At 71.0% G+C, this 57535-nt stretch carries 47 protein-coding genes (1 of these 47 cut by a window edge); 19 read left to right on the top strand and 28 right to left on the bottom strand.

What is annotated here, in order from left to right; all coding sequences use genetic code 11:
• The 14 genes from A3CQ_RS0135235 to A3CQ_RS0135170 all read right to left on the bottom strand — a co-directional run.
• Positions 1–1405: the 5' portion of an LpqB family beta-propeller domain-containing protein gene (locus A3CQ_RS0135235; protein ID WP_020515659.1), read on the bottom strand. Its footprint begins 428 nt before the window's first position; only the first 1405 of its 1833 coding nucleotides appear in the window; the start codon lies at positions 1403–1405; the stop codon falls past the left edge of the window.
• On the bottom strand, positions 1405–3120 hold the full coding sequence (gene mtrB / locus A3CQ_RS0135230; RefSeq protein ID WP_245577477.1) for an MtrAB system histidine kinase MtrB: 1716 nt from the start codon (positions 3118–3120) through the stop codon (positions 1405–1407). Before mtrB ends, A3CQ_RS0135235 begins: the two co-directional genes overlap by 1 nt.
• Before the next feature lie 56 nt (positions 3121–3176).
• Positions 3177–3866, bottom strand: coding sequence for an MtrAB system response regulator MtrA (mtrA, locus tag A3CQ_RS0135225; protein ID WP_026206558.1), 690 nt, complete (start codon positions 3864–3866; stop codon positions 3177–3179).
• Positions 3867–3933: 67 nt separating this feature from the next.
• Complete coding sequence (gene efeB / locus A3CQ_RS0135220) at positions 3934–5211, bottom strand: iron uptake transporter deferrochelatase/peroxidase subunit (RefSeq protein ID WP_020515656.1); 1278 nt, start codon at positions 5209–5211, stop codon at positions 3934–3936.
• 5 nt (positions 5212–5216) lie between these two features.
• A complete protein-coding gene (gene efeO, locus A3CQ_RS0135215) occupies positions 5217–6341 on the bottom strand; it encodes an iron uptake system protein EfeO (RefSeq protein WP_040433612.1) in 1125 nt (374 codons plus the stop codon).
• Between the two features lie 10 nt (positions 6342–6351).
• Complete coding sequence (efeU, locus tag A3CQ_RS0135210) at positions 6352–7191, bottom strand: iron uptake transporter permease EfeU (RefSeq protein ID WP_020515654.1); 840 nt, start codon at positions 7189–7191, stop codon at positions 6352–6354.
• A gap of 152 nt (positions 7192–7343) precedes the next feature.
• Entirely contained in the window at positions 7344–7547 is a 204-nt protein-coding gene (locus A3CQ_RS0135205; protein WP_020515653.1) for a DUF397 domain-containing protein, read from the bottom strand.
• A gap of 39 nt (positions 7548–7586) precedes the next feature.
• On the bottom strand, positions 7587–8447 hold the full coding sequence (locus A3CQ_RS0135200; RefSeq protein WP_020515652.1) for a helix-turn-helix domain-containing protein: 861 nt from the start codon (positions 8445–8447) through the stop codon (positions 7587–7589).
• Positions 8448–8631: 184 nt separating this feature from the next.
• A complete protein-coding gene (ahcY, locus tag A3CQ_RS0135195) occupies positions 8632–10098 on the bottom strand; it encodes an adenosylhomocysteinase (protein ID WP_026206556.1) in 1467 nt (488 codons plus the stop codon).
• Positions 10099–10677: 579 nt separating this feature from the next.
• Positions 10678–11856, bottom strand: coding sequence for a mannose-6-phosphate isomerase, class I (manA, locus tag A3CQ_RS0135190; RefSeq protein ID WP_020515650.1), 1179 nt, complete (start codon positions 11854–11856; stop codon positions 10678–10680).
• A gap of 28 nt (positions 11857–11884) precedes the next feature.
• Positions 11885–12847, bottom strand: a complete 963-nt coding sequence (locus tag A3CQ_RS0135185; RefSeq protein WP_020515649.1) for a cation diffusion facilitator family transporter — start codon at positions 12845–12847, stop codon at positions 11885–11887.
• Positions 12844–14046 (bottom strand): SIS domain-containing protein, encoded by a 1203-nt coding sequence (locus A3CQ_RS0135180; protein WP_020515648.1) that lies wholly within the window; start codon positions 14044–14046, stop codon positions 12844–12846. The genes A3CQ_RS0135185 and A3CQ_RS0135180 overlap by 4 nt, the downstream gene beginning before the upstream one ends.
• Complete coding sequence (locus A3CQ_RS0135175; RefSeq protein WP_020515647.1) at positions 14046–14231, bottom strand: Trm112 family protein; 186 nt, start codon at positions 14229–14231, stop codon at positions 14046–14048. Before A3CQ_RS0135175 ends, A3CQ_RS0135180 begins: the two co-directional genes overlap by 1 nt.
• 43 nt (positions 14232–14274) lie before the next feature.
• Positions 14275–15654, bottom strand: a complete 1380-nt coding sequence (locus A3CQ_RS0135170) for a phosphomannomutase/phosphoglucomutase (protein WP_020515646.1) — start codon at positions 15652–15654, stop codon at positions 14275–14277.
• A gap of 141 nt (positions 15655–15795) precedes the next feature.
• Between A3CQ_RS0135170 and A3CQ_RS0135165 the strand changes: the two genes are divergently transcribed.
• From A3CQ_RS0135165 to A3CQ_RS0135150, 4 genes are all read left to right on the top strand, one after another.
• Positions 15796–17076 carry a GAF domain-containing protein gene (locus A3CQ_RS0135165; RefSeq protein ID WP_020515645.1) on the top strand — a complete coding sequence of 427 codons (1281 nt, stop codon included), beginning with the start codon at positions 15796–15798 and terminating at the stop codon, positions 17074–17076.
• Between the two features lie 39 nt (positions 17077–17115).
• The gene (gene adh, locus A3CQ_RS0135160; RefSeq protein WP_020515644.1) at positions 17116–18639 is read left to right on the top strand and encodes an aldehyde dehydrogenase; all 1524 of its coding nucleotides are present in this window, start codon (positions 17116–17118) and stop codon (positions 18637–18639) included.
• A gap of 8 nt (positions 18640–18647) precedes the next feature.
• The gene (locus tag A3CQ_RS0135155) at positions 18648–19019 is read left to right on the top strand and encodes a DUF779 domain-containing protein (protein ID WP_026206555.1); all 372 of its coding nucleotides are present in this window, start codon (positions 18648–18650) and stop codon (positions 19017–19019) included.
• Positions 19020–19194: 175 nt separating this feature from the next.
• A complete protein-coding gene (locus tag A3CQ_RS0135150) occupies positions 19195–20127 on the top strand; it encodes a polysaccharide deacetylase family protein (protein ID WP_245577476.1) in 933 nt (310 codons plus the stop codon).
• Between the two features lie 8 nt (positions 20128–20135).
• On the opposite strand, the gene A3CQ_RS0135145 is transcribed toward A3CQ_RS0135150, so the two are convergent.
• Positions 20136–20501: a DUF3499 domain-containing protein gene (locus A3CQ_RS0135145; RefSeq protein ID WP_020515641.1), complete on the bottom strand. Its 366-nt coding sequence runs from the start codon at positions 20499–20501 to the stop codon at positions 20136–20138.
• Positions 20502–20676: 175 nt separating this feature from the next.
• On the opposite strand from A3CQ_RS0135145, the gene A3CQ_RS0135140 reads away from it, so the two are divergent.
• On the top strand, positions 20677–21150 hold the full coding sequence (locus tag A3CQ_RS0135140) for a metallopeptidase family protein (protein ID WP_020515640.1): 474 nt from the start codon (positions 20677–20679) through the stop codon (positions 21148–21150).
• Here A3CQ_RS0135140 and A3CQ_RS0135135 read toward each other — a convergent pair.
• The 3 genes from A3CQ_RS0135135 to A3CQ_RS57995 form a co-directional block, all read right to left on the bottom strand.
• Positions 21147–21404 (bottom strand): WhiB family transcriptional regulator, encoded by a 258-nt coding sequence (locus A3CQ_RS0135135; RefSeq protein WP_014688021.1) that lies wholly within the window; start codon positions 21402–21404, stop codon positions 21147–21149. The two genes, A3CQ_RS0135140 and A3CQ_RS0135135, sit on opposite strands and share 4 nt — an antisense overlap.
• Positions 21405–21756: 352 nt before the next feature.
• Positions 21757–24288, bottom strand: coding sequence for a bifunctional FO biosynthesis protein CofGH (locus A3CQ_RS0135130; protein ID WP_020515639.1), 2532 nt, complete (start codon positions 24286–24288; stop codon positions 21757–21759).
• A gap of 95 nt (positions 24289–24383) precedes the next feature.
• Complete coding sequence (locus tag A3CQ_RS57995; protein WP_063713637.1) at positions 24384–25397, bottom strand: hypothetical protein; 1014 nt, start codon at positions 25395–25397, stop codon at positions 24384–24386.
• 113 nt (positions 25398–25510) lie between these two features.
• Here A3CQ_RS57995 and cofD point away from each other — a divergent pair, with 113 nt between their 5' ends.
• Genes cofD through A3CQ_RS0135110 form a run of 3 tightly spaced genes read left to right on the top strand, consistent with a single transcriptional unit; the run spans position 25511 to position 28106 of the window.
• The gene (gene cofD, locus A3CQ_RS0135120) at positions 25511–26467 is read left to right on the top strand and encodes a 2-phospho-L-lactate transferase (protein ID WP_020515638.1); all 957 of its coding nucleotides are present in this window, start codon (positions 25511–25513) and stop codon (positions 26465–26467) included.
• Positions 26464–27537, top strand: a complete 1074-nt coding sequence (locus A3CQ_RS0135115) for a coenzyme F420-0:L-glutamate ligase (RefSeq protein WP_020515637.1) — start codon at positions 26464–26466, stop codon at positions 27535–27537. Before cofD ends, A3CQ_RS0135115 begins: the two co-directional genes overlap by 4 nt.
• Positions 27534–28106, top strand: coding sequence for an NUDIX hydrolase (locus tag A3CQ_RS0135110; RefSeq protein WP_040433609.1), 573 nt, complete (start codon positions 27534–27536; stop codon positions 28104–28106). The genes A3CQ_RS0135115 and A3CQ_RS0135110 overlap by 4 nt, the downstream gene beginning before the upstream one ends.
• Positions 28107–28322: 216 nt before the next feature.
• Here A3CQ_RS0135110 and A3CQ_RS55165 read toward each other — a convergent pair whose 3' ends face one another.
• Positions 28323–30509 carry a hypothetical protein gene (locus tag A3CQ_RS55165; RefSeq protein WP_157296722.1) on the bottom strand — a complete coding sequence of 729 codons (2187 nt, stop codon included), beginning with the start codon at positions 30507–30509 and terminating at the stop codon, positions 28323–28325.
• A 290-nt stretch (positions 30510–30799) separates the two neighbouring features.
• On the opposite strand from A3CQ_RS55165, the gene A3CQ_RS0135100 reads away from it, so the two are divergent.
• Positions 30800–32731, top strand: a complete 1932-nt coding sequence (locus A3CQ_RS0135100; protein ID WP_040433607.1) for an acetoacetate--CoA ligase — start codon at positions 30800–30802, stop codon at positions 32729–32731.
• A 207-nt stretch (positions 32732–32938) separates the two neighbouring features.
• Here the strand turns inward: A3CQ_RS0135100 and A3CQ_RS0135095 are convergent, their stop codons facing one another.
• Positions 32939–33664, bottom strand: coding sequence for a TIGR03089 family protein (locus A3CQ_RS0135095; protein ID WP_026206553.1), 726 nt, complete (start codon positions 33662–33664; stop codon positions 32939–32941).
• Between the two features lie 160 nt (positions 33665–33824).
• Between A3CQ_RS0135095 and A3CQ_RS0135090 the strand changes: the two genes are divergently transcribed.
• The 5 genes from A3CQ_RS0135090 (at position 33825) to A3CQ_RS0135070 (ending at position 39606) form a co-directional block, all read left to right on the top strand.
• Positions 33825–34973 carry a glycosyltransferase family 4 protein gene (locus A3CQ_RS0135090; protein WP_026206552.1) on the top strand — a complete coding sequence of 383 codons (1149 nt, stop codon included), beginning with the start codon at positions 33825–33827 and terminating at the stop codon, positions 34971–34973.
• A gap of 19 nt (positions 34974–34992) precedes the next feature.
• Positions 34993–36108: a mannose-1-phosphate guanylyltransferase gene (locus A3CQ_RS0135085; protein WP_040433606.1), complete on the top strand. Its 1116-nt coding sequence runs from the start codon at positions 34993–34995 to the stop codon at positions 36106–36108.
• A gap of 67 nt (positions 36109–36175) precedes the next feature.
• Positions 36176–36793 (top strand): transcriptional repressor LexA, encoded by a 618-nt coding sequence (lexA, locus tag A3CQ_RS0135080; protein ID WP_020515630.1) that lies wholly within the window; start codon positions 36176–36178, stop codon positions 36791–36793.
• 38 nt (positions 36794–36831) lie between these two features.
• Positions 36832–38022: an MFS transporter gene (locus A3CQ_RS0135075; RefSeq protein ID WP_020515629.1), complete on the top strand. Its 1191-nt coding sequence runs from the start codon at positions 36832–36834 to the stop codon at positions 38020–38022.
• 120 nt (positions 38023–38142) lie between these two features.
• Positions 38143–39606, top strand: coding sequence for a PstS family phosphate ABC transporter substrate-binding protein (locus A3CQ_RS0135070; RefSeq protein ID WP_211216736.1), 1464 nt, complete (start codon positions 38143–38145; stop codon positions 39604–39606).
• Positions 39607–39721: 115 nt separating this feature from the next.
• On the opposite strand, the gene A3CQ_RS0135065 is transcribed toward A3CQ_RS0135070, so the two are convergent.
• The 3 genes from A3CQ_RS0135065 to A3CQ_RS0135055 form a co-directional block, all read right to left on the bottom strand.
• Positions 39722–41107 (bottom strand): peroxidase family protein, encoded by a 1386-nt coding sequence (locus A3CQ_RS0135065; RefSeq protein ID WP_020515627.1) that lies wholly within the window; start codon positions 41105–41107, stop codon positions 39722–39724.
• Between the two features lie 115 nt (positions 41108–41222).
• A complete protein-coding gene (locus tag A3CQ_RS0135060; RefSeq protein WP_020515626.1) occupies positions 41223–42848 on the bottom strand; it encodes a putative bifunctional diguanylate cyclase/phosphodiesterase in 1626 nt (541 codons plus the stop codon).
• A 189-nt stretch (positions 42849–43037) separates the two neighbouring features.
• On the bottom strand, positions 43038–43853 hold the full coding sequence (locus A3CQ_RS0135055) for an SAM-dependent methyltransferase (RefSeq protein ID WP_020515625.1): 816 nt from the start codon (positions 43851–43853) through the stop codon (positions 43038–43040).
• A gap of 149 nt (positions 43854–44002) precedes the next feature.
• On the opposite strand from A3CQ_RS0135055, the gene A3CQ_RS0135050 reads away from it, so the two are divergent.
• Both A3CQ_RS0135050 and A3CQ_RS0135045 read left to right on the top strand, forming a co-directional pair.
• Positions 44003–44668, top strand: coding sequence for a Bax inhibitor-1/YccA family protein (locus A3CQ_RS0135050; protein WP_020515624.1), 666 nt, complete (start codon positions 44003–44005; stop codon positions 44666–44668).
• 109 nt (positions 44669–44777) lie between these two features.
• A complete protein-coding gene (locus A3CQ_RS0135045; RefSeq protein ID WP_084699366.1) occupies positions 44778–45563 on the top strand; it encodes a DUF3152 domain-containing protein in 786 nt (261 codons plus the stop codon).
• Here A3CQ_RS0135045 and A3CQ_RS0135040 read toward each other — a convergent pair.
• On the bottom strand, positions 45536–46339 hold the full coding sequence (locus A3CQ_RS0135040) for an SAM-dependent methyltransferase (RefSeq protein ID WP_020515622.1): 804 nt from the start codon (positions 46337–46339) through the stop codon (positions 45536–45538). The genes A3CQ_RS0135045 and A3CQ_RS0135040 overlap by 28 nt on opposite strands.
• A 138-nt stretch (positions 46340–46477) precedes the next feature.
• Between A3CQ_RS0135040 and A3CQ_RS0135035 the strand changes: the two genes are divergently transcribed.
• On the top strand, positions 46478–47269 hold the full coding sequence (locus A3CQ_RS0135035; RefSeq protein ID WP_020515621.1) for an SAM-dependent methyltransferase: 792 nt from the start codon (positions 46478–46480) through the stop codon (positions 47267–47269).
• 68 nt (positions 47270–47337) lie between these two features.
• On the opposite strand, the gene A3CQ_RS61250 is transcribed toward A3CQ_RS0135035, so the two are convergent.
• The 4 genes from A3CQ_RS61250 to A3CQ_RS0135010 form a co-directional block, all read right to left on the bottom strand.
• Positions 47338–47820 (bottom strand): hypothetical protein, encoded by a 483-nt coding sequence (locus tag A3CQ_RS61250; protein WP_169516334.1) that lies wholly within the window; start codon positions 47818–47820, stop codon positions 47338–47340.
• A complete protein-coding gene (locus A3CQ_RS59615) occupies positions 47781–48143 on the bottom strand; it encodes a helix-turn-helix domain-containing protein (protein ID WP_169516333.1) in 363 nt (120 codons plus the stop codon). The genes A3CQ_RS61250 and A3CQ_RS59615 overlap by 40 nt, the downstream gene beginning before the upstream one ends.
• 73 nt (positions 48144–48216) lie before the next feature.
• Complete coding sequence (locus A3CQ_RS0135015) at positions 48217–48891, bottom strand: alpha/beta hydrolase-fold protein (protein WP_026206550.1); 675 nt, start codon at positions 48889–48891, stop codon at positions 48217–48219.
• A gap of 200 nt (positions 48892–49091) precedes the next feature.
• Positions 49092–50246, bottom strand: a complete 1155-nt coding sequence (locus A3CQ_RS0135010) for an acyl-CoA dehydrogenase family protein (protein ID WP_020515616.1) — start codon at positions 50244–50246, stop codon at positions 49092–49094.
• A 124-nt stretch (positions 50247–50370) separates the two neighbouring features.
• Here A3CQ_RS0135010 and A3CQ_RS0135005 point away from each other — a divergent pair, with 124 nt between their 5' ends.
• On the top strand, positions 50371–51735 hold the full coding sequence (locus A3CQ_RS0135005) for a UDP-glucose dehydrogenase family protein (RefSeq protein ID WP_020515615.1): 1365 nt from the start codon (positions 50371–50373) through the stop codon (positions 51733–51735).
• 147 nt (positions 51736–51882) lie between these two features.
• Positions 51883–57144, top strand: a complete 5262-nt coding sequence (locus A3CQ_RS0135000) for an SCO7613 C-terminal domain-containing membrane protein (protein ID WP_020515614.1) — start codon at positions 51883–51885, stop codon at positions 57142–57144.
• Positions 57145–57535: the final 391 nt, after the last annotated feature.

The following is a 57535-nucleotide window of genomic DNA, read 5'->3' as shown; positions in this document are numbered from 1 at the left end:
CGGCGACGAGGGCCACGCGGTAGCCGTCCGGGGCGACCGAGATGGCCTGGATCGGGCCCGGGTCGGTCTGCCAGTCGACCAGCTTGACCGCCGACCCATCGGGGGCGAACGTGTACAGCCGGTTGTTCACCGTGATCAGACCGACCGCGCCGAGCGGGTCGTTGTCGGCGGTGACCGACCAGACCGGCCGCCCGAGCGTGCCGGAGAGCCCACGGACGTCCTTGAGGGCGGCCTGCTCGCCGGTGGGCGCGACCGCGACTCGCAGCTTGGCGTTCTTGCCCGAGCCGGTGACCACGGCCGCGAACGTGTGCGTGCTGGAGGCGCTCATCGCGGCCGCGGTGATGCCCTTGTTGTCCTCCGGTTTCAGCACCGGAATCGGCTCGGCCTGCGTCGTCTTGGCGATCCGGCGGATCACCCCGTTGTAGACGGCGAACCGCTCCGGCTGGCTGGCCAGCCGGTAGGCGGGGTTGCTGCTGCGGTAGTCGGTTTCGGAGTAGCGGGCCGCCTCCTGCTTGCCGATCTTCAGCTCGAGCGTCTGCTGCACGTCACCGGGTTTCTGCAGCGACCACTGGAACTGCCGGCGCAGCCGGTCCAACGCCTTGGCGTCGCCGGCGGGCACGGCGGGGCCGCCGAGCGTGACGCTGAGCGTGTTGTTCGTGGCCGCGGGCACGATCTCCGGCGCCGTCGTGCCGTCCGGTAGACCGTGTGCCACGTAGCCGAGCCAGCTTGCCGGGCCACTGACCAGCCAGGACACGATCGTGGTGGGACGCTGGGTGCTCGGCAGGTCGCGCGGCATGTAGCGCAGGTCGGGGATCAGCGCGGTGTTCTCGTTGTTCCAGAAGTAGATCGTGCGGCGCTCGTAGTAGTTGTTGAGCGCGGTGTCGGTGAGCAGCAGCGTGTGCGGCGGCGTCTCGAGGATGAAGTAGCCCTGCTGGCCGGCGACCCGGCCCACCTTGACCGTGTACTCGCTGATGACGGGATTGGCCTCGGGGTTCGGTTCCAGCGAGCCGTTGCCCTTGAGGAGGCCGATCACCTGGGCGTTGAAGGTGATCTCCGGATCGTCCGGGGTGTTCTGGAGCGGATCACCCTTGAGCCGGATCACCTTGACGTCGGGGACGTCGGGGCCGGCCTCGAAGCCCGCCCGCGCCCCGGGCGCGAGGAACGCCTTGACGCGGGTGAGCTCGGTTTCGGGGTCGCCGGCCGCGGCCTCCAGGTAGTACCTCAGCAGCTGGAGCGGGTCGTTGGCGGACTCGCGCGTGTTCGGCACGGCGGGGATGGTGTCGTCGCGGGCCCCGGTGCCGCCGGACGGGCCGGCGCCGACCACGGTCACCCGGGTCTCGTCGGGGATGCCGCAGCCGCCCAGCAGCAGCGCGGCGACAACGGCGACGGTCAGCAGGCGACGCATCAGAGCACCTCGGCCGTCTCGTCGGCGGCGGTCTCGGCGACGGCCGGCGCCTCGATCGCGGGGCTCTGCTCGATGACCAGGTCGCGGTCGCGCGGTATCAGCGGCAGCGGCGCGGTGAGCAGCCGGTCGCCGGCCCGCACCGGCAGGGTGAGCCGGAACTGGGCGCCCTCGCCGGGCGCGCCCCACGCCTCGAGCCAGCCGCCGTGCAGGCGGGCGTCCTCGGCGCTGATCGACAGGCCGAGCCCGGTGCCGCCGGTCTGCCGGGCCCGGGACGGGTCGGCGCGCCAGAACCGGTTGAAGACCAGCCGCTCCTCCCCCGGCTTGAGGCCGATGCCGTGGTCGCGCACGGTGATCGCGACGGCCGCGTCGTCACACGCGAGGGTGACCCGCACGGGACGGCCCTCGCCGTGCTCGACCGCGTTGCCGACCAGGTTGCGCAGCACCCGCTCGACCCGGCGCGGGTCGACCTCGGCGATCACCGGGGTCTCGGGCACGCGCAGCTCGATCTCGACCCCGACCCGGTCGGCGAGACCGGCCAGCCGATCGGCGACCCGCTCCACGATCGGCACCAGGTCGGCGTGCTCGGCGTCGAGCGCCGCGAAGCCGGCGTCGAAGCGGCTGATCTCGAGCAGGTCGGTGAGCAGGCTCTCGAACCGGTCGAGCTCGGCCTGCAGCAGCTCGGCACTGCGGGCCACGGCCGGGTCGAACTCCTCGCGCTCCGAGAAGATCAGGTCGGCGGCCATACGGACGGTGGTGAGCGGGGTACGCAGCTCGTGCGACACGTCGGAGGTGAACCGGCGCTGGAGGCGGGACATCTCCTCGAGGCGGACGATCTGCCGCTGGAGGTTGGCCGCCATCTGGTTGAAGGACGCGGCCAGGAGGGCCAAGTCGTCCTCGCCGTCGACCCGCATGCGCTGGTCGAGCAGGCCGGCCGACAGACGCTGGGCGGTACGGGCCGCGTCCCGCACGGGCAGCACCACGAGGCGGGTGACCAGACCGGCCACGATGCCCAGCAGGATGACCAGGGCGAGGCCGGTGACCAGTACGGTCGTCCGGATCTGGTTGGCCGCGCTGTCCTCGGTGGTCAGCGGGACCATGTAGTAGAGCTCGACGTGGCCGAAGCCGGTCGGCAGGGGCGAGCCGTACACCAGGTATTTGATCCGCTTGCCACCGACCGTCGCGGTGCGGACCTGCTGGGCGATCTGCCCGTCGTGGGCGACCGACTTGATCATGTCGGGGGTGATGAGCTCGCCGGTGTTCACCTTCGCCGAGATCACCGGGTCGAGACTGGTGTACAGGTCGGCGCGCATCGCCACGATCGAGCCGCCGGACTCGGCGGTGTCGTCGTCGGCCAGCGCGTTCAGCGTGAGGTTGCGCATGGCCTGCGGCAGTTTCGGGTCGCGGGACTGCAGATAGATGCTGAGCTGGGACGACGCGTACTTCGTCTTCTCGTACAGCGAGGACTGCACCTCGTCCTGCGCGCGGTTGAGCAGGATGCGGGCGCTGTTCTGCGCGACGAAGAACCCGAACGCGCCGACCAGCACACTGGACGCGACCAGGGTGAGCGCCACGATGCGCAGCTGCAGCGAGCGCCGCCACTGCCGCCGGGCCGGGGCCGACCAGTGCTCGAAGCGGCGCCCGAGCACACGCGAGTATCGCCGCAGCACCCTCAGGGCGCGGCGGACGGGCATCGGGAGCCAGGCAGGTGCACGCATCTCGCGGGCAAGGTTAGCCGCTCGTGGCGATCACCCGGTGCCGGCCTTGTCGCCGATCACCCCGTGCCGGCCTTGTAGCCGACCCCCCGGACGGTCAGGATGATCTCGGGGCGTTCGGGATCTGGCTCGATCTTGGCGCGCAGCCGCTGGACGTGCACGTTCACCAGCCGGGTATCGGCGGCGTGCCGGTAACCCCAGACCTGCTCGAGCAACACCTCGCGGGTGAACACCTGCCGCGGTTTGCGGGCGAGCGCGACCAGCAGGTCGAACTCGAGCGGGGTCAGCTTGACCTCCTCGTCGTCGCGGCTCACGGTATGCGCCGGGACGTCGATGGAGATCTGGTTGCCGGGCGGGCCGATGGTGAGCATCTCCGGCGCCGCGTCCTCGCCCCGGCGCAGGCGCGCGCGCATCCGCGCCACCAGCTCCTTGGGCTTGAACGGCTTGACCACGTAGTCGTCGGCGCCGGACTCGAGACCCAGCACGACGTCGACGGTGTCGCTCTTGGCGGTGAGCATGACGATGGGAATGCCCGACTCGGCCCGAATCGCGCGTGCCACGTCGATGCCGCTCATGCCGGGCAGCATCAGGTCGAGCAGCACGATGTCGGGCCGGCTTTCCCGGAAAGCGGCCAGGGCACGCTCGCCGTCGGCGACGAACGAGGGGAGGAATCCCTCGCTACGCAGGACGATGCCGAGCATCTCGGCCAACGCTGGGTCGTCATCGACGACGAGTACCCGGGCTCTCATGCGGTCCAATATTGCACTGTCCTCCCGAACCCCGCGTACCCCGGTACCGATCTTGTTTCACGGCAGCCTACGCGAAGAGCGCTCGTCCCCAGAAGTCGTCGGGTCCGGTGACCCCGGGCGGGCAGGCGAACAATCCGCTCGAAACGTGCCGGACGTACTCGTTCATGGCGTCGAGTCGGGCCAGATTAGTCTGGATAGGTACGAAATGCGTGCGTGGGTCCCGCTGGTACGCGATGAAGAACAGCCCCGCGTTGAGCCGGCCGAGCCCGTCCGACCCGTCCACGAAGTTGTAACCCCGGCGCAGCAGGTGGGCGCCCTTGTTGGTGTCGGGATGCGCGAGCCGCACGTGCGCGTCCACCGGGATCACCGGGTCGCCCTCTCCGTTCTTGGAGACCAGGTCTATTTCGTCGAACTCCTTGGCCTGCCCGAGCGCCGCGCCCTCGCCCTTCGTACGCCCGATGATGTCCTCCTGCTCACCGAGCGAGGTGCGGTCCCACGTCTCGATCATCATCCGGATCTTCCGGGTGACCACGTAGGCGCCGCCGGTCATCCAGTCCGGCCCGTCGCCCGGCTGCACCCACAGGTTCTGCTTGAGCAGGTCGGTCTCCTCGGCCTTGAGGTTGGCCGTGCCGTCCTTGAAGCCGAACAGGTTGCGCGGCGTGGCCTGCGACGTCGAGGTCGACGAGGTGCGCCCGAAGCCGAGCTGCGACCAGCGAACGCTGACCACGCCCATGCCGATCCGGGCCAGGTTGCGGATGGCGTGCACCGCCACCTGCGGGTCGTTGGCGCAGGCCTGCACGCAGATGTCGCCGCCGGAGATGGCCGGGTCGATCAGATCGCCCGGGAAGTGCGGCAGGTCGGCCAGCGCGGCCGGCTTGCGGGCGGCCAGACCGAAACGGTCCTTGCCGGTCGCGTCGCGGAACAGCGTGGGCCCGAAGCCGATGGTCAGCGTCAGGCCCGAGGCGGGCAGGCCGATCGCCTCGCCGGTGTCGTCCGGCGGGGCCTCGAGGATGCCCTGCGTGGCGCCGATCGAGCCGGCGTCCTTGCCGGCCGTCATCCGGTTGGCCGCATCGGTCCAGTCCTTGAGCAGCTGGACGAGCTGCGCCCGGTCCTTCGTGAGCACGTCGAACGCCACGAAGTGGAGTCTGTCCTGGGCCGGCGTGACAATGCCGGCCTGGACCGCGCCCTGGAAGGGCACCGCGTCGGAGATCGCGTCCGAGGAGACGGTCTTCTCCGGCTTGTCAGCGAAGAACGCGCCGGCGACGGCGGAGGCGCCCACGACTCCGGCCACGCCCGCGCCGGCGAGCCCGATGGCCCGCCGACGGGAAACAGTGTTCTCGGCCATGGCTCCTACTTCTGCGCGATGACGCCGGCGATCTTGCTGATCGGCTCGGCCACCGCGTTGATGACGTCGGACAGACCCTTCAGCTCGGCCTGGGTGAGCTGGTTCTGCAGCTTCCACCCGTCGCCGTCGCGGTACTTCGCCAGCTCGGTGTCGACGTTCGCGAACGCCGTGTCGATCTGCTTGACCAGGGCCGGGTCGCGCTGCTCGAGCGCCGGGCGCAGGGCCGCGACCGCCGCCTGCGAGCCGTCCACGTTGGCCGCGAAGTCCCACAGGTCGGTGTGCGAGTAGCGGTCCTCCTCGCCGGTGATCTTGCTGGTGGCGACCTCGTCGAGCAGTTCCTTGGCGCCGTTGGCCAGCTGCAGCGGGGACAGCTTCTCGTCCTTGGCCTTGGTGACGACCTCCTTGACGTCGGTCACCAGCTGGTCGGCGATCGCGCCGTCCTTGCTGACGTCCTTGGTCACCCACAGGTCCTTCTCCAGCTTGTGGAAGCCGGTGAAGGGCAGCGCGGCGGTCGCGTCGTCCTCGCGGCCGTCGATCTTCGGGTCGAGGTCGCCGAAGATCTCGGCCACCGGCTCGATCCGCTCGTAGTAGGTGCGGGCCACCGGGTACAGCGACTTGGCCTTCTCGATGTCGCCGGCCTTCACCGCGGCGGCGAACTCGGTGGTCTTCTGCACCAGTGCCTCGCTCTGCGAGGTGATGTAGCGGGTGTAGCTCTCGGTTGCCTGCGCCAGCGCGGCGTCCTCGGAGAGCGCGGGCGCCGAGCCGGCCACGGTCAGCGTGTTGCGGATGCCGGTGCCGACCATGCCCGGCTTGCAGGCGGTCTGGTACGTGCCGGCCGGAAGCTCGACGCGCAGCTCGCGCGAGAGGCCCGGGGTGATGTTCTCGACCTCGCCCATCACCCGGTCGCCGGCCGCGTAGACGTAGAACTCGGTGACCTTGGAGCCGGAGTTGGCGACCGCGAAGACGTGGGTGCCGGCGTCGAGCTGACTCTTGGCCACCTCACAGGCCGTGTCGGTGGCCTTCACCGTGATCGGGCCGCTGCCTCCCGCGGCGGAGTCCGACTTGCCGCCGCCACAGGCGGCGACAGCGCTGATCGCGACCAGCGAAACAAACAAGGGGGTGTAACGCACGGGGGGTCTCCTATGCCTGCGGTGCGGGGGTGGGTACCGGTGCGGGTTTACGCACCGGCCAGAGGAAGAGAATGAGGACGGGCACGGCGTACAGGACCCAGGCGATCACCTCGAGCACCGTCGGCTCGGCCGTGACGTTGAACATCCCGGCGAGCAGGGTGGCGTACCAGGTGGACGGGTCGAGCCAGCTCGCCGCGTGATAAGCGATGTCGTTGCCGCCCGGCAGCACGGTCGCCTCCTGCAGCGAGTGCACGCCGTACTTGAAGATGCCGGCCGCGACCAGGATCAGCAGCACGCCGGTCCACCTGAAGAAGACGGTCAGGTTGATCCGGACCGCGGTCGCGTACATCAGGTAGCCGATCGCGACGGCGGTGGCGATCCCGCCGAGCAGCGCGAAGAGCGGTCCGCCGTCCAGGTTGGCGCCCTGCACCGCGGCGTAGAAGATCAGTGACGTCTCGAGCCCCTCGCGGACCACGGCGAGGAACGCCATGAAGCCCACCGCGATCGAGCCGACCGCGAGCGCGTCCTGCAGCTTGTTACGAAGCTCACCGGCGATGCCGCGGGCGGCCCGCCGCATCCAGAAGATCATCCAGGTCACGAAGCAGACGGCCGCGATCGAGGTGATCGCCTCGAACAGCTCCTGCTGCTTGAAGTCCTGCAGAAGGGTGGTCTCGGTGTAGCTGAGCAGCCAGCCGAAGAGGACGGAGATCGCCACCGCGGCGGCGACACCGGCCCAGACCAGCTTCAGGCGATCCTTGCGCTCCGACTTGACCAGGAAGGCGATGAGGATGCTGACCACCAGGGTGGCCTCCAACCCCTCGCGCAATCCGATGAGGTAGGTGGCAAGCATGGCTCTCCGCTCTTGTGCGCCCACGATTAGCTAAGGCGACCCTTACTTAGGTTGGCCATACCTTAGCAAGGCTCCCCTACGTTTTGTAGGCAGCATGGTGCGGGCGGCCCCGAGAGGGACCGCCCGCGAGTGGAGAGCGTGTGCTGGAGCCGTCAGACTCCGGGGCGGTCGAACTCCCCGGCCCGGATCCCGGCGACGAAATCCGTCCACTTCGTGGCGGCGAAAGTGAGCACGGGACCGTCGGCGTCCTTCGAGTCGCGCACCAGCACGGCCGCCGGAACGTTGGCAACCTCGACGCAGTGGCCGGCGGCCGCGCTCCGAGTGCTTTTACGCCAGGTGAGATTGGCGTCGCGCATGGCAGTCCCCTTCCAGGATGTATGCGCCTCCATGAAAGCTCACGGTGCCGTCGCGCAGCGGAGCGCTTCCTCCCTTTCAGCGATAACCGTTCGGCTGTCTTCTGCCGACAAAGAGCGTTCCCGCAGGTCAGTGAGGGCGTCCCGGTAGACCTCGATCTCCGGCTCTGTCACCCGGAAGAGACCGCCGATCAGTCCCTCGCTGTGCACGACCGGGCCGCGGGTGCCCGACGCGAACTCCAGCACCATGAACGACTCGGCGAGGCCGCCGTGCGCGCCCGCCGAGAACGGCAGGATCCGCAGCTCCAGTCCGGGCCGGCGGCTGTCACCGGCGAGCTTGGCCACCTGGCGGCGGAGAACGTCGGCGCCGCCGATCTCCCGGTACAGCACCGCCTCGTCGAGCACCATGAGCAGCGCGGGCGGTGGCTCCCGGGTCAGCACCGCCTGCCGGGCCATCCGCAGCGCGAGCCGGCGCTGGATCACGGCCGGCTCGCCGACGTCGGCGCCCACCTCGATGACGGCGCGGGCGTACTCGTCGGTCTGCAGCAGGCCGGGGACGACCTGGCTCTCCCACTCGCTGATGAAGACGGCCTCGGCCTCGAGGGCCACGAACTCGTCGTACGGGTCGGGGACCGACGACCGGTACGGGCTCCACCAGGCCTTCGCCCGGCCGCGGCGGGCCAGGCCGAGCAGGCGGTCGCGGTCGCCGTCATGGACGCCGTAGGCCGACAGCAGCCGGTCGAGGTCGCCGTCGCTGATCGAGGTGTGCGCCGTCTCGATGCGGCTGAGTTTCGATTCCGACCAGCCGAGCGCGGTCGCGACCGAGGCCGCACGCCGCTCACCGCGGAGCCGGCGCAACTCGTTGCCCAGCTCGCGGCGCGCGGTGGACGTCGGCCGGGCCACGCCAGACACCATAGCCGCGCTCCGGTGGCTCTCTGCAACTTGCACCGCACACTATGCACTTGCACGCAGGTCAGAGGCATGAAGTAATGAACATGAACGACGGGTTCACGGTGGCGGCAACCGCCGTGCCCCCGGAGAAATCGAGCCCCCGTCCAGCGGGCGGACGGGGGCTCGATCCCTGCACTCAATACCGATAATGATCGGCCTTGTAGGGGCCCTCAACAGGCACTCCGAGATAGGCGGCCTGCTCCTTGGTCAGCTCGGTCAGGTGCACGCCGAGCGCCCCGAGATGGAGCCGTGCGACCTTCTCGTCCAGGTGCTTGGGCAGGACGTACACCCCGATCGGGTAGTCCTCCGTCCTGGTGAACAGCTCGATCTGGGCGATCGTCTGGTTCGAGAAGCTGTTGCTCATCACGAACGACGGGTGGCCGGTCGCGTTGCCGAGGTTCAGCAGGCGGCCCTCGGAGAGCACGATGATCGAGTGCCCGTCGGCGAAGCGCCACTCGTCGACCTGCGGCTTGATCGTGACCCGCTCCACGTCGGACCGCTTCTGCAGCCCGGCCATGTCAATCTCATTATCGAAATGACCGATATTTCCGACAATGGCTTGATGCTTCATCTTCGCCATGTGCTCGTGGCCGATGACGTTGAAGCAGCCGGTCGCCGTGACGAAGATGTCCGCATACTCCACCACGTCGTCGAGCGTGGCGACCTGGTAGCCGTCCATGGCGGCCTGCAGCGCGCAGATCGGGTCCACCTCGGTCACGATCACCCGGGCGCCCTGGCCACGCAGCGACTCGGCGCAGCCCTTGCCCACGTCGCCGTAGCCGAAGACCACCGCGACCTTGCCGCCGATCAGCACGTCGGTGGCCCGGTTGATGCCGTCGATCAGGGAGTGCCGGCAGCCGTACTTGTTGTCGAACTTCGACTTGGTCACCGAGTCGTTCACGTTGATCGCCGGGAACAGCAGCGTGCCGTTCTGCTGCATCTCGTAGAGCCGATGCACGCCGGTCGTGGTCTCCTCGGTGACGCCCCTGATTCCGGCCGCCACCCGCGTCCACCGCCGGTCGTCCGCCCGCAGGCCCCGCGCCAGCACGTCGAGGATCACCGCGTATTCCTCCGAGTCGGCGGTGTCGGCGCTCGGGACGGCCCCGAGCTTCTCGAACTCGGCGCCCTTGTGCACCAGCAGCGTGGCGTCACCGCCGTCGTCGAGGATCATGTTGGGCGCCTCGCCGTCCGGCCACAGCAGCACCTGCTCGGTGCACCACCAGTACTCCTCGAGCGACTCGCCCTTCCACGCATAGACCGGCACACCCCGGGGCGATTCCGGCGTGCCGTCGCGGCCGACCACGATCGCGGCGGCCGCGTGGTCCTGCGTGGAGAAGATGTTGCAGGAGGCCCAGCGCACCTGCGCCCCGAGCGCCGTCAGCGTCTCGATCAGCACGGCGGTCTGAATCGTCATGTGCAGCGAGCCGGTGATCCGGGCTCCGCGCAACGGCTGGCTCGGGCCGTACTCCGCGCGCAGCGACATCAGGCCGGGCATCTCGTGCTCGGCCAGCTGTATCTCCTTGCGCCCGAACGCGGCCAGCGAGAGATCGGCGACCTTGAAGTCACCCTCGGCCACCGTCTTCGGACGAGACGCAGTAGTCATTTCCCCGTTCTACCACTCACGCTGGGTGCATGGTTTCGCTTCCCTTTGCCGGTACGGGGTAGGCGGCCGCCACAACCGCAAATTGCCGCGAACCTGCCTTCCGGCGCGAGCTCCGTCGCGGCTCCGGCCTCTGCCGCGACCGCCGGGCTGAGCTGCCCACTCACGCTCGCGGCCGTCGACGGGGCAGGCATAGCGAACGGGACGACAGGCTAGGCCCGCCGTCCCGTTCATCCCCCCGGTTTGGTACCGCGCGCGTCCGTGGGACCCCCCGATCACCAATGACGCTGCGTGGTTATAGATTCACACTCCGCAGTCACCATGTCAAGCAAATCCGGAAATTTCATCTTTTGTCTTCACCGAGGCAACGCTCAGAGTGCGCGAACCGGCCCGGCCGGACCCCTGCCACGCACACTCAGCCCGGCGGTCGCGGCAAAGGCTGAGGGTGCGGCGAGCTCGCGCTGGACGGCAGGTTCGCGGTCATTGCGGTTGGGGCGGACGTCAACCCCGTAGCGGAAAAGGGTGTTGATGATCTGCCCGGCGGAAGCGGCCCCGGAGAGCGCGACCGACGGCGGAGATCGCTCAGTTTGCCGGAACCGCGGCTACGAAGGCGACACCCTCGCCGGCGAGTTTGATTTTGCCCGTGCCGGCGGGGACGTAGGCCGCGTCGCCGCGCGCGAGCTCGATGGGGGTGCCGTCCACCGATCCGCCGGCGAAGAGATCGCCCGAGGTCGCGACGATGATGCGGGGGCCCTCGGCGGGAACCTCGATCGGCGGGCGCGAGCCGGACAGCTCCAGGCGGTAAAGGACGAAATCCGGGACGGCAACCGGCCAGGTCAGGACGCCCGGAGACAGCTCGGTCGGCTTGAGGATCGGGTCGTCGAGGACCTCGAAGCGCAGGACCCGCAGAAGCTCGGGCACGTCCACGCGCTTGGGGGTGAGGCCGCCGCGCAGGACGTTGTCGCTCGCGGCCATCAGCTCGACGCCGGCGCCCCTCAGGTAGGCGTGCAGGTTGCCGGCCGGCATCCAGATGGCCTCGCCCGGCTGCAGGCGGACGTGGTTGAGCAGCAGCGCGACCAGCACGCCGGGGTCTTCGGGATAGCGTGCGGCCAGGTCGGCCGCGAGGGCGCAGGAATCGTCGTCGGGGCGGGCGCGCGCGGCCGTCAGCACCGAGGCGATCAGCGCGCCGCGATCGTCCTGCGGCCAGGAGAGCAGGGTCTCGACGGCGGTGGCCAGGTCGCCGTCCCGGAGGGCCTTGACCGCCGGCTCGAGCGCGGGGATCGCGAAGCTCTCGAGCGTGCCGGCCGAGGCGGTGGTCGAGCGGAAGCCGCACAGGGCCTCGAACGGGGTCAGCGCCACCAGCATCTCGGGCTTGTGGTTGGCGTCCGTGTAGTTCCTGGGCAGCGCCGGGTCGGCCTGCTGGCGGGCGAACGCCTCGCGCGCGTAGGCGAGATCGGGATGGGCCTGCAGGGAGAGCGGCTGCTCGGCGGCCAGGATCTTCAGAAGGTACGGCAGGCGGGGGCCGAAGGTGGCCGCCACCCGCTCGCCGAGCTGGGCCCGCGGGTCGCCGGCGATGAGCGAGGCCAGGCTCACGCCGCCGGCGGCGCCGCCCACCGTGGACGGGTCGTCGGGGTGGGCGCCGAGCCACAGCTCCGCCTCGGGGCCCTCGGTGGGCGCCGGGCGGCCCTGCAACTGGGCGATCGCGGTGTGCGAGCCCCAGGCGTAGGGCCGGATGTGCCCGGTCAGCGGGTAGACGGTCATGTGCGTCCTTTTCCGGCTTTATCCAGCTTTATCCGGCGGCTGCGGAAGCGCCCTCGGAGACCGTCGGTGCCTTCCGCTCGTGGTAGATGTCGGGCTCGATGTAGATCACCCGGGCGATCGGCACGGCCTCGCGGATGCGCACCTCGGTCTCGTCGATGTGCTGGGCCAGGTCGTCGGCGCGCTCGGCCCGCGGCACCGCGATCTTGACCGCCACCAGCAGTTCTTCCGGGCCGAGGTGCAGCGTCTTCATGTGGATGATCCGCTCGATGCCCTCGCCGGCCAGGATCGCCTTCTCGATCTTCCGGACGTCCTCGGGGTTGGCGCCCTCGCCGAGCAGCAGGCTCTTCGTCTCGATCGCCAGGATCACCGCGATCGCCACCAGCAGCACGCCGATCGCCGCGGTGCCGATGCCGTCCCACACGCCGTTGTCGGTGAGCAGCGTGAGCACCACGCCGAACAGGGCGAACACCAGGCCGATCAGGGCGCCGGTGTCCTCCAGCAGCACCACCGGCAGCTCGGGCGCCTTGGCCCGGCGGACGAAGTTGACCCAGGTGACCTTGCCGCGGGTGTGGTTGGACTCGCGGATCGCGGTCATGAACGAGTAGCTCTCGAGGGCGATCGCGACGACCAGCACCACGACCGGCACCCATTTCCACGAGTGGATCGCCTCGGGGTGCTGGATCTTGTGGTACGCCTCGTAGAGCGCGAACAGGCCGCCGACGCTGAACAGCACGATCGACACGATGAACGCGTAGATGTACCGCTCCCGGCCGTAGCCGAACGGGTGCTCGGGGGTCGCCCGCCTCTGCGAGCGCCGGCCACCGACCAGCAGGAGCACCTGGTTGCCGGAGTCGGCGACCGAGTGGATCGCCTCGGCCAGCATCGACGACGAGCCGGTCAGCGCCCAGGCGATGAACTTGGTGACCGCGATGCCGAGGTTCGCCGCCAGCGCGGCGATGATCGCCCTGGTACCGCCGCCCTCGGCGCTCACTGGATTCCCTCGGGCATGGGGTTGGACAGCTCCTTCATCTCGCTGATCGCGGGCACGGCCATCGGGTCGAGCCCGTGCGCCAGTGCCAGGTAGAGCGACGCGAAGTCGGGCACGGCGGTGAGCGAGGCGAGCCGCTCGATCGCCGAGCCGCCCTCGGCGGTGAGCACGTCGCAGCGCACGCCGCGCCGCTCGGCGAGGGTCTGCACCGCGTCGGCACGGCGCTCCTCGACGGCGACCGGCTCGTCGGCGTCGTCTTCCGGGTTGAGCCCACCGTCCCGGAGGAGCACCAGCCGCAGCCGGGTGGTCGCCTCGTCCGCCTCGTCGGGGTCGGCGAAGATGTCGCGCGAGGACTCGGCCAGCCCGCCGAAGACGCCGTCGAGCAGGCCCACGCGGCCGCGGCCGGCCTCGCCGAGCGCACCGGCCATCACCGGGTAGCGCGCGTTCGCGGCGAGCGTGTCGGCGAACCGGCGGGCCGCCACGGTGGCGAGCGGGGACGAGCCCCAGACGATCGGGATCGAGCCGGCCAGGCCGAGCGCGAGGGCCTTCGCCGGGTTCACAAAGGAGTCGGCGCCGGGGCGACAGCGCTCGGCGTCGGCGTCGAGGCGGGTCGCGGTCTCGGCCAGATCGGCCTCGTTGACCTTGACGAGACCGAGCGCACGGCCGGCCAGCAGCACCGGGACGGCGAGACCCCAGAGGCTCGCGCGGGCCGGGGCGCGCCGCGGCACCGGGATGAACGGCGCGCGGGCCCGCTCGGCCATCGCCTGCAGCTCGGTGTCGGGGTTGCCGATCGCGACCAGCCGGGCGCCCCGGCGAACCGCGGCCTCGGCGGCGGCGAGCGCCTCGGGGCTGCGGCCGGAGGCGGAGACGGCGAAGACCACATCGGCCGCGCCGACCCAGCCGGGGATGCCGGCGCTGCGGTGCCCGATGATCGGCACCGGACAGCGGTGACCGGCCACGGTGGCCAGGATGTTGCCGGTCAGGCCGGCGGTGCCGATGCCGGCGACGACGACCGCGCGGGGGCGGCCCTCGTCGGCCAGCAGGGTCAGGTCGGTCTCGGCGGCCAGCGCGGCCGACTCGCGGACCTGGGCGCCGGCCGACGCGGTGGCCCGCAGCATGCCGCCCGGGTCGTTGTCGAGCATCGACTTCTCGTCGTCGAGCAGGCGCTCGTCGGCGACCCGGTGCCCGTGCACCTCGGCCATCAGGAAGCCTCCGCCGCGGGCCGGCGTGCCTCGTCGAGCAGAAGGACCGGGATGTCGTCGCGGATGTCGAAGATGCGCCCGCACTCCGTGCAGGTGAGCGTCTGGGCATCGGCGTCGTAGGTCAACGGCGCGTGATGCGTGTCCGGGCAGGCCAGGATGTCCAGCAACTGCGGATCGAGGGCCACCGAACGACTCCTTACGGTGTTACGGGCAACTAGCCCCCTGATCCTAGCGGCGGACGATGGCGAGCACTTCGTCCCGTAGCGATGCCATGCGGTCGGGCTTGGGGGCCTCGACGTTGAGCCGCAGGAGCGGCTCGGTGTTTGAGGCGCGGAGATTGAACCAGGCGCCGTCGGGGAGGGTGGCGGTCATGCCGTCGAGCTCGTCGACTGTGGCGTTCGGGAACGCCGCGCGGACCTCGTTGACCTTGGCTTTCGCGTCGGCCACCGTGGAGTTGATCTCGCCGGAGGCGGCGTACCGCTCGTACTCGCCGGCCAGGTCGGAGAGCGGGCGATCCTGCTCGCCCAGCGCGGCCAGCACGTGCATGGCGGCCAGCATGCCGGTGTCGGCGAACCAGAAGTCGCGGAAGTAGTAGTGCGCGGAGTGCTCGCCGCCGAAGACCGCGTTGGTGCGGGCCATCTCGGCCTTGATGAACGAGTGGCCGACCCGGGCGCGGACCGGTTTGCCGCCGTTCTCCGCGATGATCTCGGGGACCGCGGCCGAGGTGATCAGGTTGTGGATGACCGTGCTGCCCGGGAACTTGGCCAGCTCGCGGACCGCGACCAGCGCGGTGACCGCCGACGGGGAGACCGGGTCGCCGTGCTCGTCGATGATGAAGCAGCGGTCGGCGTCGCCGTCGAACGCGACGCCGAGGTCGGCGCCCTGCTCGCGGATGGCCTGCTGGAGGTCGACGAGGTTGGCCGGGTCGAGCGGGTTGGCCTCGTGGTTGGGGAACGAGCCGTCGAGCTCGAAGTACATCGGGACGATCGTCAGCGGCAGGGCCGGCAGCACCTGGTCGCCCAGCACGGCGGGAACGGTGAAGCCGCCCATGCCGTTGCCGGCGTCCACGATTACCTTGAGCGGGCGGATGGCGCTGAGGTCGACCAGCGAGCGCAGGTGCGCCGCGTAGTCGCGCAGCAGGTCGCGGGTCTCCACCCGGGACGGGCCGTCGGCCTCGGCGTTCAGGTCGGCGAGCAGTTCCTCGGCGCGGCGGCGGACGACGGCGAGGCCGGTGTCCTGGCCGACCGGCTTGGCGCCGGAGCGGCACAGCTTGATGCCGTTGTACCGAGCCGGGTTGTGACTGGCCGTGAACATCGCCCCGGGCAGGCCGAGCGCGCCGGACGCGTAGTAGAGCTCGTCGGTGGACGCGAGACCGATCGAGAGCACGGCGGCGCCGGCCGCGTTGGCGCCGCGGCCGAACGCGGCGGCCAGGCCCGGGCCCGACTCGCGCATGTCGTGAGCGATCACTATCTGATCCGCGTCGTCGCCGGACTCGCGCAACATCTCGACGAAGGCCGTCCCGAGCGCCCGGGCCACCGACTCGTTGAACTGGTCGGGCACCGTACCGCGCACATCGTAGGCCTTAACGATCTTGGACAGATCGGACAACTCTCCCCCTCAACCTGGGTGACTCCGCTGAGAGTAACGGAGCAGCAGCTACGAACGGGTGGCAATCGGGCACCGCCGCTGTTACGTGCGGGTTGTCGGGACAGGTGATGCGGGTCACGATGGTGGGACTGGAGGTGCTCCTTGCCCAATCCGTGGCTCGCCCTCGATCAAGGCACCGATCCCGCCGAACGGATCCGGCAGGTCGGGCGCGCCCACGAGCGCTTTTTGTCCGGGAACGTCGCCGTGCCGCAGATCCGGCCGGTGGTGGCGGAGTCGTGGCGGCGGTCGGCCGACGCGCTGCCCGGCGCGGACAGCACCGCGCCGATCGATCTCAGCGACAGCGAGCTCGAGGAGTACCGCGCGGCGCACCCGCTCTCGCGAGCGCTGCCGCTGTTCCGCGACCTGCTCGGCGGTCTCGCCGACGACGGCGACCATCTCATGGCGGTCTGCGACGCGTACGGGCGGCTGCTCTGGGTCGAGGGCGCGGCGCCCATGCTGCACGGGGCGGAGCGGATGAACTTCGTGCCCGGCGCCCGCTGGGACGAGGAGCACGCCGGGACCAACGCGCCGGGCACCGCCCTCGCCGTCGACCACTCGCTGCAGATCTTCGCGACCGAGCACTTCAGCCGCTCGGTGCAGCGCTGGACTTGTGCGGCCGCCCCGATCCACGACCCCGGCACCGGCCGTCTGCTCGGCGCGATCGACGTGACCGGCGGTGACCACCTGGCCAACCCGCACAGCCTCGCGCTGGTGCGGGCCACGGCGCTCGCCGCCGAGACCTATCTGGGTGGCCAGTTGCGCCCGCCGGCCGGCGAGGGCCGGGTCACGGCGCTCGGCCGCAACGAGGCGGTGCTCACCTTCGGCGGGACGCGCCAACAGCTCGGCCGCCGGCACTCGGAACTGCTCGTCCTGCTTCTGGCGCACCCGGAGGGGCGTACGGGCGAGGAACTTGGGTTTGATCTTTATGGCGACGAGATGAGCCCGGTGACCGTGCGCGCGGAACTGTCCCGGCTGCGCCGCATGCTCGGGCCGGAACTGCTCGAGTCCCGCCCCTACCGGCTGCGCGCCGCACTGGAAGCCGATTTTCAGATGGTGAGCCGCCGGCTCGAACGAGGCCAGGTCGCGGAGGCCCTCGAGGAGTACGCGGGACCGCTGCTTCCCGGCTCGGACGCGCCCGGCGTGACCCGGATGCGCCGGATGATCGACGGCCAGCTGCGCGCCGCCGTGCTGGCGTCGCGCGACCGCTCGCTCCTGCGCGCCTGGCTGCACGCTCCGTGGGGCAGCGACGACCTCCACATGTGGGAGGAGTACACCAAGCTGCTCCCGCACGGCGCCCCGGCCCGCCCGCTGGCCGTCAACCGGGTCCGCGAGCTGGCGGCCGAGTACGGTCTTGCAACGCGGTTGCAACGTCCCGGTAACTAGCGTCGCCCGCACCTAACCCCCACAGGTGCGGAGGCTGCCATGACCATTTACTCCCCGCCCGGTTCCGACGGCTCGATCGTCAGCTACCAGAGCAGGTACGACCACTACATCGGCGGCGAGTACGTCCCGCCGGCCAAGGGGCAGTACTTCGAGAATCCCACCCCGGTGACCGGGGAGACCTTCACCGAGATCGCCCGCGGCACCGGCGACGACGTGGAGAGGGCGCTCGACGCCGCGCACGGCGCCGCCGATGCGTGGGGCCGTACCTCGGTCGCCGAGCGCGCCAACATCCTCAACAAGATCGCCGACCGGATCGAGGCGAACCTCGAGAAGCTCGCGGTCGCCGAGGCCTGGGAGAACGGCAAGCCGGTCCGGGAGACCCTGGCCGCCGACATGCCGCTCGCGATCGACCACTTCCGCTACTTCGCGGGCGCGATCCGCGCTCAGGAGGGCACGGCCGGCGAGATCGACGAGGACACCATCGCGTACCACTTCCACGAGCCGCTCGGCGTGGTCGGGCAGATCATCCCGTGGAACTTCCCGATCCTGATGGCCGTCTGGAAGCTGGCCCCGGCCCTCGCGGCCGGCAACGCTGTCGTGCTCAAGCCGGCCGAGCAGACCCCGGCCTCGATCCACTACCTGATGTCGCTGATCGGCGACCTGCTCCCGCCGGGCGTCCTCAACATCGTCAACGGCTTCGGCGTGGAGGCCGGCAAGCCGCTCGCCTCCTCGAACCGGGTCGCCAAGGTCGCCTTCACCGGCGAGACCACGACCGGTCGCCTGATCATGCAGTACGCGTCGGAGAACCTGATCCCGGTCACCCTCGAGCTGGGCGGCAAGAGCCCGAACATCTTCTTCGAGGACGTGAACCGGGCCGACGACGACTTCTACGACAAGTCGCTCGAGGGCTTCTCGATGTTCGCGCTCAACCAGGGCGAGGTCTGCACCTGCCCGTCCCGCGCGCTCATCCAGCAGTCGATCTACTCCGACTTCCTGTCGGCCGGCGTGAAGCGGGTGGAGAACCTCAAGCAAGGCAACCCGCTCGACACCGACACCCAGGTCGGCGCGCAGGCCTCCAACGACCAGCTCGAGAAGATCATGTCGTACATGGACATCGGCCGGCAGGAGGGCGCCAAGGTGCTCACCGGCGGCGCGCGGGCCGAACTGCCCGGCAACCTCTCCGGCGGGTACTACGTGCAGCCGACGATCTTCGAGGGCAACAACGCCATGCGGATCTTCCAGGAGGAGATCTTCGGGCCGGTCGTGTCGGTGGCGTCGTTCGCCGACTACTCGGACGCCATCAAGATCGCCAACGACACGCTGTACGGGCTCGGCGCCGGCGTGTGGACGCGGGACATCAACCTGGCCTACCGGGCCGGGCGGGCGATCAAGGCCGGGCGGGTCTGGACGAACTCGTACCACCTGTACCCGGCGCACGCCGCGTTCGGTGGCTACAAGCAGTCCGGCATCGGCCGCGAGAACCACAAGATGATGCTGGACCACTACCAGCAGACGAAGAACCTGCTGGTGTCGTACAGCCCCAAGGCCCTCGGCTTCTTCTAGGCCGGCTCATGGCTACCAGGGTTGACGTGACCCCCGCGGCCGCCGCCATGATGCGGCAGCTGCGGGGGCAACACGGTCCGCTGATGTTCCACCAGTCCGGCGGGTGCTGCGACGGCAGCTCGCCGATGTGCTACCTGGAGGGTGAGTTTCGCACCGGACAGTCCGATGTGCTGCTCGAATCCCTCAAGATCGACGGTGTGGACGAGCCGATCACGTTCTGGATGTCGTCCTCCCAGTTCGAACTGTGGAAGCACACCCACCTGACCGTGGACGTGGTCCCGGGGCGCGGCGCCGGCTTCTCGCTGGAGGCTCCCGAGGGCGTACGTTTCCTGATCCGTTCCCGACTGCTCACCGAACAGGAGATGGCCGAGCTCTCTTGAATTACTCCGGGGGAGGGACGTGGCGCCGGGCAGCTAGCCTGGCGCCACGATTTCATCCGTACGGGGTCCGCCATCCGTACCAGGCACCGTGGACTGGCGGACATCTCGATTGACCGAAAAGGCCAGAAAAATCGGAATTAACGTATTCCGCCCGCGTGACATAGGTCCCGAAAACGTGCCGAACAGTCGTGGGCGGCTGGCGTTGGAGCGCTTCCAGAAGGCACTGTCGTGGTTCGAGTCGCCGGTGATGACCCTCGAGCCGCCTGGGGAGAGCTTTATGCGGTCCCGCTCCAACAAGCTGGTTCTGTTCGGCGTGGTCCTGCTGATGGCGGGACTGGCCGGGCGGGCTGCCGCGGACACGACGCCGGAATCCCGTACGCAGGCGAAACCGGCGGTGTCGGCACCCAGCGCGACCAAGGCACCTTCACCCAAGCCCTCGCCGAAGGCTTCGAAGAAGCCGCCGGTCAAGCAGAAGGCGGTCGCCATCTCGGCCAAGAAGGCCTCGGGCCCGGCCGGCAGCCGGATGACCACCGGCACCAGGGCCGTCGCCCTCACCTTCGACGACGGGCCCGACCCGGTGCAGACGCCGCGGATCCTCAAGCTGCTCGCCCAGCAGCACGTGCACGCCACGTTCTGCCTGGTCGGGCGCAACGTGCAGAAGCACCCCGAGCTGGTGCGGCAGATCGTGGCCGGTGGGCACACGCTCTGCAACCACACCTGGAACCACGACCTGAAGCTCGGCAAGAAGACGGCCGCGCAGATCAGAGCCGATCTCACGCGCACCAGCGCGGCGATCCACAAGGCCGCGCCGAAGGCGAAGATCAAGTACTTCCGCGCGCCGGGCGGCAACTTCACGCCCGGCGTCGTCGCGATCGCCCGGCAGCTGGGCATGGCCTCGCTGTACTGGAAGGTCGACCCGCGGGACTGGGACCACCCGAAGGGCGAGACGGACGCACAGCACAAGAAGAGGGTGATCTCGCGCGTGGAGCACAACACCCACCCGGGAGCGATCGTGCTGTCCCACGATTACGCCCAGCCGGACACGATCGCGGCCTACCAGACGCTCCTGCCCTGGCTGAAGAAGCGGTTCACGCTGATCGGCCTCTGAGGCCCGGGTCAGTGCGTCGGGGGGATCACCCGTAGATGCCCCCGGCGGCCGGTCTGGTGGCCGGGGAGGTCCTGCTCGTCGGTGCGGGGCGGCGGGGCCGGCGGGCGGGCGGCCTCGCGGACGGCGTCGGCCAGGGCGACCAGGTCGTCGGTGGTGGGGGGCGGCGGCGCGAAATCGCCGTCGTGGCGCACGAGTTCCCAGCCTCGGGGGGCGGTGAGGCTGCGGGCGTGCGGCTCGCACAGGTCGTACGTGTGAGGCTCGGCGAACGCCGCCAGGGGGCCGACGACGGCGGTCGAATCGCTGTAGACGTAGGTCAGTGTGGCGACCGCCTGTCGGGGACAGCCGTTCCGGGAGCAGCGCCGTGGGGACCTCACGGCGGCACGTTATCGCCCCGCGGGCTCGCGTGGGGGGCGATGCCGCCGCGACACGCCGACCCGTGGCGCATCACGATTCGGCCGACACGCCAACCCGTTGGGACGAATCTCTTCGGGACACGCGGCGGATCCCCGCTGCCACCGTGCGCCACCGCCGGAGGACTAGGCTTGCGAGGTGACCACGAGCCCCGAGCGACGCCGCAGCGACAGGGCGGCGCGCGCAGCCGGCCCGGGACACCCGGCCCGCCGTGACCGGCACGGTCGCGGCCTGCGCGGCCGCCTCGTCCCGGCCACCGTCCCCCTGGCCCGTACCAAGGCCGAGATCTTCGACGACCTCGTGCTCGACACCGTCGAGAGCCTCGAGCGGCGGTATGCGAAAGAGCTGGCCGGCGTCGAGTTCGCGGTGGAGGACGTGCCCCCCGACCTCAACGTCTACGACTCCGACGTGCTCGAGGACGGCGAGGTGCCGCTGGCCCGCCTGCTGCCCGGGCGTCCCGGCCGGCAGGAGCTTCCCCCCCGGATCGTGCTCTACCGGCGGCCGCTGGAGTTCCGGGCGATGGACCGCGAGGACCTCGCCGACCTCGTCCACGATGTGATCATCGAGCAGGTAGCCAACCTGCTCGGGGTGGATCCTGACGAGCTTTCCTAGGCGACTCTTCTTTTGAGCTTGCGGCGCTCGCGCTCGGACAGCCCGCCCCAGATGCCAAAACGCTCGTCGTGACCCAGGGCGTACTCCAGGCACTCGGCCTTGACCTCGCAGCGGCCGCAGATCCGCTTGGCCTCGCGGGTCGATCCGCCCTTCTCCGGAAAGAAGGCCTCCGGATCGGTCTGCGAACACAACGCCCGTTCCTGCCACTCGGGCGCGTCCCCGAGCAGGTCTACCCCTTCAACCTGCGCTTCCATCGGCGTGCCTCCCAATTCCCGCGCCGGCATCGCTGCCGGCGCTGACCCCCCACGCACGCGGCGTGTTTTTTGCGGGCCGGTACCCCTCCTGCCCGCAACCCCACCGAAATTACACGCGTGTAAGACGTGCGTCGTCAAGCCGAACCTGATAAATAGGCCCGTTTCCCCGGCGCGCCTTCGGCGCGTCGTGGTCCCGTTCCTGCCCTATCTCTCAGGAGCCGCACAGAGTTACGCCGCCGGGGCGCGTCGGGTCCAATTTAACCCGTTTTGTGATGTTGGGTCAGGGCCTGTGTTGAAGTAGGGGCCGGAGCGAGGCGAGGTCCAGGTGTCGTCTTCTACTTCAACACAGGCCCTACCGACGGCCATACACTGTGGTGCGCTCCACCGCCGGGCGGCCCGCGGCGGCGGCCAGCTCCTTCAGTTCCGACACCGTGCGCGCCGAGCCGTGCTCCGAGCCGGCCATCCGGGAGATGGTCTCCTCCATCAGCGTGCCGCCAAGATCATTGCAGCCGCCGTTGAGCATCACGCGGGTGCCCTCGTCGCCGAGCTTGACCCAGGAGCACTGGATGTTGCCGATCCGGCCGTGCAGCAGGATGCGGGCCATCGCGTGCACGACCCGGTTCTCCCGCCAGGTCGGGCCCGGGCGGGCTATCCCGGCCAGGTAGATCGGGGCGTTCGTGTGGATGAACGGCAGGGCCACGAACTCGGTGAAGCCGCCGGTCCGGTCCTGCACGCCGGCCAGCACCCGGAAGTGGCCCAGCCACTGCCTCGGGTGGTCGACGTGGCCGTACATCATGGTCGAGCTGGACCGGATGCCCACCTGGTGTGCCGTGCTGACGACCTCGACCCAGGTGCTCGCCGGGAGCTTGCCCTTGGTCAGGACCCAGCGCACGTCGTCGTCGAGGATCTCGGCGGCGGTGCCGGGGATCGTGTCGAGCCCGGCCTCCTTCAGCTCGGTCAGCCACTCGCGGATCGGGACGCCGGCCTTGGACGCCCCCGTGACGATCTCCATCGGCGAGTACGCGTGGACGTGCATGCCCGGGACCCGCTGCTTGACGGCGCGCACCAGATCGGCGTACGCGGTCACCGGCATTTTGGGGTCGATGCCGCCCTGCATGCAGACCTCGGAGGCGCCGTCCCGCCAGGCCTGCTCGGCGCGGTCGGCGACCTGGTCGACGGAGAGGCGGTAGGCGTCGGCGTCCTGCTCACGCTGGGCGAACGCGCAGAAGCGGCAGCCGACGTAGCAGACGTTGGTGAAGTTGATGTTCCGGTTGACGACGTACGTGATGTCCTCGCCGTTGACCTCCTTGCGCAGGTCGTCGGCTATCCGGGCGAGCTCGTCGAGGGCCGAGCCGTCGGCGCCGAACAGGGCCATCGCCTTGTCCTCGTGCCGGGCCTCCAGCAGCGCGGCGGGATTCTCGGACGCCAGCTTGAGGCCGGCCAGGACGTCGGTGGGGGTGCTGTGGTGGTCGCCCTTGGTGATGTGGGCGGCGACCTCTGTCCAGTCGCCGTAGACGTCGTCGAAGTCGGACCTTCGGTCTCCGGTACGGCCCGTCGTGTCGATGGTCGCGAAGAGGTCGATTCGTCCGGTGCCCATGGCGTCGTCGGGCTCCTGCCACGGCTTGCCCACCGGGATGGCCTCCTCCCGCGCCAGGCCGTTCTCGTCGGCGAGGGCCACGACGTGAGCCGCGAGGCGGGGGTCCAGCCAGCCCTCGTTGGCGCGCTTCACGTACTCCGGGTAGATCGTGAGGCGTTCCTTGAGGACGAACCCGGCCTCGGCCGATTTTTCGCGCAAAAGCTCGATCTGGGGCCACGGGCGCTCAGGGTTGACGTGGTCGGGGGTCACCGGCGAGACCCCGCCCCAGTCGTCGATGCCGGACCGGATGAGGAGCTCGAACTCGGCGTCGATCAGGTTGGGCGGGGCCTGGATGCGGGCCCGCGGGCCCATGATGATCCGGGACACCGCCACGGTCGCCGCCAGCTCGCGCAGCTCGGCGTCGGGCATCCCGCGCATCGCCGTGTCCGGCTTCGCGCGGAAGTTCTGGATGATGAGCTCCTGGATGTGACCGAACTCGCGGGCCGTCCGCCGCATCGCGAAGATCGAGTCGATCCGCTCGGCCCGGGTCTCGCCGATCCCGATGAGGATGCCGGTCGTGAACGGGACGCCGACCCGGCCGGCGTCGTCGAGCACGCGTAGGCGTACGGCCGGCTCCTTGTCGGGCGAGCCGAAGTGCGGGCCGCCCGGCTCCGACCACAGGCGAGTCGCGGTGGTCTCCAGCATCATGCCCATGCTCGGCGCCACCGGCTTGAGCCGCTGCAGCTCGTCCCAGCTCATCACCCCGGGGTTCAGGTGCGGGAGCAGGCCGGTCTCCTCCAGGACGGCGATCGCGCAGGCGCGCACGTAGTCAAGGGTGGAGTCGTAGCCGCGCTCGTCCAGCCACTGCCGGGCGGCCGGCCAGCGGTCCTCGGGGCGGTCGCCCAGCGTGAACAGGGCCTCCTTGCAGCCCTGGGCGGCGCCCTGGCGGGCGATCTCGAGGACCTCCTCGCGTTCCAGGAACGCGGCGGGCAGCCGGTGCGGCACGGTGACGAACGTGCAGTAGTGGCAGCGGTCCCGGCAGAGCCGCGTCAGCGGGATGAAGACCTTTTTCGAGTACGTGACGACGCCCGGTCGCCCCGCCTCGCGCAGGCCGGCGTCACGGATGCCGCCGGCGATTGCCAGCAGCTCGTCGAGGCGCTCGCCGGTGGCGGCGAGGAGGGCCTCGGCCTCGTCGGCATTGATCGCCTTGCCGTCGGCGGCGCGGCGCAGGGCGCGGCGGATGCTCGCCTCGGTAGGAACCGGTTCGGCCGCCCCTATGGGGGCTGAAGACTCATTTGCTGCAACCACGCAGAGCAGCCTAGGCCGGAACGGCGCAAGCTGCGCCCGTGGTGGCCGGGCGCGCGCAGTGGAATAGGACACGGCGCACGCCCGGGACCGGCGTGCTACTGGCGGGGCGGATCCTGATCGGCGGGGCCGAAACCGGGGCGCTCGTCGCCCAGCATCTGGGTGCGGTCGTCGGTCTCCGCCCCGGCCGAGGGGACCGGCTGGGTCGGCTCGACCGGCGGATACGTCGTTCCCGCGGCCGGATAGGTCGTTCCGGCCGGTGAGCTCGGCGGCGGTGCCGCCGGAGCGGGCGCGCCCGAGGCCGGGACCGCGGAGGTCGGCGAGCCCGGGTGCGGGGCGTACGGGCCGGGCGGGACCGGCTGGGTGGGCTGGGCCGGGTTCGGGATCGGCACGGCGGGCTGGTTCCACGTGGGTGCGGCCGGCTGGCCGTACACGCCTGGGGAGAAGCCCTGCTGGCCGGCCGGGGGCGGCGGGGGCGGGTAGCCGCCGGGAGGCGGCGGGAACCCGGGCTGGCCCGGCGTGGGCTGACCGGGCGGCGGGCCGTAGCCCGGCTGGCCCGGGTACGCGCTCGGCTGGCCGTACTGCGGCTGGCCGTACACGCCCGGCGGCGGCGCCTGCGGTTTCGGTCGCGGGGTGTAGAACAGGTTGCGCCAGATCTGGAAGACCGCGTACGCCGCGACCGCGAACACCGCCAGCCAGGCGACCCGGCTGAGCAGGCCCTCGAGCGCGCTGCGGGCGCCGTTGTGGTCGGCCTCGTTGATCAGGCCGATCAGCACGCCGAACAGGACGCCGAACAGGGCCATCACCGCGTACTCGACGAGGGCGATCACGACGATCAGCTGAGCCTTCGGGTGCCGCGGCTGGACCAGCAGCGCGAGCAGCACCGCGGCGATCGGGAAGCCGATCGTCTCGAGGTTGATGAAGCCGCCGAAGCTCCCCTGCGTGCGGAAGCCGAACTGACCCGCTCCATCCGGGATCAGATCGACGATCGCCAGAAAGATGAAGATTCCGGCGGCACCGACCAGGGCGTAGGCCGCGAGGTCGCGAAGCGGGCGAAGGTACTGGCCGGCCGATTTGACCTCGCCCGGCACGGGCTGCGGTTGGCTGGTCACTGTTTCTCCCTGACGGACGATGGGTGGGGTCGGCCCAGCGTAGACCGCCCTCGCATGGGGCACCCGATACCCGGCGAGCCGTTCTGTCATACCCGTGCGGGAGGATGAACCTCATGCGGATCGTGGTCCTTACCGGTGGCATCGGCGGTGCCAAGTTCCTTGTCGGCGTGCGCGCCCATGCCCGGGCGATCGGCGCCGATGTGACGGCGGTGGTCAACGTCGGCGACGACGTGCGCCTGCACGGCCTGCAGATCTGCCCCGACCTCGACAGCGTGATGTACACGTTGGGCGGCGCCCACGACCCCGAGCGGGGCTGGGGTCGCGTCGGTGAGACCTGGGTGGTCAAGGAGGAGCTCGCTGCCTACGGCGTCGAGCCGTCGTGGTTCGGCCTGGGCGACAAAGACACCGCCACCCATCTCGTACGCACACAGATGCTCACCGCCGGCTATCCGCTGTCCCAGGTGACGGCCGCTCTGTGTGAACGGTGGAAACCCGGGCTCACGCTGCTGCCGGCCACCGACGACCGGCTCGAGACGCACGTCGTGGTCGACGTCGACGGCGAGCGCAAGGCGATCCACTTCCAGGAGTGGTGGGTCCGCTACCGGGGCGACCTGCCCACCCATCGCTTCGTGTTCGTCGGCGCCGACGCGGCCAAGCCGGCCCCCGGGGTGGTCGACGCGATCGCCGCGGCCGACGTGGTACTGCTCGCCCCCAGCAATCCGGTCGTCAGCATCGCCCCGATCCTCGCGGTCGACCCGATCCGCGACGCGGTCGCCGGCGGCCCCGCACCGGTCGTCGGCGTCTCCCCCATCATCGGCGGCTCCCCCATCCGCGGCATGGCCGACAAGTGCCTGGCCACCCTCGGCGTGGAGGTGACCGCGGCCGGCGTCGGCGCCCTCTACGGCGCCCGTACCGACAACGGCCTCCTGGACGGCTGGCTGGTCGACTCCGCCGACGAGGGCACCACGGTCCCCGGCGTGCCGACCCGGGCGGTCCCCCTCTGGATGACCTCCGAGCAGGCGACGGCCCAGATGGTCGCCGACGCGCTGTCCCTGGCCGGTGTCGCGTGATCGACGGCCTCGAGATCCGGCCGGTCCGCGGCATCGGCGACGTCACCCCCGGCGACGACCTGGTCGAGCTCATCGCCAGCGCCGCGCCCTGGCTGGCCGACGGCGACGTGCTGGTCGTCACCAGCAAGATCGTCTCGAAATCGGAGGGCCGCCTCGTCGAGGTCCCCGCCGACGGCCCCGAGCGCGACGCGGCCCGCGCCGCCGTCCTGGTCTCGGAGACCCGCCGGGTGGTGGCCCGCCGCGGCCCGACCACGATCGTCCAGACCCACCACGGCTTCGTGATGGCCGCCGCCGGCATCGACGCGTCGAACGTCGACAAGACCCACCTGGTCCTGCTGCCGGCCGACCCCGACGCCTCGGCCCGCCGCCTGCGCGACGGCTTCCTGGCCCGTGGCCTGGAGGTCGCTGTCATCATCTCCGACACGATGGGCCGCACCTGGCGCAACGGCCTGACCGACGTCGCCCTGGGCGCCGCCGGCATCGACCCCTTCCGCGACCACCGCGGCGAGACCGACCCCTACGGCAACGAGCTCCAGATCACCCAGATGGCCGTCATCGACGAACTGGCCGCCGCCGGCGAACTGGTCAAGGGCAAGAGCGACCAGGTGCCGGTCGCCGTCGTCCGCGGCTTCCGCTCGGCGGCTCCCGCCACCACTGGCGCCGCGGCACTGCTGCGGGATGCGGCAAGCGACATGTTCAGCCTGGGGACGGCCGAGGCCCGGGCCACCGGATTGCTCGAGGCCGCCCAGCTCTCCGAGGGCAGTGAGACCCACCTGCCGGGCCTCCCGGTCGATCCCGAGGCGATCGAACGCGCTCTGGCCGCGGTCGCCGACGTGCTGTCGCGCACGACGACCGTGGCCCAGGCCGAGGTCCTCCCGCACAACGGCGCCACCGCCGCGCTGCACCTGGCCGCCCGCGACACCGACCCGCCGAGCCTGATGCGCCTGGGCGCCGACGCCCATCGCCTGCGCGCCGCTCTGGCCGCCGAGTCGATCGCGTCCGTGGTGCTCCCCCACGAGGACGGCATCCGCCTCGGCCTCTCCGGTCTCTCCCCCGCGCCCACCCCATGAGCCGCGAGTTGGGCGGCGGGCTGTTCGCGGACGCGGTGCGGGTGCTGAGCGAGTGGGAGGCCACCACCGAGGAGGGCGACCTGGCTCGCAAGGGCGCATTGGAGCTGCTGGCGGTAGGCCCGGAGGCGATGACCCGGGCACACCGGCCCGGGCACGTCACGGCCAGCGCGCTGATCGTCGACGGTTCCGGGCGGGTGTTGCTCTGCCTGCACGGCCGCCTGGGCAAATGGATGCAGCTGGGCGGCCACTGCGAGCCCGGCGACGCCACGCTCGCCGCCGCGGCGCTGCGCGAGGCCACCGAGGAGTCCGGCATCGACGGCCTGCTCCTCGACCCGGTTCCGATCGACGTCGACGTTCACGATGTCCGCTGCGGCGCCGGCGACGGCACGCCCGCGACCGCGTCCACCCACTACGACGTGCGCTTCGTGCTCCGGTGCCCGCCCGGCGCCACCGAACGCGTCAGCGACGAGTCCGCGGCCCTCGGCTGGTTCCGCCCCGACGCCCTGCCGTCCCCGCTGGCCTCCGCCACGGCCCGCCAGATCCCGCCGGCCCTCGCCCGCCTCGCCTGACGCCCGCGCGGCGTGACGCCCGTCTGGCCTGACGCGCACGCAGCTTGTTGCCCGCCTCGCCTAACGCCCACGCGGCTTGACGCCCGCCTCGCCCCACGCTCGCGTCGCCTGGCTCAAGTCGGCCGACGCCCCGGCTGCCCGGCGACCGACCCGACCCGCGCACGACCCGGCGGTCGAGCGGCCCGCCCGGACCCCGCCGACCTGGACCCCGCTGGGTCAGGGCTCGTCTTGGGGGCGGCGCTGGGTGGGGATTTCGAGGTGGGTGGTGTCGTCGGCGTTGTCGTCCGGGGGGCGTTCCATGTTCATGACGGTCATGGTGCGCTGGTGCGACTCGGCCGGGTCGTCGTCGTGGTGGGCCGTGGGCAGGATGATCGGGCTGGTGGGGTCGTCGGCGAAGTTGGGGGCCTCGGCGTCGGCGATGGAGATCGGGGCCTCGTCGCGTGGGGCGGGCGGGCGGAAGGCCAGCACGTCGCTGCGTTCGCCGGGGCGGGTCACCAGGGCCGGGCGGATCACCTGGGTCTTCTCGTCGTCGACCGTCTTGCCGGCCAGGCGGATCACCTGGGTCTCGTCGCCGCCGATGTCGCCGGTGGCGCGGTTGGACAGGTCGCGGGTTCGCGTGCCGGGCTCGGCGCCGGGGGAACGCACCGGGAAGCGCAGCACCTGCGGCGTGTCCCCCGGCGGCAGCGGCAGCCTGATGACCTGGGTCTTCTCGTCCTGATCGGCCGCCGGGAACGGGAGCACGGTCGTGCGATCCTCGGCGCTGTCGCCGACCGGCGGCTTGGCTACCTGGTTGCGGTCGGCCGCGTCGCCCACCGGAAGCCGCAGGACCTGGGTGCGCTCGCCGTCGTTCGTCACCGGCAGCCGCACGACCTGAGTGCGATCGCCGCCGTCACCGACCGGGAACCGCACTACCTGCGTGTTGTCCCCGTTGTCCGTCACCGGAAGCCGGATCACCTCGGTCCGGTCCGCCACCGCGATCGGAACCACGACGGCCGCCTCGTCCTCGGCGTCTCCGTGCTCGTCCTCCGACTCCTCCTCCGCCGAGCCGTCGTCCGCCATCGCCGCCACGGTCGGCTCGTCGTCGGCCGGGGCTTCGTCGGTGACGGGCTCCGACGCCTCGCCTTCCGCGTCGATTTGCGCGACGGCCGGCTCCGGCTCGGGCTCAGCAGCCACGAACGCGGTGGTCTCGTCTTCTGTCGCCGCATCGGGCTCGGGCTCATCGACGGCCCGGACCGACTCGTCGAACGCCGCGCCCGACTCATCCGCCGGGGTCGACTCATCCGCCGCGGCCGGTTCGTCGACGGCAGCGGTCGGCTCGTCGTCGGGCTGTTCCTCGCCCGGCTCGGTCAGGTCCGCGATGGGAGCCTCGGCCGCCGCCCGCACGTCGTCGGCGGCCAGTTCCTCGTCGGAGTCGGCGACTGCTTCGGTGGGCTGGTCGTCGGCGTCGACCACCGCGTCCGTGGCCGGCTCCTCGTCGGAGTCGGCGACTGCTTCGGTGGGCTGGTCTTCGGCGTCGACCACCGCGTCGGTGGGCTCCTCACCGGAGGCGGTCACCGCATCCGTGGGCTCCTCGTTGACGGCGGGCTCCAGGAGTTCGGCCTCGATCACGACGACCGTCACATCGTCGTCGTCCGCCTCGACGTGCTCGTCGCCGGATTCGATGACTACGACCGTGGGCTCGTCGGGGCGTACGGCGTCGGTGGGGGTGAGTGTCGGCAGGTGGAGTGGGCCCGCGCGGTCGATGGTGGGGTCGTCTTCGTCGTCGATGAGGCGGAGCAGCGCCAGGCCGGACTGCCGCCGCGGCTCCCCGGGCACGAAGGCGGTGGTGGAGTCGGCGGGGTGGCGGAGCACGGTGGTCGAGTCGGGGTCGGCGGTAGACAGCGACGACGGGAAGCCGGGCGGACGGCCGATCACCGTGGTCGGGGCCGCCGCGAGGGGTGTGCCGTAGGCGGCGGCCGCTCCCCGGAACCCGCCGATCTGGCCGATCAGGGGCAGGACGGGCGGCACGTACTTCTCCCAGCGGCGCGCGCTCAACGCCGTACAGATCAAAGGAACCGCAAGCAGCGCGGCCAGGCCATAGCCCGGACGAGAGAGGTCGAATCCGTCCTTGGCCACGGCGTGCGGCCAGACGTCGGCGTAGGCCGACGGCGACAGCAGCGCCCACGACGAGATCGCCAGATAGACGACGCCGGCCAGCAGCGGACCCGCCGGCGAGATCGGGGCCAGCACCAGGATTCCGTACGCGGCGCCGGCCAGCAGCAGAAGCAGGAGACCCGTGAGGTTCTCCAGCTCGAAGCCGTCGCGGCCACGCGCGGTCAGGTCGCTCGTCAGTCCCACGCCGGTCAGCACCCAGGCGGCCGGCGCCAGGACGAGCGAATACAGGATCGACCTGATGTGGCGCAACATTGTCTCCCCGGGTGGCTCTGTCTCCAGGACGCTACCCGCGCCGGGCAAGTCGACCGGCGCGGGTCGCAACGTGGCCTTCCTGACCGACTGCACCAGCACCTGCGTCAGATCGGTTCGGCCGGGCGGGCACAGTTGACGGCCGATCGGCCAGCGGAACGGCGGTCGATGTGGCCGGCCAACTCGCGAGACGTCCCGCCTGTGGTGCCGGACGACATGGACGACCCGTGCCGGTTCCGAGAGGCTCTGATCCAGAAAGGCGCGGGCTGAAGGATAGTTAAGGTTGGTGCATGACGGGCACAGTGCTGTGGGAACCGCCGGCCGACGTTCGCGAGACCACCCGCATCGGGGATTATCTGCGCTGGCTCTCCGACCGTGGACGCTCGTTTGATTCCTACGCCGAGCTGTGGGAGTGGTCCGTCAACGACCTCGACGGGTTCTGGCGGTCGATCTGGGACTACTTCGAGGTCATCAGCCACGACCCGCCGACGGCCGTGCTCGCCGACGCGACCATGCCGGGGGCGAGATGGTTCCCGGGCGCGACCGTGAACTACGCCGAGCACGTGCTGCGCATGCCGGGGCGCGACGACGAGGACACGGTCGTCCACGCGTACTCGCAAAGTCGCGAGCCGATCAAGCTGAGCGCGCGGCAGCTGCGCGACCAGGTGCGGCGCGTGCGTGCCGGGCTGAAGGCCCGCGGTGTCGGCAAGGGTGACCGGGTTGCCGCCTATGCCCCGAACATCCCGGAGACCTACGTGCTGATGCTTGCCACCACGAGCCTCGGCGCGATCTTCTCGTCGTGCGCGCCCGAGTTCGGCAGTCGCAGCGTGATCGACCGATGGGGCCAGATCGAGCCAAAGCTGCTGGTGGCGGTCGACGGGTACAAATACGGCGACAAGGCGATTTCGCGCACGACCGAAATTTCCGAGATCACCGGCAAGATCCCCTCGATCGAACACGTGATCACCATTGGCTACCTCGACCCCGAAGCGGGCAACTGGTCCGAATTGTCCGGCGACGAACCGATGGCCTTCGAGGCGGTGCCGTTCGATCATCCGCTCTACGTGCTCTACAGCTCGGGGACGACCGGGCTGCCGAAGCCGATCGTCCACGGTCACGGCGGGATCCTGCTCGAACACCTCAAGATCCTGGCGCTGCACCACGACCTGGGGCCGTCGGACCGGTTCTTCTGGTTCACCACGACCGGCTGGATGATGTGGAACTTCCTGGTCAGCGCCCCGGCCGTGGGCTCTTCGATCGTGCTCTTCGACGGCAATCCGGGCTTCCCCGACATGTCCACCTTGTGGAATCTGATCGACGAAGCAGAAATTTCGTATTTTGGTACGTCGGCGCCCTTCCTGATGGCGTGCCGCAAGGCCGGGCTCACGCCGGACAAACCGGGCCTCCGGGCGATCGGCTCGACCGGCGCGCCGCTGCCGCCCGAGGGCTTCGACTGGGTCTACGAGGCGGTGGGCACGCGGCTGCAGCTGCAATCGCTGTCCGGGGGTACGGATGTGTGCACCGGTTTCGTGGGTGCCTCGCCGCTGCACCCGGTCATCGAGGGCGTGATCGCCTGCCGCTGCCTCGGCGCGAAGGTCGAGGCGTACGACCCGTCCGGCCGCTCCGTGATCGACGAGCTCGGCGAGTTGGTGATCACCGCGCCGATGCCGAGCATGCCGGTCGGCTTCTGGAACGACCCGGACGGCAAGCGCTACCGCGAGGCCTATTTCGACGTCTTCCCCGGCGTCTGGCGGCACGGCGACTGGATCACGATCGGCGCCGACGGCACCTGCGTGATCACCGGCCGCTCCGACGCCACCCTCAACCGCGGCGGCGTCCGCCTCGGCACCGCCGAGTTCTACTCGGTCGTCGAGGGCCTTCCCGAGATCGCCGACTCGGTCGTGGTCCACCTCGAGCAGGACGACAACCCGAACGGCGAGCTCCTGCTCTTCGTCGTCCTCGCCGACGGCGCCGACCTAACCGACGACCTGACCGCGAAGATCCGTCGCGAGCTCCGCACGGCCCTCTCCCCGCGCCACATCCCGGACGAGATTCATCAGGTACGCGCGGTGCCCCGCACCCTCTCCGCCAAGAAACTCGAGGTCCCGGTCAAGCGCATCCTCACCGGCACCCCGGTCGAGTCGGCGGCGGCCAAGGGCGCGCTCGCCAATCCGGAGTCGCTGACCGCCTTCGAGGAACTCGCCCGCGAGCGCCACCACTGAGTCGCGGATCCGTTTCGGGTCGCCGGCTGAGTTTCTGAGCGCAGCGAACACGTGGTCTTGCCGACAAGATGGCGGCGAGATCCGCACGGCGGCCCGCGTCACCGGCATTGGCCGCATGTCGCCCACCGTGATAGGCCGCGACGCAGACCATCGCGACGAAAGGCGGTCGGCAACGGTGACGAGCGCGCCGAACCCATCAGGAGACTTCTAAGTCAGGGCGACGGTCACCTTTTCGGCGGTGGTGTGGGCATCGACCTTGGCGGGGTTCAGGTTGGCGCAGAGCACCAGCGACGCGCCGGCGGCGAGTGGGGCGAAAAGCCAGTCGATCGGGTCGGGGTAGGCGCGGGTGTCGATCAGCACTCGGTCGCCGGTCGTGAGGCCGAGCTCGGCGGCCCGCTCGGTGGCCGTGCGCATGACGGCCAGGTGGCTGAGCTCGACCGGGCCGGCCAGCGCGCGGTCGTCGGGGGTGACGGGCGCGCCGGCGAAGTGGTCGCCGTAGTTGCGCACCTCTGTCACATAGTCGACAAAACCCGGGGGGACCTCGCGCAGCGGCATAGCGAGCGGCAGCAGCCCCGTCGCGTACCGGTCGACGGCGGCCCACTCGGCCGACTCGCCCGCCAGCGCAGGGGTCGCGAACAGGGCGTCCACCGGCTGCGGGCGGCCCGGGAAGGCGACCGCGAGGCCGGCCGCCGAGGCGCCCAGCGCGATCGCCGCGGTCTGCCAATGCGGCGGGAGCAGCACCGCGACGGTGTCGCCGCCGCTCAGGCCCAGGCCGTCGATCAGCAGGTTCGCCGTCTTGGAGACCCAGTTGTCCAGGGTCGCGCCGGACAGCTCGGTGCGGTCGCCGGTGGCGTCGTCGTACCAGGTCAGCAGGGGTGCCGTGGGGTCGCGCCGCACAACGTCGGAAAACGCGGCCGGGATCGTGGTGAACACCGGATCCACGATAACGGCGTCACCCTGCGTAACCAATCCTGAACGGGCGATGAGTTCCCGGAAACGCTTCGAATCAGGCGGTGTCGCGGTCACATGCCCGATGCATTCCGGGCGTAGGCTTGCCAGTGGTCTGAATTACAACCTCTTTGGGAGTTGCCTCGTGACCGCCGGTCGCCCCCCGCGAGTGCTCGTCGACGCCACCAGCGTCCCCGCTGATCGGGGAGGCGTCGGCAGATACGTCGACGGCCTTCTCGGCGCCCTCGGCCGGATGGATTCCGACCGGGTCGACCTGGCCGTCGTGGCACAGCGTTCGGATGCGGAGCGTTACAGCCGCATGCTCGGTGACGCCGAGGTGATCGCCGGGCCCGCCGCCGTCGCGCACCGGCCCGCCCGGCTCGCCTGGGAGCAGACCGGGCTGCCGCTGCTGGCTCAGCAGGTCGGCGCCAAGGTGCTGCACTCGCCGTTCTACACCTGCCCGCTGCGGGCCGGCTGCCCGGTGACCGTGACCGTGCACGACGCCACGTTCTTCACCGAGCCGGAGCACTACGACAACACCAAGCGCACCTTCTTCCGCAGCGCGATCAAGACGTCGCTGCGCCGGGCCGCCCGGGTGATCGTGCCGAGCAAGGCGACCCGCGACGAGCTCATCCGCCTGCTCGACGCCGACCCGACCCGCATCGACGTGGCCTACCACGGCGTCGACCCGGCCGCCTTCCACGCCCCGACCGAGGAGGAGAAGGCTCGCGTCCGCGCCCGCCTCGGCCTCGGCGACTCGGGCTACGTGGCCTTCCTCGGCGCCAAGGAACCGCGGAAGAACGTGCCCAACCTGATCCGCGGCTGGGCCCGCGCGGTGGCCGACTGGCCGCACCCGCCGGCGCTGGTGCTCGCCGGCGGCCAGGGCCACGACGACGAGATCGACCGCGCGGTCGCCGAGGTCCCGTCCCACCTGCGCCTGCTGCGCCCGGGCTATCTGCGCTACGCCGACCTGCCCGGTTTCCTCGGCGGCGCCCTGGTGGCCTGCTACCCGTCGTTCGGCGAGGGCTTCGGGCTGCCGATCCTCGAGGCGATGGCCTGCGCCACGCCGGTGCTGACCACGCCGCGGCTGTCCCTGCCCGAGGTCGGCGGCGACGCGGTGGCGTACACGACGGAGGACCCCGACCGCATCGCCTCCGATCTGGCCGATCTGCTGCACGACGAGCAGCGCCGCCTGACCTTGGCGAAAGCCGGCTTCGACCGGGCCAAAGAGTTCACCTGGGCGTCCAGCGCGGACGTACATGTCACGACGTGGAAACGAGTCGCGGCCGCGTGAGCCACTACACTCTGTGCGCATGACTGAGCATTGGGGTGCGCTGTACGGCGTCGTGCTGGCCGGCGGCACCGGGACACGTCTCTGGCCGCTCTCCCGAGCCGGCCACCCGAAGTTCCTGCACCCGCTGACCGGCACCGACCGGTCTCTGCTGCAGGCCACTGTCGACCGTCTCGACCTGCTCGCTCCGTCCGAACGGATCTTCGTGGTGACCGGGGTGGCCCACGCCGCGGCCGTCTCCCGCCAGCTCTCCACCGTCCCCGACGAGAACGTGCTGGTCGAGCCGTCCCCCCGGGACTCCTGCGCGGCGATCGCGCTGGCCGCCGCGGTCATCGCCCGCCGCGATCCCGAGGCGATGATGGGCTCGTTCGCCTCCGACCACCTGATCGCCGACAAGGCGCAGTTCACCGAGGTCATCCAGCAGGCGATCGCCGGCGCCCGGCAGGGACTGCTGATGACCCTGGGCATCACCCCGACCCGCCCCGAGACCGGGTACGGCTATCTCGAGTGCGGGTCGGCGATCGGGGACGGCCCGGTCATGGCGGTCGAGGAGTTCAAGGAGAAGCCGTCGTACGACGTGGCCGAGAGCTACGTGAAATCCGGCAACTACCTGTGGAACGCCGGCATGTTCGTCTGGCGGGTCGACGTTTTCCTCTCCGAGCTGTCCCGCCAGCAGCCGCAGCTCGCGGCCGGCATCTCCCGGATCGCCCAGGCCTGGGACTCGCCGGCCCGCGAGGAGGTGCTCGGCGAGGTGTGGCCGACGCTGCCGCGCATCTCGGTCGACTACGCGGTGATGGAGGGCGCGGCCACGGTGGGCCGGGTCGGCACGGTCCCCGGCGACTTCGGCTGGAACGACGTGGGCGACTTCCACACGCTCGGCGAGGTGCTCGCCTCCGACCAGGCCGGCAACGTGGTCGTGGGTCACAACGACGACTCGAAGCCGGGCGTGCTGCTGCACGAGACCGAGGGCCTCGTGGTCGTGCCGACGACCGGTCGGCTGGTGGCCGCGATGGGCGTCCGCGATCTGGTCATCGTGGACACCCCCGACGCCGTGCTGGTCTGCCCGCGCGACCGGGCGCAGGAGGTCAAGCAGCTGGTCGACCAGCTCAAGGACTCGGGCGAGCTGAGCTACATCTGACGACCGCTTCGTCACCCGTTCGCGGTCGATTAGCACAAATGATCGAGAAATGTAGTATCGTCACCGCATGGCTTCCCCATCGCCGGAGCTCACGCCACGCCAGCAGCAGATCCTCACGATGATCCGCCAGTGGGTCGACCAGCACGGTTACCCGCCCACCATGCGCGAGATCGCGGCCGCGGTCGGCCTGGCCTCGCCGTCCTCGGTCGCCCACCAGCTCACGGTCCTCGAGGAGCGAGGCCATCTGCGGCGCGACGCCCGCGGCTCCCGCGCGGTCGCGCTCGCCGACGACAAGGGCGGCCGATCAGACACCGACATCCGCATCCCGGTGCTCGGCGCGATCGCCGCCGGCACCCCGATCCTGGCCGAGGAGCAGGTCGAGGACGAGCTGACCCTCTCCCAGAGCCTGGTCGGTCACGGCACGCTCTTCGCCCTCCGCGTCCAGGGCGACTCGATGATCGACGCCGCCATCTGCGACGGTGACCTGGTCATCGTCCGCCAGCAGCCCTCGGCGGACAGCGGCGACATCGTGGCCGCGCTGATCGGCGAGGAGGCCACGGTCAAGGTCCTGCGCACCGACGGCCGCCGGGTCGAGCTGGTCCCCCGCAACCCGTCCTACGACGTGATCCCCGGCAACGACGCCGTCATTCTCGGCAAGGTGGTCACGGTCATCCGTCACATCTAGATTTACAAACCGTACGTACGTCTTGTTAAATCGCCGGTATGAGCCGGCGAAGCATCCGGGTGCTCTCCGTTGCCACGCTCGTCAACGCCTTCGGCAACGGGGCCTACCTGGCCACCAGCGTGACCTACCTGACCCGCATCGCCGGGCTGTCCCCGAGTGCGATGGCCGTGGGCCTCAGCGTCGGCGCGGCCGCCGGCATCGTCGCGATGACCCCGCTGGGCTACGTCGCCGATCGCTACGGCCCGAAACGGCTGCAGATCCTCGGCCTGCTCGTGCTGGCCGGGGCCTACGCGGCGCTGATCGACGTGCGGACGCCGGGCGCGTTCGCCGCCGTGTCCTGCGTGATCGCGGTGGCGATGGCCCTCTCCAAGAGCGCGAACGGCGCCCTGGCCGCCGGCGCCGTCCCGGCCGCCGAGCGCCTGCACGCGCGGGCCTACCTGCGCTCCGCGATCAACCTCGGGATCGGGCTCGGCACGCTGGCCGGGAGCATTCCGCTGGTCGTGCACACCGCCGGGGCGTACGCGTGGATCCTGGTGTTGAATGTCGGGTCTTTCCTGGTGGCCGCGGTCGTGATCGCGGCCGGCGTCCCGGAGGTTGCCCGGCAGCAGGCCCCCGAGAGCGGGCCGCGGCTGATCGCCCTGCGGGACCGGCCATTCCTCGCGTTCGCGGCGCTCGACGGGCTGCTGACCAGCACCTTCAATGATCTGCTCAGCATCGGGCTGCCGCTGTGGCTGGTCGCGCGCACGCACGCGCCCCTCTGGCTGATCTCCGCGGCGCTGGTCGTGAACACCGCCGGCTGCGTGTTGCTGCAGGTGCGGGCCGCCCGCGGGATCGACGGCGTGCCGGCCGGCGCCCGCATCGCCCGGCACGGCGCCGCGCTCATCGGCGTGGCCTGTGTCCTCTTCGGACTGACCGCGGGGCTGCCGAGCTGGGCGGTCGGCCTGATCGTGCTGCTGGCCGCGGTCGTGCACGTGCTCGGCGAGCTGTGGCTGTCGACCGGCAGCTGGGCGATCGTCTTCGGCCTGGCTCCGGAGACGGCGCAGGGGCAGTACCAGGGCACCTACTTCGCGGGGCGGCAGGCCGGCGACATGATCGCACCGCTCCTGATCACCTTCTGCGTGCTCGGACTGCACACCGCGGGCTGGTTCGCGCTGGCGGTGCTCTTCGTGATCGGCGGGCGCGCGTACCGCCCGATCGTCGCGGGCGGACGGCTCGTGAACGTTGCCTGAATCCTCGGCGCGACGGATCGGCCACCGCCCGTAGTGGATCGATAATGCTCAGGCGTTGTCGGTACGGAGGCGATCATCGAAATCGGGTGGAGCGTAGCGCTCGCGACCCTGGGTGTGCTGGTGCCCGTTGTCGCGGCGCTCTACGAATTCGTGGTCAAGGGACGTAAGCGTCTCGGCTATCGGGTCCAGATGGACACGACGGCGACGAATGTGGTCGAGACCGACGATCCGGGCGTCTTCGATCAGCTGCGCGAGCCGCTCGTCGATCCCACGCTGGTGCTGCTGCGGATCGAGAACAACGGGCAGACCCACATCGACGAGGACGACTACGCGGTCCTGCACGAGAAGAAGGCCGGGGTCACGATCACCTTCCCGGACCGCAAGGTCGTCGGCATGGTCGTGACCGAGCTCAGCGACGACGGCATGCGCTCCGCCTTCGAGGACGGCGGCGGACTCGCCGTACAGAAGAATCGCATTTTGCTGCCGAAGGTGCCGATGAACCGCGGCGCCCACTACAAGGTGCTGGCCGCGCTCGACACCGACGACGGCAAGCGGGACTTCTACGCTCCGCCCAAGGTCGCCTGCACGATCAAGGGCGGCGTCACCGGAGGCAAGATCCAGGAGACGCGCAGCCGCATGGGCACGCCAAAGCGCGTGATCGCCCTGATCGGCTTCCTCGTCGCCATCGTCATCGCGCAACTGGTCGTCTTCACTCAGAGCAACAACGGCGCGCCTCTCGACTGCGCGAGCGGTCACGTCAACGTGACCGGCTCGACGGCGTTCGCCCCGATCGTCCAGGAGGCGGCGAAGTCCTATCAGGACCTCTGCCCGGGCGCGACGTTCGCCTTCGACATGCGCGGCAGCGGCGAGGGCCTGCAGTTCCTCGACCAGGCCGGACGCGACGGCAAGGCGGACGGGCAGCTCACCTTCTCGGACGGGGAGAAGCCTTCGGGGATGCCCGCGCTGCTGCCCCGGCCGATCGCGTTCGTGCTGTTCACGCTGGTGGTCAACGGCGACACCGGCGTCTCCGACCTGACCATCGACCAGATCAAGCAGATCTACCAGGGCAAGATCAGTAACTGGCAGGAGATCGGCGGCAAGAACCTCCCGATCCGCCTGATCAGCCGCAATCCCGGCTCCGGCACCCGCAACGCGTTCCAGCGCCGCATCCTCGGCGGCATCCGCGAGCCGGGCACGAACTCCGACGACTGCCACAATCGCGACCCCGGCTCGCCGCTCGGCGTGGTCCGCTGCGCCCGCGACTCGACCGACGCCGTCCTACGCACCGTGGCCGACGTCCCCGGTGCGATGGGTTACAGCGAGCTCGGCGCGGCCACGGACCGTAAGGGCCTCACGGCGATCCACATCGACGGACACCCGGCCACCGTCGTCGAGGCCGACCACGGAACGTATCCGTTCTGGGAGACCGAGTTCGGCTACACCGTCGGCGAGCCGCGCGCGAACTCCCTGGCCGCGAGCTTCCTGCGCTACCTGACCAACCAGGTCGGCGCCGACATCATCCGCTCACACGGTGACCGTCCGTGCGCCGAGCTCGCCAATCCGCAGCTCTGCCGACCCACATAACCCCTTTGCCCGTACGAGTGCACGAGGAGTACCGGCTTCACAGGGACCGGCTGGGTGCGTGGCCGGGCTCCTCGCCCGGCCGCCGGGCTGTCCCGCGTGGTTCAGCGTCCGTCCCCTAGCTCATCGCCAGCTTGAATAGGTCGGCCAGGGCGAACGGGGCCGACGACGCCGGCAATGTCGGCTGCCAATCGGGCTCGAGGGCCAGGTAGCTCTCCGGGTCGGCGCGCAGCAGTCCGATGAGGACCTCGGCGACGATGCGGCCGCCGACCGGGCCGAGGCGGTCGCCGCCGGAGCCGAGGTGCTCGGCCTCCTTGAGGATGTAGAACCACAACGGCGTGCCGTGCGGCCAGCTCTGCCCGAGCTGGTCGGGGGCGAGCGCGGGCACCCTCATCAGCGCGGCGACGGCCTCGCCGCTGGGCAGCCGGGTGCTCTCGCCGCGGAGTAGGTCACGCACCGCCAGCGAGCGATAGGCGTCGGCGTCGACCGCGCCGGTCACCTGCTCGGGCAGGCCGATGAGGCTGCCGGCCAGCCGGCCGTCGAGGCGCTTGGCCCGCTGCGCCGGCGGGTGGCCGGGCACGTCGAAAATCTGCGTCAGGTCGAGCCGACGGTCGGCCGGCAGCGGCCCGAACCCGACCAGGTCCGGGAAGAGCGGCACCGCCGGACCGCCCGCGACCAGCCGGTACGTATGCCGGATCTGGCCGTGCCCGTACCGGTAGGCCGCGTCCGCGAACTCCAGCGGGATGTACGCCTCGCCCAGTTTCGGCGCGAACCAGCGCCCGCCCTCGGCGAGCACCTCCTCGACCAGCTCGGGGCCGACCAGCCGGGGCAGGAAGTCGTGCACGGCGATCCACTGGTAGTGCCAGGTCAGCGTGGTTCGCGCCCGGTCGAAGACCTCCGCCTCGGGAACGCCGCTCTCCCGCAGCCGATCGACGATGTGGTTGTGCGCCCGCAGCAGCGCCACGTGCAGGCTCAGCGAGAACAGGTGCACGTCGTTGCGCGGGTCGCCGATCAGCGCCACGCCCTGCTGGTTGCGCGGCACGTCCCCGCCGTCGGGCCCGAGCAGGAACTTCGCCGGGTCGTGGAGGTCGAACAGGTACGGCGACCCGACCGGCCCGTCGGAGTAGAGCATCTCCAGGTTGAGCTTCGGCGCCCGGGCGTTGCGCAGCGCCGCCGGATCGGTGCCGCCCCCGATCGCCGACCGGTCGGCGGTGATGTCGTGCGCGATTATCTGCCCGAAGAACGGCCAGCCGGCCGCCTCGGTCGCGTCGTCCACACCGGGCGCCAGCTGGTCGAGCACGGCGGCCGCGTCGCAGATCCCGCCGGTGCCGCCGGCCCGCATCAGCAGGTGCGGATCGGTGCCGAGCGGCTCGAGCCCGGCGAACATCCGGCCGTACCGGGCCGTCCCCGTCGGCCGGTCCACCGACCGTACCGGGCTGAGGCAGTGGTCCCTGGCCGCCAGGTAACTTCCGTGCGCCGCGCTGTCACCGGTCGAGATCGTCATCGTTCCTCCGAGCTGGGCCGCCGATGGGGCCGACCCTACGCAGACAAGACCGGGCCGGTCCCCCGTTTGTGACCGCCGTCCTGTCACCGCGGGCGTCTCTGACCGCCCTCGACGGTCACTCCCAGGAGAGCATCGGCGCCGGCCGGGCGAAGTGGTAGCCCTGGCCGTGGTCGCAGCCGAGGGCCCGCAGCAGGTCCTCCTGCTCGGCGGTCTCGATGCCCTCGGCGGTCACCGTCTTGCCCAGGCTGTGGCACAGGGCGATGGTGTGGCGCAGCATCTCGGAGGCGGCCGGACCGCCCGCGTCGGCCATGAACTCGGCCGCCAGCTTGACGTTCGACACCGGGAGCCAGGAGAGCGTGGCGAGGCTCGAGTAACCGGTGCCGAAGTCGTCCAGCGCCAGCCGTACGCCGAGGTCGGTCAGCTGACGCAGGGTCGCGTACCGCTGCTCGAGGGCCATGCTCTCGGTGATCTCGAGCTGAAGGTTGCCGGCGGGCAGGCCCGCCCGATGCAGGATGTCGGCCACGTCGGCCGGCAGCGTGGGCTCGCTGAGCTGCAGCGGTGACAGGTTGACGCTGATCAGCAGGTCGTGGCCGGCCCGCCGCCACGCCGCGCCCTGGCGGCACGCCTGCTCGAGCATGATGCGGCCCAGCCGGCGGATCAGGCCGGTGCGCTCGGCGAGAGTGATGAAGTCGCCCGGTCCGAGCGGTGGGCCGCCGCCGGGTCGCTGCCAGCGAGCCAGGGCCTCGACCCCGATGACCGTACGGTCGGTGAGGCGGTAGAGCGGCTGGTAGTAAGCGAGGAACTCGCCGTTGTCCAGGGCCGACGGCAGCGCGGCGGCCAGGTGGTGGCGCCGGCGGTCGGCCTCGGCGCGGCACGGGTCGTACACGGCGTGCTCGTGGTGCCCCTGGCGCGCCCAGCCGAGCGCGAGGCGGGCGTCGCGGAGCCAGTGGGCGCCGGAGGCGGGACCCTCGACGATGCCGGCGGTGACGTCGACCCGCAGCGAGTGGCCACCGAGCGGGAACGGCGCGTGCAGGGCGCGACGGGCCTGGTCGGCCACCTTGATCACGTCGTCGGGCCCGGTGGTGTCGTCGGCCACGAGCGCGAACTGATCGTCGCCGAGGTGGGCCAGGAAGAGGCCGGCCAGCTGCCCCAGCCGCTGTCCGATCGCGACGAGCAGGCTGTCGGCGTTGTCCTGCCCGAGGCTGTCGGCCAGCTCCGGGAAATGGTCGATGCTGAGCAGGCAGAGGCCGCGCCGCTCCGCACCGGGCGCGGCGAGGTGCTGGCGCAGCTGCTGCTGGTTGGGCAGGCCGGTCACCGGGTCTTCCAGGAGCCGTCGCTGCAGATCGGTCTGCACCCGGCGCCAGTGGATCTTTTCGGAACGGTTCATCTGCTCGGCGGCGCTGACCGCGGCGTCGCGCTGGGCCGCCACGAAGCCGGTCGTGACGTGCTCGAGCAGCTCGAGGACCCGGGCGCGCACAGTCACCGGATCGCCCTCGACCAGCGGCGGGAGCCGCTCGGCGAGCAGCCGCACGGTGATGCCGATCACCGGCGGCGCGGACATGCGCAGGTCGACCAGCTCGGCGCCGATGCGGTCACCGGCGGCCGGATCGAACGGCTCGGCGCGCGCCGCGGCGATCAGCTCCTCGAGCAGATCCCGCAGGGCGGCGCGGGCGCGGGCGCGCACCCCGGGGACGAAGCCGACGCGGGTGATGCCGCGCAGCCACTCCCCCGTGAGATCCATGGACTTCCTTCCGCGCGTCGATGTGACCGGCCGCCGAATTATGCCCATTCATTTGCGCTGCGGGCCATTCTTGCTCGGATGGCCCGACTGCGCTAAACGTCAAGATCGCTACGCTTCGTCACCCATCCGTGCAAGTTGCACGCACCGCCAGTGACCACAGTGCACCAGCCGGAAGAAACGGCATTCCACTCAGCGCTTGCGGGCCACCGCCACCAGCGCGGTCGGCTGCGGCGATTCGTCCGCCTCGTCCGGGTCGGGATGCCAGTAGGTCGCGCTCACCACGCCCGGCGCCACCAACTCGAAATCGGCGGGGAAGAGCGCCTCCACCGCCTCCGGATCGCGGATGATCACCGGCGTCGGCGTCCGCTCGTAGAGCTTGCGGACCTGCTCCTGCAAGGCACGCCCCTCCGGCGTCGCGTCCGGCCCGGCGTGCGACATGACCAGGAAGCTCCCCGACACCATCGCGTCGCCCAGCCGCTTCAGAATGCCCGCCGGATCGGCCGCATCGGGCACGAAGTGCAGAACGGCGACGGTCAGCACCGCGACCGGCTCGGAGAAGTCAAGCAGCCGCAGCACGTCGGGGTGGTACAGAATGCCCTCCGGGTCGCGCAGGTCACCCTCGATCACCCGGGCGTACGGGTTGCCCTCCAGCAGGCTGCGACTCTGCTGCACCGCGATCGGATCGATGTCGACATACATCACGCGGGCGTCGGGATTGGCCTCCTGCGCGACCTCATGCACGTTGCCCAGGGTCGGGATGCCCGACCCGATGTCGAGGAACTGCCGCACCCCGGCGTCGGCCAGCCAGCGCACCGCCCGCCCGAGAAACGCCCGATTCGCCCGCGCCACCAGTCCCGCGCCGGGAAACGCCTCCTCGGCCCGGTGCCAGAACTCCCGGTCGACAGCGAAGTTGTGCACGCCGCCCAACGCGTAGTCGTAGACCCGCGAGGCGTCCGGCACGGTGATGTCGACGCCCTCCGGCACCCATCCGTATGTCTCGCTCACGACCCCTCCCCCGTGTTCGGTGATCAACCCCGACCATTCAAGTCCCTGGATGACCGGAAGGCCACCCCGGGGCAGCCCACACCCCGGCGGGTCGCGGACCAGGGAAGCACCCTGGCTCGATCGGCGCCGATCTGCGCGACAGTTGAGGCATGGACGACTCGTACCGGTACCCCTCGGCCGGAATCACCACGCGGGACCAGAGCCACACGCTGTTCGCCCAGACGATGGGCTTCGTCGCGGGAACCGCGGCATTCTTCGCGCTCGGCGCCTACCTCGGCCGCGATTTCGGCGGTGGGGCGGCCATTCTGTTCTACATCCTGTCGTTCGCGGCGCTGTTCGGGATGCAGTTCGCGTCGCGGCGGTCGCGGGAGCTCACGATCGGACTGCTCGCGCTGTTCGGCCTGTTCATCGGGCTCGCGGTCGCGCCGACCCTGTCCTACTACGCCGAGCAGGACCCGCAGGCGCTGTGGCAGGCGGGCGGGGCGACGGCCCTGTTCATCGCGGGATTCGGGGCGGCCGGCTACGCGACCCGGCGGGACCTCTCGGCGCTCGCCCGCATCGCCTTCTGGGCGCTGGTGGCGCTGATCGGCTTCGGCATCGTGCTGATCTTCGTGAACATCCCGAACGGGGCGCTGATCTACTCGGTCCTCGGCCTGGTCATCTTCGCGGCGCTCACGATGATCGACTTCCAGCGCCTGCGCCGCAACACCGACGTCCAGTCGGCGCCACTGCTGGCCGCCTCGATCTTCCTGGACATCCTCAACGTCTTCCTGTTCTTCCTGCAGATCTTCAGCCGCGGCGGCGACGACCGGTGACATAGGGCCTGCCCTGGTCCCGGTACGCCTACGTGATCTTCCCTTCGCGACGCAACCTCGCGGACGGCCCAGCCGTCAGGGGCGCAGCACCGCCCGAAGGGACAGTCACTTGGCCAACCGTGTGCATCTGTGGATCGCCGCCACGCTTGCGGCTCTGAGCGTGGCGGCCTGCGGGCCGGGCGTCGTCACCGCTTCCCCGGCGCCCCCGCCCTCGCCCCGGCCCTCAGCTTCTCCGGCTTCGAAAAAACCACGACCCACGCCCGTACGCGTCACCTACCCCGCGCGCGGCCACCAGGACTGGACGATCGCCCCCGCCCAGAGCGGCCAGCCGTTGGGCCAGGCCGGGCGGCTGATGCGGTATCGCGTCGCCGTCGAGAAGGACATCAAGGGTCTGCCCGCTCCGGTCTTCGCCCAGGCCGTGGCCACCACGCTGGGCGATCCCCGGGGGTGGACCGCCGGCGGGCGCTGGCGATTTCTCCGGGTCGGCCCGGGGCAGCACGCCGACTTCACGGTCTACCTGGCCACGCCCGGCACCCGGGACCGGCTCTGCGACGACAACGGCGACGGCTACACGTCCTGCCGCAACGGCGCCAGCGTGGTGCTCAACGTCGCGCGGTGGGTCAAGGGGGTGCCGTTCTTCGCCTCCGCGGGGCTGGCCACCTACCGCGCGTACATGGTCAACCATGAGGTGGGTCATCGCCTCGGCAACGGCCACCAGCTCTGCCCCGGGAACGGCAAGCCGGCCCCGGTGATGGAGCAGCAGACCCTGGGACTGCACGGGTGCCGTCCGAACCCGTGGCCGTACCCGGACGGTCGCCTGTACGCCGGCCGGTCCGGGCAGTACGGCGACCACGCTCCGGGCCGCGATTACGGGATTCTGGCCACGCCCACGTAGCACATCGCGTCGGCCACGCTGGTCTTCGGCGGGTTCGCCGGGTTGGGGCGCCACTCGACGCTCGAGACCAGGCCCGGTTCCTCGATCGGCAGGCCGTCGAGGAAGCGCTCGATCTCGTCCTTCGTGCGGGCTCGGTACGCGCCGTGCTTGCCGGTCGCCAGCAGCCGGGCCATCGCCCGCCGGGTCTCGTCGGACAGGGTGTCGGCCGTGCCGTGCACGATCACCACGTAACTGCCGGGCGCCAGCGCGTCCCGCAGCTCGCGCATCGACGCGTACGCCCGATCGTCGTCCTCGATCAGATGCAGGACGCTGCAGAGCAGCAGCGCGACCGGCTCGCTCAGATCCAGCACGGTCTTGACCTGGTCGCCGGCCAGCAGCTCGGCGGGGTGGAGCAGGTCGCCGTCCTGGAACTCGGCCCGGCCCTCCCGCGTGCTCCGGACCGTCCCCCGGTGATGGACCGCGACCAGCGGATCGTTGTCGACGTAGACGACCCGGGTGGCCGGGTCGATCCGCTGGGCGACCTCGTGCACGTCGGGGGAGAACGGCTGGCCGGCCCCGATGTCGAGGATCTGCCGCACGCCGCACTCGCCGACCAGGTACCGGACGACCCGCATGACCGCGGCCCGGCCCTCCCGGGCGGCATCGATCAGGTTCGGCAGGACGGTCAGCACCGTCTTTGTCGATTCCCGCTCGACGCCGGTGTGATCCTTCCCGCCGACCCACTGGTTGTAGCGGCGAGAGGTGTTCAGCGCGCTGACGTCAGGGCCCTGCGACATGGCGTCCACTGTAGTCAGTAACCGTACGGTTACGCGGACCGCATACCCCGCGCCGGGTCCCCCGCACGGTGGCTTCCGCCGATCCATTGAATATGATGCGCTCGATCACGGAGGTCGCATTCGATGGAAGGCGGATCAATGAGCGGTCCCGACTCTGACCTGCAGAAGCGGTTGAACGTCGAACAGCCGCACAGCGCCCGGATCTGGAATTACCTTCTCGGCGGGAAGGACAATTTCGAATCCGACCGGGCCGCCGCCGACGCCGTGCTCGCCCAGATGCCCGAAATCCGCGTTTTCGCGCTCGCCGGCCGCGAGTTCCTGGCCCGCGCGATCGGATTCCTCGCCGGCGAGGCGGGCATCCGGCAGTTCCTCGACATCGGGACCGGCCTGCCCACGGCGAACAACACGCACCAGCTCGCCCAGGGCATCGCCGCCAACTCGAAAATCGTCTACGTCGACAACGACCCGCTGGTCCTGGTGCACGCGCGGGCGCTGCTGACCAGCCACCCGGACGGGACGACCAACTACATCGACGCCGACGTCCGCGACCCCGAGAAGATCCTGCACGGCGCCGCGGAGGACCTCGACTTCACCCAGCCGATCGCCGTCATGATGATCGGCATCCTCGGCCACGTCCCCGACTCCGACAACCCCGCCGCGATCGTGCGCCGCATTGTCGACGCGCTCCCCTCCGGCAGCTACCTGGTGATCAACGACAGCATCACCACGCCGGTCAACGACAGCGCGGTCGAGACCGCTCAGAGCAAGGGCGCGAACTACCACCTGCGCACCGTCGAGCAGATCACCGCGTTCTTCGACGGCCTCGACTTGATCGACCCGGGCGTCGTCTCGACCCCGCTCTGGCGCCCGGCCCCCGGCGAGACCCCACAGGAGATAGCCGTCTACTGCGGCGTCGCCCGAAAGCCCTGATCAGTTGCGGCGGCGCCAAGCCCTGGCACGAGCGCACCACTGGCGTCCCCGCTCGAGCACGAGTGCGACTACTCAGGTTTCGTGGGTAGGTCGAGGGTGACTCCGCCCAGGCAGAGGTAGATAGCCTGCGCGAGCTCGACGGCGGCGACGATGGCGTCGGCGTGTTTCTCGATCCGGCGCACGAGGTTGGCGAACGCGGGCGTCGGCGGGATCGGTGGTCCAGTCGGTCGCGCAGCTGCTCTTTGAGTTCCCAGGTGCGCCAGAGGCGGTAGCGGTGGCGCCGCAGCAATGTCAGGATCTGGCGGTGCTGGTCGTCGAGGTTCTCCCGGCCGGCGCGGACGGCGAAACGGGCTCGGCGCCAGTCGCGGCGCTCGGGCATGCCCTTGCGGGATCTGCTCGCGGGTGACCGGCAGGTAGACGCTGCTGCCGTCGAGGCTGATCGCCTCGACCGCGGCGGCTCGCTCTTTGCCGACCCAAACCACGTTGCCAGCGTCGTGGTCGGCCACGATGGTCAGGAACTTGCGGCCGCGTTTGTAGGAGATTTCGTCCACGCCGATGCGGTAGCTGGTCGAGACGGGCGTCGTCGATGTGGGTCGACGACGACCCGGGTGACGATCGCGTCGACCGCTTCCCATGAGCAGCGCAGCAGCCGGGCGATGCTCGCCTTGTCCATGCGCTGCGCCAGCCACGCGGCGACGTTCTCGAAGTCGGTAATGTGCCGCGCGCTCGGCCGCGCCCACGGCACCTGCTCGGTGCGGACCCGGCAGCAGGACCGGCAGTCGATGCGGTGGATGTCGGCCTCCAGCCAGACTTGGCAGGCGCCGAAGTCCAAATGCCGCCACCGTCGGCGCGACGTGTTGTAACGGGCCATCATCGATGTCCTACACGGGCACACGAGGCGCCGACGGAGACGTGACATCGTTCGTCCTCGACGGCCGTCCGGCAGGTCAGTGTCCGAAGGCCCATGCCACCATCAGCGGAAACTCTTGCTGCCAAAACGCGTCGCCGTGCGAGCCGACCCGTTCGGTCAGGACAACGTCGCCGCCCGCATCGCGCAGGGCGCTCGCCCACCGGGTCGCGTTGTCGCGGAAGAACGGTTCCTTGGTGCCGGCGACGAGGTAGGTGCGCGGGAGTCTGCTGGGCAACGCGGCGGGTGGCTGGTACCCCGCACCGGGCGAGGCGCAGAAGACCGCGCCGTAGATGTCGGGATGACGAAGCCCCATGGCCAGGGCGAGCTCCGCACTGGCGGAGACACCGAAGGCCGCAGTTCGGTCGGCGGGCAGCTCGGTTCCCAAGCGGGTCGCCGCCCAACGGCGTACGTCCTCGACGAAGAATTTCTCGTGTGCCGCGAACCGTTGCGGGTCGAAGGTGAATGCGTCCGTGCTGCGGCCCGGCGAGTACTCGTGCAGCCGCAGCGTCTCATCCTCCAGCCGATGCGCGCCGATGATCATCGCGGGCGGTAGGTCGGCGGCCTCGAGAGCTTCTCCCCACGACGTGATCAACTGGCCGTCACCGGCGAAAACGATGGCCTCGGGCGCAGCCGCCGGGACGTAGGCGGTGACCTGCCGTCCGCCGTCGTACGTCAACACCTCGGTAACAAGCTCGCCTGCTGTGGACGACATCGCCATGGGCTCCTTGCGGACATGAGGTAGCTGCCGGCAACCCTAGGTGCCCAAGCTGGGTGTCAAAGCAGTACCACCGTCGCCGAAAGGCGTCCGGTACGACGGGAAGTCACATCGATCCCATCCTCAACCGAACTGCCATCGGCGTCTGGAATCCCTCATCGGGGCGCTGGACACCGAATTGATCCCGACACCCCGTGCTAGTCCTTCAGGAGCTGCCTCGCCATCACGATGCGCTGGACCTGGTTCGTACCCTCGTAGATCTGGGTGATTTTGGCGTCGCGCATCATGCGCTCGACCGGGTAGTCGCGGGTGTAGCCGTAGCCGCCGAGGAGCTGAACGGCGTCGGTCGTGATCTCCATGGCGGCGTCGGAGGCGAAGCACTTAGCGGCGGCGCCGAAGTAGGTCAAGTCGGCGTCGCCGCGCTCGCTCTTGGCGGCCGCGGCGTAGGTGAGCTGGCGGGCCGCCTCGAGTTTCATGCCCATGTCGGCCAGCATGAACTGGATGCCCTGGAAGTCAGCGATCGGCTTGCCGAACTGCTTGCGGTCCTTCACGTAGCCCTTCGCGAAGTCGAGCGCGCCCTGGGCGATGCCGATGGCCTGCGCGGCGATCGTCACGCGGGTGTGGTCGAGGGTCTTCATGGCGGTGGCGAAGCCGGTGCCCTCCTCGCCGATCATCCGGGAGGCGGGGATGCGTACGTTGTCGAAGTAGACCTCGCGGGTGGGCGAGCCCTTGATGCCGAGCTTCTTCTCTGGCGCCCCGAACGACACCCCTTCGTCCGACTTTTCCACGACAAATGCGGAAATGCCCCGGGAGCGAGCGGTCGGGTCGGTGGCGGCGAAGACGGTGTAGAACTCGGAGACGCCGGCGTTGGTGATCCAGCGCTTCACGCCGTTGAGCACCCAATGATCGCCGTCGCGGACGGCGCGGGTGGTCATCGAGGCGGCGTCGGAACCGGCCTCGGGCTCGGAGAGGCAGTACGAGAACATCGCCTCGCCGGACGCGACCCGGGGCAGATACTGCTGCTTGAGCTCCTCCGACGCCGACAGCAGCAATGGGAGGGTCCCGAGCTTGTTGACCGCGGGGATCAGCGACGACGAGGCGCAGGCGCGAGCCACCTCCTCGATCACGATCGCCGTGGCGAGCGCGTCGGCGCCGGCGCCCCCGTACTCGACGGGGATGTGCGGCGCGTGGAAGTCCGACGAGCGCAGCGCGTCGTACGAGGCCTTGGGGAACTCCGCCGTCTCGTCCGCCTCGGCGGCATGGGGCGCCACCCGCGCGTCACAGACCTCGCGCACCGCCGCGCGGATGGTCTCGTGGTCCTCCGGCAGCTGGTAGACGTCGAACTCAGACATGAGCGTTGGCCTTTCACCGAGACGAACCGAGACAAGGGAACAAGGGGACAGGGACAAGGAGCAGCCCTATGTTACTGGCAAGTAGTGCTCGCCCACCAGCGGCTCGATCGTTAAGCCGGTCGTGATGCTTCCCCGCCTGTCGTTCCTGGGTACCGGCTATCTGGGCGCCACGTACGCCATCTGTTTCGCGGAGCTCGGTTACGAGGTTATCGGCGTCGACGTCGACGCGGGCAAGATCGACACCTTGAACCAGGGCCGGGTGCCGTTCCACGAACCGGGCCTCGACGACCTGCTACGTCGCAATCTCGCCAAGGGGCGGCTGCACTTCAGCACGTCGTACGCGGACGCGGCGAACAAGGCCGACGTGCATTTCATCTGCGTGGGCACGCCGCAGCGCCCGGACGGCATGAGCGCCGATCTCACGTACGTGGAAAAGGCCGTCACGAACCTCGCACCGCTCCTGCGCCGCCGGGCCCTGATCGTCGGTAAGTCGACCGTGCCGGTGGGCACGGCCGCCTGGGTGGAGCAGCTGGTCGCCAAGCTCGCGGACCCCACGCTGGGCGTCGAGGTGGCCTGGTCGCCCGAGTTCCTGCAGGAGGGCTACGCGGTCGAGGACGTGCTGCGCCCGAACCGGATCGTCGCGGGCGTGCGCTCGGAGTGGGCCAACGAGACGCTGGCCGCCGCGCACAAGGGTGTGTTCGACCTGGCCGCCACCGAGGACCGCGACGTCCCGTTGGTGATCACCGACTTCGCCACGGCCGAGCTGGTGAAGGTGGCCGCGAACGCGTTCCTCGCCACCAAGATCAGCTTCATCAACGCGATGGCCGAGGTCTGCGATCTGGCCGGCGCCGACGTCACCCAGCTGGCTCGGGCGATCGGCTACGACCCGCGGATCGGCAACCGGTTCCTGCAGGCCGGGCTGGGCTTCGGCGGCGGCTGCCTGCCCAAGGACATCCGGGCGTTCCAGGCGCGGGCCCAGGAGCTGGGCGCGGGCGAGGCGCTGCGCTTCCTGCACGAGGTCGATCTGGTCAACACCCGGCGGCGGGGCCGGGTGCTCATTCTCGCGGCGGAGCTGCTGGACCGGCCGGTCGGCCCGGCCGGGCCGGACCTTTCCGGCACCCGGGTGGCGGTTCTGGGTGCGGCGTTCAAGCCCAATTCCGATGACGTACGCGACGCGCCGAGTCTCGCCGCCGCGGCGGCACTGGCCGCGGCCGGGGCACACGTACAGGTCTACGACCCCCAGGCCATGGAGAACGCCCGCCGAGCCCAGCCCTCCCTCACGTACGCGCCGACGATGGCCGCCGCCGTGAGTGGCGTGGCCCTGGTGGTGATCGCCACGGAGTGGGCCGAGTTCCGCAACGCCGACCCGGCGGTACTCGGCGAGCTCGTGGCCGCGCGCCGGGTCATCGACGGGCGGAACTGCCTGGACCCGGCCCAGTGGGCGCGCGCCGGGTGGACCTATCGGGGGATGGGTCGCCCGCCCGCGTGACATCGTCTGCGGCGTTTCGCGCCCGTTTCCATAGATCTCCGCCCGGGTGAGCCTGGTCTAATGAAGTGTCGTACCGGCATGCTCTAGTTGTCCCCGGCTGGGTTTGCCGATCTGGCCAGGACCGCCGGCAGGGGTCGAGGAGGTGCCGTGGCGCAGGCTGGACAGTCCGACAGCTACGACGAAGAGCTGGCCCGGATCGAGGCCTCGATCGCGGAACTGAAGATCCGCGATATGGCGGCCGCCAAGGAGCGCACGACCATCGCCTCCAAGATCCAGGCGGCACAGTTCCAGCGCGACATCCTCGCGCATGCGAACACCCAGTCAAAAGCCAAAAAAGCAGCAAAGGCCCGGAGGGTACGGAGGAAGCCCGCGGAGGACTTTCCGCCGCCTCCACCACCGACGGGTCACGTGGGTGACGCACCCCCGCCGCCGCCCGGTTCCGCCCCGTCGGCCGAGGCGCCCCCGCCGCCACCCGGGTCCCGGGCCGCCGACTCACCGCCGCCCCCGCCCGGCGCCCGGCCGGCCGCCACCGCCTCGTCCGGCCGTTCCCGTTCCCGCGCCCGCGCCACCGGGCCGCGCCCCGACTGGGCGCCGCCGGGATCGGCGCACACCGGTCCGCCCGGCGTCGCCACCGACGGCGTGACCGCTCTCGTCGACGACCCGCCGCCCACCGAGCGGGTCGGCCCGCCACCGACCCGGCGGGCCGGGTTCACCGGCGGCGAGCAGCACCCGCCCGAGGCCTCCACCCAGTCGGTGCAAAACATCCTGCTCGCCCTGGGCGCGCTGCTCATCGGCGTGGCCGCGGTGGTCTTCTCCGGCGTCGCGGTGAGCAACTCGCTGGCCCGCGCCGTCATCCTCGCCATCTTCACGGCGATCGCCCTGGGCGCCGCGCCCGGCATCGCCAAGCGCGGCCTGAGCTCGACCGCCGAGACCGTCGCCGCCGTCGGGCTGGCCCTGCTGCCGATGACGCTGTACGTGTTGCACGGCAGCACCCTGACCGGCGGCGACCGCGTCTCCCTGCCGCTCTACCTGGGCGTCACGTTCGCGATCACCTCGGTCGCCTCATTCCTGTACGCGACCGCCACCCGGCTCAGCGCGCCGCGGTATGCGACCGTCGTCGCCCTGCAGCCAGTTCCGCTCCTGTTGGCGTACCCATCGGTGCAGAGCCCGGCCGGCTGGGGCATGGCCTTGACCGTCGTGGCCGTGCTCGACCTGCTGCTGCTCACCACGGTGATCCGGCGGGGCCGCCTGGTGCCGCGCTGGCCGGTCGGCCGTCCGGTCGGGGCCGACCGCGAGACGCTCGCCGCCGCCGACGCGGGCACCGCCGACTACCTGCGGGCCAACCCGGCCGACCCGGCGGCGTACGCGGCCGGCAGCCCACCGCGCCCCGAGTCGCGGCCCGAGGAACCCGATCTGATCATCTCGGGGATGACCGGGCAGCGGCGGCGCTGGCTGCCCACTCGCATCTTCCCGGGCCCCCGCCCGGCCGGCGCCCCCGCCGCGGGCTCGGTCCCGCTCGCCCCGCCGGCCAGCCCGCCCTCGGCCGACTGGCTGCGCGAGCTCACGTTCGCCCTGCTCTGCGTGGCCAGCGCGGGCGCTTTGCTCTACTCGTCGGTGGCGCTGCTGCAGGCCCGGGTGGTGCCCGACGCGATGCGCTCGGGAATCGTGCTGGTGCTGGCGGCGCTGGCCGCGGTCGCCGCCGCCCACTTGCTCGACAACCTGCTCGCGCGGAACATCACCGGCGGCGTCCTCACGCTCGCGGTGATCGGCTCGGCGGCCCGTATAGCCGACGTGGTCTCGCCGCGCTGGACCCTGGTGGTGGCGGCGGCCGCGGTCGCGGTCACCGGCGCGATCGTCGGACTGCTGCCGGCGATGATCCGGGTCGGCCCCGAGATCGCCTCGGCCTGCGCCCTGGTGATCATCGGCGTCTTCCTGACCGTCGACGGCGTCCGGGCCGCGCTCGCGCCGCTGCAGGCCGCCCGCCCGGTCTGGCACGCCGACACGGCCGCCTACGCGCAAAAGATCGCCGAGGCGGCCGGTCCGTCCGGCTGGCTGCTGGCATTCGCCGCGCTGCTGCTCACCGTCGCGGCCGCGCTGGCGCTGCCGCGCACCTGGCGGCACGAGGGCGCCGTGATCGGCGCCGCGCTGACCGCGCTGGCCCTGCCCGCCTCGCTCGGCCTGCGCTGGTCGGAGGCGCCCTGGCCGCTGGTGCTGGCCGCGATCGCGATCGGCGCGGCGGGCCTGGCCTCGAGCACCCGCCGCATCGCCATCACGCACGTGGCCGCGGCCGGCACGGTCGGCCTGTTCGGCGCGGGCGCGGCGCTCAGCGCGTCCTGGCTGACCGCGGCCGTGCTCACCGCGCTGGCCGGGGCCGGCGTCATGATCGCCGTCGCGGCCCGGCAGATCCCGATCCGGCTGTACGCGTGGGTGGTCGGCGACTGGGCCTCCGGCGCCGCCGCGCTCGCCCTGCCCGGCGCGGTCGTCACCGGCGCGCTCGCGGTCTCCGACAAGGGTGGCGGCCCGCCGGCGACCGAGGCCGTCACCGTGCCCGCCCTGGCCGTCGGCTTCCTGGCCGTCGCCGCGACGCTCAGCTACGCGGCGGTCTTCCAGGTCGCGCGCCGCGAGATCAGCGTGCCGCTCACCGTGGGCACCGGCCTCGGCGCGGTCTCGCTGGCCCTGGCCGCGCTGCTCGCCCCCGGTGCGACCGCGCCCGACATCTGGGTGGGCGCGCTGCTGCTGGTCGCGGCCGGTCTGCTGTTCTTCGCCAAGTCCATCGACAACGGCCGCCGCAGCGACCGGGTGCTCGACGGCCCCGACATCGCGGCGGCCGCCGCCACGGTCGCGATCTGCGGCGCCCTGGCCCGGGTGTTCGCGCTCGCCTTCCCGGAAGCGCCGCTTGCCGTCGCGGGCGTGGTCGTGCTGATCGTCGCGCTCGGCGTCGCCGCCCTGCCCGACGACTGGCGGCGCGGGCCGGTGCGCGGTCTGGCCGCCGCCGGCATCGTGGTCGGCGCGATCGCGGGCTGGCAGGCGCTGGCCGGCGGTGTGCGGGTCATCGCGCTGCACGGACCGGTCTGGGCCGCCGACCTGACGCAGTATTCGACAACCCCCGAGCCCGGTGCCTGGCAGGCGCCGTTCACGCTGGTCGTCGTCGCGATCGCGGCCGGCTTCGCGGCGCCCCGCCCCTGGTCGTACGCGATCTCCGCGACCGCCGGTGCGCTCGCCGCGATCGGCACGCCGTACGCGATCGGGCTGCCCTGGTGGTCGCCCCTGCTCGTCGGCGGCGCGGTCGGTCTCGCGTACGCGATGGCCTCGATCGCCGCCACCGATCCGCGGGCCGCTCTCTGCCGTGCGGGAGCCGCGGCCGCTGTGCTGCTGCACGCGGCCGGCGCCGGCCTCGCCCGACCCTGGTCCACCGGCATGGCTCTGCTGATCATCACTGGGGTCGGCGCGCTCACCGCCGTGATGGCCCGCACCCCGGTCGCCTACACGATGGCCCCGGAGGACGCGCCACCACCGGGCACCGGCCGCTTCTGGTCCCCGGTCATCACCGAGGCCGACCTGGCCCGCGACGACACCGGCATGCCGCGCCACCGCGCTCAGATCGGCGGCGCGGCCACCGGCTCGGTGCTGCTGGCGCTGCCCGGCGTCCTGGCCGCGCTCGCCGCCGACCAGGGCAGCAACGCCCAGGTCGTGCTGACCGCGGCGCTGGCCGCGTCGAGCCTCAGCCTGGCCGTGCTCGCGCTGATCGGCCGCTGGATCCCGCAGTACCTGCCGTGGGCGACGGTCGGCCTGGTGCTCGGCGCGACCGTGACCGCGTTCGCGTCGATCCCCACGCCGTTCTCGACGGCCCTGTACGCGGCCGCGGCCGCCCTGCTCGGTGTCGTGGCCGAGCTGCTGCGCGGCGCGACGCCCGCGCCCGGCCTGACGGTCGCCCGCAGCCGCTCCTGGTCCGGCCGTGAGTCGGCCCGCTGGACGAGCCTGCGCCCGAGCGGGCTGAGCGGTCGCTGGATGGTCGACCCGGCCACGAGCGCCGTCGTGCTGGCGCTGGTCCCGACGATCCTGGCCATCTTCTCGATCGCGCCGGCGCTCAAGGCCGCGCTGATCGACCCGCTGCAGCAGGTGAAACACATCTGGGACGGCCCGATCGCGGCCCTGGCCCAGCCGGCGTCCAGCTCGGTCGACATCACCAGCGTCCTGGCCATCGTCCTGCTCACCGGCGCCGCGGCGCTGGCCGCGATCGGCTTCGGCGGCAAGGCGTCCGAGTCGGTCCCGGTCATCCTGCCCGGCCTGGCCATCACCCTGCTGATCGCCCCGATCGCGCTGCACGCGCCGTTCCCCGCGGCCACGTCGGCGGGCCTGATCGTCTTCACCATCGTCATGCTGGGCCTTGCCCTCACCCCGCCCCCGGTCGCCACCCGCGCACCATTGATCCGGGCCACCCGCACGATCGTCTTCGTGATCGGCCTGGCCGCCGGCAACGCAGGCCTGGCCGGCAGTCTCGCCGAGCAGTCGCTGACGCTGTTCACGCTCGGCTCCGCGGTCGGCGTCGGCCTGGTCGCCGCGCTGGCCGGCCGTACCCAGCTGGCCCGCATCCTGGGCTGGCTGTTCGCCGCCGTGATGGCCCAGCTGTTCGTCCTGGCCGCCGCGATCGCCGGCGGCGTGGCCCGCCCGTGGGCCGCCTTCGGCGTGCTGGCCGTGGGCGCCGCCCTGCTCATCATCGAGGCCACCGTCCCGCGCCTCGGCCTCCCGCAGTACCGCGCCGAGGCCACCACGGTCGAGTGGGCGGGCTACACATCCGCCGTCCTGGCCGGCGCCCTCGCCTACGACGCACCGGCCCACCTGGCCGCCCTGCTGGCCGCGTGGGGCGCCGTGCTGGGCCTGGCGGCGTCTCGCAGCGGCCGCTCCCCCGGCAACCGCCGCCTGCTGTTCTGGCTGGCCGTCGGCTTCGAGATCGTCGGCTGGTGGCTGTTCATCGCCCTGGCCGACGTAGCCTTGCCCGAGGCCTACACGCTGCCCTTCGCCGCGATGGCCCTGGCCGTCGGCGTGGTCGAGTCCCGCACCCGCACCGACCTGAGCAGCTGGGCCGCCTACGGCCCCGCCCTGCTGGCCGCCTTCGTCCCCACGATCGGCATAGTCCTGGCCGGCAACGGCGGCGACCTACGCGAGGTCCTCCTCCTCCTGGCCGCCGTAGCCACCCTCATCGTCGGCTCGACCTACCGCCAACAGGCCCCGGTTGTGGTCGGCGCCGTAGCCACCGCCTTCGCCGCCATCCACTTCGCCGTAACGCTGGTCGGCCCATGGCTGGTCCTGCTCCCGCTCGGCATAGTCCTGCTCATCTTCGGCGCCACCAACGAAAACCGCCGCCGAACCCGAGAGGGCCTACGCGACGCCCTGGTCCGCCTCCGCTGATTCCAACCACCCGCCTCCCGACTGGCGCTCCCCGCCCACCCGCGCACCCACCGCCGCCGCTCCGCCCACACCCATCTCCGCCGCTCCACCCGCCGGTGCTCATCGCCGCCACGCCCCACCAGCGCTCCACCGACCCGCGCCCACCGCCGCCACACCCACCGCCGCCACACCCACCGCCGCCACACCCACCGCCGCCACACCCACCGCCGCCACACCCACCGCCGCCACGCCCCCACGCCCACCGGCGCTCCGACGGCCCGCGCTCCCGCCGATGCTCTGCCCACCTGCGTTCCGCCCAGCCCCCTCGCTTCCGACGGATAAAAGGGAAATATCCGGATGAGGCCGGATCACTCGGCGCAGCCGAAGTAGGCGGCGGCCCCGGACCTCTGGG

The sequence above is a fragment of the Paractinoplanes globisporus DSM 43857 genome (genome assembly GCF_000379645.1).
In the GTDB taxonomy this organism is placed as follows: Bacteria; Actinomycetota; Actinomycetes; order Mycobacteriales; family Micromonosporaceae; genus Actinoplanes; species Actinoplanes globisporus.
The sequence above is the reverse complement of the archived record's forward strand: the minus strand, read 5'-3'. Positions and strand labels throughout refer to the sequence as shown.

What these genes read in the sequence shown, in the direction of transcription:
- lexA (WP_020515630.1), top strand. Translation starts at nt 36,176, where the DNA reads ATGGCTTCCCCATCGCCGGAGCTCACGCCACGCCAGCAGCAGATCCTC.
- A3CQ_RS0135060 (WP_020515626.1), bottom strand. Translation starts at nt 42,848, where the DNA reads ATGGATCTCACGGGGGAGTGGCTGCGCGGCATCACCCGCGTCGGCTTC.
- A3CQ_RS0135015 (WP_026206550.1), bottom strand. Translation starts at nt 48,891, where the DNA reads ATGTCGTCCACAGCAGGCGAGCTTGTTACCGAGGTGTTGACGTACGAC.
- A3CQ_RS0135085 (WP_040433606.1), top strand. Translation starts at nt 34,993, where the DNA reads ATGACTGAGCATTGGGGTGCGCTGTACGGCGTCGTGCTGGCCGGCGGC.
- A3CQ_RS0135035 (WP_020515621.1), top strand. Translation starts at nt 46,478, where the DNA reads ATGAGCGGTCCCGACTCTGACCTGCAGAAGCGGTTGAACGTCGAACAG.
- adh (WP_020515644.1), top strand. Translation starts at nt 17,116, where the DNA reads ATGACCATTTACTCCCCGCCCGGTTCCGACGGCTCGATCGTCAGCTAC.
- A3CQ_RS0135040 (WP_020515622.1), bottom strand. Translation starts at nt 46,339, where the DNA reads ATGTCGCAGGGCCCTGACGTCAGCGCGCTGAACACCTCTCGCCGCTAC.
- A3CQ_RS0135075 (WP_020515629.1), top strand. Translation starts at nt 36,832, where the DNA reads ATGAGCCGGCGAAGCATCCGGGTGCTCTCCGTTGCCACGCTCGTCAAC.
- cofD (WP_020515638.1), top strand. Translation starts at nt 25,511, where the DNA reads ATGCGGATCGTGGTCCTTACCGGTGGCATCGGCGGTGCCAAGTTCCTT.
- mtrB (WP_245577477.1), bottom strand. Translation starts at nt 3,120, where the DNA reads ATGCGTGCACCTGCCTGGCTCCCGATGCCCGTCCGCCGCGCCCTGAGG.
- A3CQ_RS0135100 (WP_040433607.1), top strand. Translation starts at nt 30,800, where the DNA reads ATGACGGGCACAGTGCTGTGGGAACCGCCGGCCGACGTTCGCGAGACC.
- ahcY (WP_026206556.1), bottom strand. Translation starts at nt 10,098, where the DNA reads ATGACTACTGCGTCTCGTCCGAAGACGGTGGCCGAGGGTGACTTCAAG.
- manA (WP_020515650.1), bottom strand. Translation starts at nt 11,856, where the DNA reads ATGACCGTCTACCCGCTGACCGGGCACATCCGGCCCTACGCCTGGGGC.
- A3CQ_RS0135065 (WP_020515627.1), bottom strand. Translation starts at nt 41,107, where the DNA reads ATGACGATCTCGACCGGTGACAGCGCGGCGCACGGAAGTTACCTGGCG.
- mtrA (WP_026206558.1), bottom strand. Translation starts at nt 3,866, where the DNA reads ATGAGAGCCCGGGTACTCGTCGTCGATGACGACCCAGCGTTGGCCGAG.
- A3CQ_RS0135050 (WP_020515624.1), top strand. Translation starts at nt 44,003, where the DNA reads ATGGACGACTCGTACCGGTACCCCTCGGCCGGAATCACCACGCGGGAC.
- A3CQ_RS59615 (WP_169516333.1), bottom strand. Translation starts at nt 48,143, where the DNA reads ATGATGGCCCGTTACAACACGTCGCGCCGACGGTGGCGGCATTTGGAC.
- efeU (WP_020515654.1), bottom strand. Translation starts at nt 7,191, where the DNA reads ATGCTTGCCACCTACCTCATCGGATTGCGCGAGGGGTTGGAGGCCACC.
- A3CQ_RS0135180 (WP_020515648.1), bottom strand. Translation starts at nt 14,046, where the DNA reads ATGGCCGAGGTGCACGGGCACCGGGTCGCCGACGAGCGCCTGCTCGAC.
- A3CQ_RS0135005 (WP_020515615.1), top strand. Translation starts at nt 50,371, where the DNA reads ATGCTTCCCCGCCTGTCGTTCCTGGGTACCGGCTATCTGGGCGCCACG.
- A3CQ_RS0135110 (WP_040433609.1), top strand. Translation starts at nt 27,534, where the DNA reads ATGAGCCGCGAGTTGGGCGGCGGGCTGTTCGCGGACGCGGTGCGGGTG.
- efeB (WP_020515656.1), bottom strand. Translation starts at nt 5,211, where the DNA reads ATGGCCGAGAACACTGTTTCCCGTCGGCGGGCCATCGGGCTCGCCGGC.
- A3CQ_RS0135135 (WP_014688021.1), bottom strand. Translation starts at nt 21,404, where the DNA reads ATGGAAGCGCAGGTTGAAGGGGTAGACCTGCTCGGGGACGCGCCCGAG.
- A3CQ_RS0135205 (WP_020515653.1), bottom strand. Translation starts at nt 7,547, where the DNA reads ATGCGCGACGCCAATCTCACCTGGCGTAAAAGCACTCGGAGCGCGGCC.
- A3CQ_RS0135010 (WP_020515616.1), bottom strand. Translation starts at nt 50,246, where the DNA reads ATGTCTGAGTTCGACGTCTACCAGCTGCCGGAGGACCACGAGACCATC.
- A3CQ_RS0135155 (WP_026206555.1), top strand. Translation starts at nt 18,648, where the DNA reads ATGGCTACCAGGGTTGACGTGACCCCCGCGGCCGCCGCCATGATGCGG.